Source organism: Pseudomonas sp. AP3_22 TE3818 (genome assembly GCF_053628995.1).
In genome coordinates this window covers 6,167,585-6,225,255 of the sequence record NZ_JBRJHL010000001.1, presented here as the reverse complement: position 1 = coordinate 6,225,255, position 57,671 = coordinate 6,167,585, and the positions used below count along the sequence as shown (strand labels likewise).

51 protein-coding genes (2 of these 51 running past the window's edge) are annotated in these 57,671 nt (G+C 62.1%); 28 read left to right on the top strand and 23 right to left on the bottom strand.

Going from position 1 to position 57,671, the window contains the following annotated elements; genetic code table 11:
- From AB7M25_RS28265 to AB7M25_RS28240, 6 genes are all read right to left on the bottom strand, one after another.
- Positions 1-367 carry the 5' portion of a gamma-butyrobetaine hydroxylase-like domain-containing protein gene (locus AB7M25_RS28265; RefSeq protein ID WP_007999201.1) on the bottom strand. It extends 11 nt beyond the left edge of the window, so 367 of the gene's 378 nt are visible here — the first part of the coding sequence; it begins with the start codon at positions 365-367; its stop codon lies off the left edge, out of view.
- 115 nt (positions 368-482) lie between these two features.
- On the bottom strand, positions 483-1,820 hold the full coding sequence (gene hslU, locus AB7M25_RS28260; protein ID WP_429382763.1) for an HslU--HslV peptidase ATPase subunit: 1,338 nt from the start codon (positions 1,818-1,820) through the stop codon (positions 483-485).
- A 54-nt stretch (positions 1,821-1,874) separates the two neighbouring features.
- Complete coding sequence (hslV, locus tag AB7M25_RS28255) at positions 1,875-2,405, bottom strand: ATP-dependent protease subunit HslV (RefSeq protein ID WP_007975582.1); 531 nt, start codon at positions 2,403-2,405, stop codon at positions 1,875-1,877.
- 231 nt (positions 2,406-2,636) lie between these two features.
- Positions 2,637-3,350: an SPOR domain-containing protein gene (locus tag AB7M25_RS28250; protein ID WP_007999206.1), complete on the bottom strand. Its 714-nt coding sequence runs from the start codon at positions 3,348-3,350 to the stop codon at positions 2,637-2,639.
- A 1-nt stretch (position 3,351) separates the two neighbouring features.
- Positions 3,352-5,088: an arginine--tRNA ligase gene (argS, locus tag AB7M25_RS28245; protein WP_429382761.1), complete on the bottom strand. Its 1,737-nt coding sequence runs from the start codon at positions 5,086-5,088 to the stop codon at positions 3,352-3,354.
- Between the two features lie 209 nt (positions 5,089-5,297).
- Positions 5,298-7,517: a primosomal protein N' gene (locus AB7M25_RS28240; protein ID WP_454238383.1), complete on the bottom strand. Its 2,220-nt coding sequence runs from the start codon at positions 7,515-7,517 to the stop codon at positions 5,298-5,300.
- Between the two features lie 282 nt (positions 7,518-7,799).
- Between AB7M25_RS28240 and rpmE the strand changes: the two genes are divergently transcribed.
- From rpmE to AB7M25_RS28225, 3 genes are all read left to right on the top strand, one after another.
- On the top strand, positions 7,800-8,018 hold the full coding sequence (rpmE, locus tag AB7M25_RS28235; protein ID WP_007975586.1) for a 50S ribosomal protein L31: 219 nt from the start codon (positions 7,800-7,802) through the stop codon (positions 8,016-8,018).
- A 35-nt stretch (positions 8,019-8,053) separates the two neighbouring features.
- Entirely contained in the window at positions 8,054-8,842 is a 789-nt protein-coding gene (locus AB7M25_RS28230) for a thermonuclease family protein (protein ID WP_429382758.1), read from the top strand.
- Positions 8,843-9,025: 183 nt separating this feature from the next.
- Positions 9,026-10,294 (top strand): malic enzyme-like NAD(P)-binding protein, encoded by a 1,269-nt coding sequence (locus tag AB7M25_RS28225; protein ID WP_008047852.1) that lies wholly within the window; start codon positions 9,026-9,028, stop codon positions 10,292-10,294.
- 267 nt (positions 10,295-10,561) lie between these two features.
- Here the strand turns inward: AB7M25_RS28225 and AB7M25_RS28220 are convergent, their stop codons facing one another.
- Positions 10,562-13,003, bottom strand: coding sequence for a penicillin-binding protein 1A (locus AB7M25_RS28220; protein WP_429560589.1), 2,442 nt, complete (start codon positions 13,001-13,003; stop codon positions 10,562-10,564).
- Positions 13,004-13,216: 213 nt separating this feature from the next.
- Between AB7M25_RS28220 and AB7M25_RS28215 the strand changes: the two genes are divergently transcribed.
- The 23 genes from AB7M25_RS28215 to gspM all read left to right on the top strand — a co-directional run bounded on the left by AB7M25_RS28215 (position 13,217) and on the right by gspM (position 40,218).
- Positions 13,217-14,281: a pilus assembly protein PilM gene (locus AB7M25_RS28215; RefSeq protein WP_429382751.1), complete on the top strand. Its 1,065-nt coding sequence runs from the start codon at positions 13,217-13,219 to the stop codon at positions 14,279-14,281.
- Positions 14,281-14,847, top strand: coding sequence for a PilN domain-containing protein (locus tag AB7M25_RS28210; protein ID WP_454238267.1), 567 nt, complete (start codon positions 14,281-14,283; stop codon positions 14,845-14,847). The genes AB7M25_RS28215 and AB7M25_RS28210 overlap by 1 nt, the downstream gene beginning before the upstream one ends.
- Positions 14,844-15,467, top strand: a complete 624-nt coding sequence (gene pilO, locus AB7M25_RS28205) for a type IV pilus inner membrane component PilO (RefSeq protein WP_429560587.1) — start codon at positions 14,844-14,846, stop codon at positions 15,465-15,467. The genes AB7M25_RS28210 and pilO overlap by 4 nt, the downstream gene beginning before the upstream one ends.
- Positions 15,464-15,991, top strand: coding sequence for a pilus assembly protein PilP (locus tag AB7M25_RS28200; RefSeq protein WP_429382741.1), 528 nt, complete (start codon positions 15,464-15,466; stop codon positions 15,989-15,991). The genes pilO and AB7M25_RS28200 overlap by 4 nt, the downstream gene beginning before the upstream one ends.
- Before the next feature lie 13 nt (positions 15,992-16,004).
- Positions 16,005-18,074 (top strand): type IV pilus secretin PilQ, encoded by a 2,070-nt coding sequence (pilQ, locus tag AB7M25_RS28195; RefSeq protein ID WP_454238266.1) that lies wholly within the window; start codon positions 16,005-16,007, stop codon positions 18,072-18,074.
- A 4-nt stretch (positions 18,075-18,078) separates the two neighbouring features.
- Positions 18,079-18,597 (top strand): shikimate kinase AroK, encoded by a 519-nt coding sequence (aroK, locus tag AB7M25_RS28190; RefSeq protein ID WP_015093141.1) that lies wholly within the window; start codon positions 18,079-18,081, stop codon positions 18,595-18,597.
- A gap of 150 nt (positions 18,598-18,747) precedes the next feature.
- A complete protein-coding gene (gene aroB / locus AB7M25_RS28185; protein WP_007975598.1) occupies positions 18,748-19,848 on the top strand; it encodes a 3-dehydroquinate synthase in 1,101 nt (366 codons plus the stop codon).
- Between the two features lie 10 nt (positions 19,849-19,858).
- The gene (locus AB7M25_RS28180) at positions 19,859-21,448 is read left to right on the top strand and encodes an ExeA family protein (RefSeq protein WP_429390926.1); all 1,590 of its coding nucleotides are present in this window, start codon (positions 19,859-19,861) and stop codon (positions 21,446-21,448) included.
- Between the two features lie 349 nt (positions 21,449-21,797).
- On the top strand, positions 21,798-26,243 hold the full coding sequence (gltB, locus tag AB7M25_RS28175; protein WP_454238265.1) for a glutamate synthase large subunit: 4,446 nt from the start codon (positions 21,798-21,800) through the stop codon (positions 26,241-26,243).
- A gap of 32 nt (positions 26,244-26,275) precedes the next feature.
- Positions 26,276-27,694, top strand: a complete 1,419-nt coding sequence (locus tag AB7M25_RS28170; RefSeq protein WP_007975602.1) for an FAD-dependent oxidoreductase — start codon at positions 26,276-26,278, stop codon at positions 27,692-27,694.
- Between the two features lie 247 nt (positions 27,695-27,941).
- Positions 27,942-29,009 (top strand): uroporphyrinogen decarboxylase, encoded by a 1,068-nt coding sequence (gene hemE / locus AB7M25_RS28165; RefSeq protein ID WP_454238264.1) that lies wholly within the window; start codon positions 27,942-27,944, stop codon positions 29,007-29,009.
- A gap of 293 nt (positions 29,010-29,302) precedes the next feature.
- Positions 29,303-30,769, top strand: coding sequence for an N-acetylglucosamine-binding protein GbpA (gene gbpA / locus AB7M25_RS28160; RefSeq protein ID WP_454238263.1), 1,467 nt, complete (start codon positions 29,303-29,305; stop codon positions 30,767-30,769).
- Positions 30,770-30,827: 58 nt separating this feature from the next.
- On the top strand, positions 30,828-31,382 hold the full coding sequence (locus AB7M25_RS28155) for a type II secretion system protein N (RefSeq protein ID WP_429382725.1): 555 nt from the start codon (positions 30,828-30,830) through the stop codon (positions 31,380-31,382).
- A gap of 8 nt (positions 31,383-31,390) precedes the next feature.
- On the top strand, positions 31,391-33,310 hold the full coding sequence (gene gspD / locus AB7M25_RS28150) for a type II secretion system secretin GspD (RefSeq protein WP_429382723.1): 1,920 nt from the start codon (positions 31,391-31,393) through the stop codon (positions 33,308-33,310).
- Positions 33,311-33,313: 3 nt separating this feature from the next.
- Entirely contained in the window at positions 33,314-34,786 is a 1,473-nt protein-coding gene (gspE, locus tag AB7M25_RS28145; RefSeq protein ID WP_429382721.1) for a type II secretion system ATPase GspE, read from the top strand.
- Between the two features lie 3 nt (positions 34,787-34,789).
- The gene (gene gspF, locus AB7M25_RS28140) at positions 34,790-35,998 is read left to right on the top strand and encodes a type II secretion system inner membrane protein GspF (RefSeq protein ID WP_429517893.1); all 1,209 of its coding nucleotides are present in this window, start codon (positions 34,790-34,792) and stop codon (positions 35,996-35,998) included.
- 3 nt (positions 35,999-36,001) lie between these two features.
- Positions 36,002-36,457, top strand: a complete 456-nt coding sequence (gene gspG / locus AB7M25_RS28135; protein WP_008047876.1) for a type II secretion system major pseudopilin GspG — start codon at positions 36,002-36,004, stop codon at positions 36,455-36,457.
- Positions 36,458-36,460: 3 nt separating this feature from the next.
- A complete protein-coding gene (gspH, locus tag AB7M25_RS28130; RefSeq protein WP_454238262.1) occupies positions 36,461-36,928 on the top strand; it encodes a type II secretion system minor pseudopilin GspH in 468 nt (155 codons plus the stop codon).
- Positions 36,921-37,304 carry a type II secretion system minor pseudopilin GspI gene (gene gspI / locus AB7M25_RS28125; RefSeq protein WP_454238261.1) on the top strand — a complete coding sequence of 128 codons (384 nt, stop codon included), beginning with the start codon at positions 36,921-36,923 and terminating at the stop codon, positions 37,302-37,304. The genes gspH and gspI overlap by 8 nt, the downstream gene beginning before the upstream one ends.
- The gene (locus AB7M25_RS28120) at positions 37,297-37,839 is read left to right on the top strand and encodes a type II secretion system protein GspJ (RefSeq protein WP_429517887.1); all 543 of its coding nucleotides are present in this window, start codon (positions 37,297-37,299) and stop codon (positions 37,837-37,839) included. Before gspI ends, AB7M25_RS28120 begins: the two co-directional genes overlap by 8 nt.
- Entirely contained in the window at positions 37,836-38,687 is an 852-nt protein-coding gene (locus tag AB7M25_RS28115) for a type II secretion system protein GspK (protein ID WP_429517886.1), read from the top strand. The genes AB7M25_RS28120 and AB7M25_RS28115 overlap by 4 nt, the downstream gene beginning before the upstream one ends.
- Positions 38,684-39,790, top strand: a complete 1,107-nt coding sequence (gene gspL / locus AB7M25_RS28110; RefSeq protein ID WP_454238260.1) for a type II secretion system protein GspL — start codon at positions 38,684-38,686, stop codon at positions 39,788-39,790. Before AB7M25_RS28115 ends, gspL begins: the two co-directional genes overlap by 4 nt.
- Positions 39,787-40,218: a type II secretion system protein GspM gene (gene gspM / locus AB7M25_RS28105; protein ID WP_454238259.1), complete on the top strand. Its 432-nt coding sequence runs from the start codon at positions 39,787-39,789 to the stop codon at positions 40,216-40,218. Before gspL ends, gspM begins: the two co-directional genes overlap by 4 nt.
- Here the strand turns inward: gspM and AB7M25_RS28100 are convergent.
- Positions 40,211-41,491: an MFS transporter gene (locus tag AB7M25_RS28100; RefSeq protein ID WP_429382702.1), complete on the bottom strand. Its 1,281-nt coding sequence runs from the start codon at positions 41,489-41,491 to the stop codon at positions 40,211-40,213. The genes gspM and AB7M25_RS28100 overlap by 8 nt on opposite strands.
- 118 nt (positions 41,492-41,609) lie before the next feature.
- Between AB7M25_RS28100 and AB7M25_RS28095 the strand changes: the two genes are divergently transcribed.
- Together AB7M25_RS28095 and AB7M25_RS28090 are read left to right on the top strand one after the other, a co-directional pair.
- Positions 41,610-42,512, top strand: coding sequence for a LysR family transcriptional regulator (locus AB7M25_RS28095; RefSeq protein ID WP_429382700.1), 903 nt, complete (start codon positions 41,610-41,612; stop codon positions 42,510-42,512).
- 457 nt (positions 42,513-42,969) lie between these two features.
- A complete protein-coding gene (locus tag AB7M25_RS28090; protein WP_429382698.1) occupies positions 42,970-43,185 on the top strand; it encodes a DUF6124 family protein in 216 nt (71 codons plus the stop codon).
- Between the two features lie 124 nt (positions 43,186-43,309).
- Here AB7M25_RS28090 and AB7M25_RS28085 read toward each other — a convergent pair whose 3' ends face one another.
- The 15 genes from AB7M25_RS28085 to AB7M25_RS28015 all read right to left on the bottom strand — a co-directional run.
- Positions 43,310-44,536 carry a beta-ketoacyl-ACP synthase gene (locus tag AB7M25_RS28085; protein ID WP_429560578.1) on the bottom strand — a complete coding sequence of 409 codons (1,227 nt, stop codon included), beginning with the start codon at positions 44,534-44,536 and terminating at the stop codon, positions 43,310-43,312.
- Positions 44,536-45,264: a 3-oxoacyl-ACP reductase FabG gene (gene fabG, locus AB7M25_RS28080; protein ID WP_429382694.1), complete on the bottom strand. Its 729-nt coding sequence runs from the start codon at positions 45,262-45,264 to the stop codon at positions 44,536-44,538. Before fabG ends, AB7M25_RS28085 begins: the two co-directional genes overlap by 1 nt.
- On the bottom strand, positions 45,261-45,722 hold the full coding sequence (locus tag AB7M25_RS28075; RefSeq protein WP_429517873.1) for a hotdog family protein: 462 nt from the start codon (positions 45,720-45,722) through the stop codon (positions 45,261-45,263). The genes fabG and AB7M25_RS28075 overlap by 4 nt, the downstream gene beginning before the upstream one ends.
- A complete protein-coding gene (locus tag AB7M25_RS28070) occupies positions 45,719-46,915 on the bottom strand; it encodes a beta-ketoacyl-[acyl-carrier-protein] synthase family protein (RefSeq protein ID WP_454238258.1) in 1,197 nt (398 codons plus the stop codon). Before AB7M25_RS28070 ends, AB7M25_RS28075 begins: the two co-directional genes overlap by 4 nt.
- Positions 46,912-47,529, bottom strand: coding sequence for a hypothetical protein (locus tag AB7M25_RS28065; RefSeq protein WP_429517870.1), 618 nt, complete (start codon positions 47,527-47,529; stop codon positions 46,912-46,914). The genes AB7M25_RS28070 and AB7M25_RS28065 overlap by 4 nt, the downstream gene beginning before the upstream one ends.
- On the bottom strand, positions 47,529-48,254 hold the full coding sequence (locus AB7M25_RS28060; RefSeq protein ID WP_429390955.1) for a class I SAM-dependent methyltransferase: 726 nt from the start codon (positions 48,252-48,254) through the stop codon (positions 47,529-47,531). The genes AB7M25_RS28065 and AB7M25_RS28060 overlap by 1 nt, the downstream gene beginning before the upstream one ends.
- The gene (locus AB7M25_RS28055) at positions 48,251-49,498 is read right to left on the bottom strand and encodes an NAD(P)/FAD-dependent oxidoreductase (protein ID WP_454238257.1); all 1,248 of its coding nucleotides are present in this window, start codon (positions 49,496-49,498) and stop codon (positions 48,251-48,253) included. Before AB7M25_RS28055 ends, AB7M25_RS28060 begins: the two co-directional genes overlap by 4 nt.
- Complete coding sequence (locus tag AB7M25_RS28050) at positions 49,485-50,642, bottom strand: sodium:proton antiporter (RefSeq protein WP_429382818.1); 1,158 nt, start codon at positions 50,640-50,642, stop codon at positions 49,485-49,487. The genes AB7M25_RS28055 and AB7M25_RS28050 overlap by 14 nt, the downstream gene beginning before the upstream one ends.
- Positions 50,642-52,981: an MMPL family transporter gene (locus AB7M25_RS28045; protein WP_429517868.1), complete on the bottom strand. Its 2,340-nt coding sequence runs from the start codon at positions 52,979-52,981 to the stop codon at positions 50,642-50,644. Before AB7M25_RS28045 ends, AB7M25_RS28050 begins: the two co-directional genes overlap by 1 nt.
- Positions 52,965-53,669, bottom strand: coding sequence for an outer membrane lipoprotein carrier protein LolA (locus tag AB7M25_RS28040; RefSeq protein ID WP_429382680.1), 705 nt, complete (start codon positions 53,667-53,669; stop codon positions 52,965-52,967). Before AB7M25_RS28040 ends, AB7M25_RS28045 begins: the two co-directional genes overlap by 17 nt.
- The gene (locus tag AB7M25_RS28035; RefSeq protein ID WP_454238256.1) at positions 53,666-54,091 is read right to left on the bottom strand and encodes an acyl-CoA thioesterase; all 426 of its coding nucleotides are present in this window, start codon (positions 54,089-54,091) and stop codon (positions 53,666-53,668) included. Before AB7M25_RS28035 ends, AB7M25_RS28040 begins: the two co-directional genes overlap by 4 nt.
- Positions 54,084-55,628: an HAL/PAL/TAL family ammonia-lyase gene (locus AB7M25_RS28030; RefSeq protein WP_454238255.1), complete on the bottom strand. Its 1,545-nt coding sequence runs from the start codon at positions 55,626-55,628 to the stop codon at positions 54,084-54,086. The genes AB7M25_RS28035 and AB7M25_RS28030 overlap by 8 nt, the downstream gene beginning before the upstream one ends.
- Complete coding sequence (locus AB7M25_RS28025; RefSeq protein WP_454238254.1) at positions 55,609-56,550, bottom strand: LpxL/LpxP family acyltransferase; 942 nt, start codon at positions 56,548-56,550, stop codon at positions 55,609-55,611. The genes AB7M25_RS28030 and AB7M25_RS28025 overlap by 20 nt, the downstream gene beginning before the upstream one ends.
- Positions 56,547-57,281 (bottom strand): glycosyltransferase family 2 protein, encoded by a 735-nt coding sequence (locus AB7M25_RS28020; protein WP_429517864.1) that lies wholly within the window; start codon positions 57,279-57,281, stop codon positions 56,547-56,549. Before AB7M25_RS28020 ends, AB7M25_RS28025 begins: the two co-directional genes overlap by 4 nt.
- Before the next feature lie 149 nt (positions 57,282-57,430).
- Positions 57,431-57,671: the final stretch of an AMP-binding protein gene (locus AB7M25_RS28015; RefSeq protein WP_454238253.1), read on the bottom strand. It continues 1,439 nt past the right edge of the window; 241 of the gene's 1,680 nt are visible here — the last part of the coding sequence; its start codon lies beyond the right edge, outside the window — the gene reads right to left on this strand; the stop codon is at positions 57,431-57,433.

Sequence of the window (57,671 nt, the reverse complement as noted above, 5' to 3'; positions counted from 1 at the left end):
GCTTGACGACGGATTCGTTCGGGTCGCGGGTTTTTCCGGCCGCTTTGAGTTCGGCCAGATAGTCTTCCCAGAGTGCGTCATAACGTCGCGCCAGTTCGTAGAGGTATTCCCAGGTGAACAGACCGCTGTCATGACCGTCATCGAAGGTCAGTTTCAGTGCGTACTGACCGGCCGGTTCTACCTTGGTCAGGCCGACGTTGATCTTGCCAAATTGCAGGATGGGTTTGCCGTGGCCCTGGACCTCGGCGGAGGGAGAGTGCACGCGCAGGAACTCAGCGGGCAGTGTGTATTCCTCGCCGGACGCGTATTTCAGCGACAGGGTTTTCGAGGCTTTGTGCAGCTTGATGTCGGTGGGGAGTTGGGTCATGACCGGATGTCCGTTTGTATGCGTGGTCTGACCCTTGTAGGAGCTGGCTTGCCGGCGATGGCGATCTCAGGTGCGCCATCGCCGGCAAGCCGGCTCCTACAAGGAATCACATGACCTACAGGATATAACGGGACAGGTCTTCGTTCTGCGCCAATTCGCCCAGATGGCTGTTGACGTAGTCGGCGTCGATCTGGATCACCTTGCCGTCATGGGCGCTGGCCAGGTCACCGGCGCTGAACGACACCTCTTCGAGCAGGCGCTCGAGCAGGGTGTGCAGGCGACGGGCACCGATGTTTTCGGTTTTCTCATTCACCTGCCAGGCGATCTCCGCGATGCGCTTGATGCCGCTCGGCTGGAACTCGATGCCCAGGCCTTCGGTTTTCAGCAGTGCGCAGTATTGCTCGGTGAGCGAGGCGTGCGGTTCGCTGAGGATGCGTTCGAAATCTTCCGGGCTCAGGGCCTTGAGTTCGACGCGGATCGGCAGGCGGCCTTGCAGCTCGGGCACCAGATCGCTCGGTTTGCTCAGGTGGAACGCACCGGACGCAATGAACAGAATGTGGTCGGTCTTGACCATGCCCAGCTTGGTGTTGACGGTGCAGCCTTCGATCAGCGGCAGCAAGTCGCGCTGCACGCCTTCGCGGGATACATCGACGCCACCGGAATTACCACGCTTGGCGACCTTGTCGATTTCGTCGATGAACACAATGCCGTGCTGCTCGACGGCTTCCAGGGCCTTGGCCTTCAACTCTTCATCGTTGACCAGGCGGCCGGCTTCTTCGTCGCGCACCATCTTCAGCGCTTCTTTGACCTTGAGCTTGCGGGCTTTTTTCTTGCCCTTGCCCATGTTGGCAAACAGGCTTTGCAGCTGGTTGGTCATTTCTTCCATGCCCGGTGGCGCGGAGATGTCGACGCCGGCCATTTCGGCGACTTCGATTTCGATCTCCTTGTCGTCCAGCTGACCTTCGCGCAGGCGCTTGCGGAACAGCTGGCGGGTGTTGGAATCGGCAGTCGGGGCATCATCGTTGCTGAAGCCCATGCGCGCCGGTGGCAGCAGGGCGTCGAGAATGCGCTCTTCGGCAGCGTCTTCGGCGCGGTGGCGAACCTTGACGATTTCCTGCTCGCGCAGCAGCTTGATCGCGGCATCGGCCAGGTCACGAATGATCGATTCGACGTCACGGCCGACATAGCCGACTTCGGTGAACTTGGTCGCTTCGACCTTGATGAACGGCGCATTGGCCAGTTTCGCCAGGCGACGGGCGATCTCGGTTTTACCGACGCCGGTCGGGCCGATCATCAGGATGTTCTTTGGCGTGACTTCAACGCGCAGCTCTTCAGGCAGCTGCATGCGGCGCCAGCGGTTGCGCAGGGCAATGGCGACGGCGCGCTTGGCATCGTCCTGGCCGATGATGTGGCGGTTGAGTTCGTGGACGATTTCACGGGGAGTCATGGACATAATATTCAGTGGACCTCAAGCAAGAATGAGCCGTGGTGCGATGGCTGCACGGACTTACTCGGCGCAGTCCTGCTCCTCAATGGTCTGGGTGTGGTTGGTGAATACGCAGATGTCGCCGGCGATACCGAGGGCGGTTTCGACGATTTCCCGGGCTGACAGGTCGGTTTTTTTCAGCAGAGCGCTGGCTGCGGCCTGGGCGTAGGCGCCACCGGAACCCATGGCGATCAGGCCGTCTTCAGGTTCGACCACGTCACCGTTGCCAGTAATGATCAGGGAGGCGTCCTTGTTGGCGACCGCGAGCATGGCTTCAAGGCGGCTCAGGGAGCGGTCGGTGCGCCATTCTTTGGCGAGTTCGACGGCGGCGCGCACGAGGTGGCCCTGGTGTTTTTCAAGCTGGCCTTCGAATCGTTCGAAGAGGGTAAAGGCGTCGGCGGTGGCACCGGCAAAACCGGCAATGACCTGGCCGTGGTACAGGCGGCGAACTTTTTTCGCGTTGCCTTTCATCACGGTATTACCAAGGGAAACCTGGCCGTCGCCGCCCATGACGACTTTGCCGTGGCGGCGAACTGAAACGATGGTGGTCAAGGGAAGAGTCTCCACGCAGCGGGGCGAAAATGCCTTATGCCCATTCATATGGGGGTGGTGGAGGGTTTTTCAACTGTAAGGCGTGAGAGGGGACGAGCGGTGGCAGGCAGGGGAGGGATGTGTTGTCTGTTCGGACGCCATCGCTGGCAAGCCAGCTCCCACAGGATAATCCCCAACCCTGTGGGAGCTGGCTTGCCAGCGATGAACGATGACTCGGTTGACCTTGGGGGGTCAGCGGCTCTGGCGTTGTTGTAACAACAGATTACTGAAGCCGGCGCCGGCCAGTTGTTTCTGGGCGGTCGTCAGTTGTTCGCGGTTGCTGAACGGTCCGACCAGTACCCGATACCAGGTTTCGTCCTTCACCGTACCGGACTCAACCGAAACGGCCTGGCCCAGCAGGATGATCTGCGCCCGAACCTTGTCCGCATCGGTCTCTTTGCGGAACGAGCCTGCCTGCAGGAAAAACTTCGTCACAGGTGCAGCCTTGACCGGTGGCGCTGGCGGCGGCGTGATCCCGGCCAATGCAGCCTGGGCGCGAGCCGTGTCGATCTTCGCCGCTTCGGCCGGGGTGACCGGCGTTGTCGGGATGGCCGGCACTTGCGGCGTCGGCAAGGTTTTTTCCGGCACGGCATCCGGCGGCACGATGACTTCCGATTCCGGCAGCAAGGTGTAGAAGTCGTACTTCGGCTTCACCGGTTGCGTAGGGCTCGGCGGGGTCTTGTTGGCCTCGGCGATCTTGCTGGCTTTCTGCTGTTGCTGTTGCTCGACCTTTTCACGTTTGACCGTGTCGCTGCCCTTGCCCGGTTCCAGTTTCATCAGGAACACGATGAACGCGCCGACCGTCAGGCCGATGGCCATCCACAGCCAGCCCGGGATCGGTTGCTTTGCAGGAGCTTGGTAACGGCTGGCGCCACGCTTGGGTGCAGGTTTTTTCTTGGCAGCCAACTTACATACGCTCCAGAGTTTCCAGGCCCAAGAGTTCCAGGCCTTGCTTGAGGGTGCGTCCGGTCAGCGCGGCGAGGCGCAGACGGCTCTGCATTTGTGCCGGGGTGTCGGCGGCGAGGATCGGGCAGTTCTCGTAGAAGCTGGAGAACAGGCCGGCGACGTCGTACAGGTAGGTGCAGAGGATGTGCGGGGTGCCTTTTTCGGCCACGTTGTTCAGGATCTCGCCAAACTGCGCGAGCTTCGCTGCCAGTTCGAGTTCGTGCGGCGCTTCGAGGACGATCTGGCCGTCGACTTCGCTGAAGTCCTTGCCGAGTTTGCGGAACACGCCGGCAACGCGGGTGTAGGCGTACAGCAGGTAGGGCGCGGTGTTGCCTTCGAAGTTGAGCATCAGGTCGAAGTTGAAGCTGTAGTCGCTGGTGCGGTGCTTGGACAGGTCGGCGTATTTCACTGCGCCGATGCCCACCACCTTGGCGATGTTGCGCAGCTCGGCCTCGGCCAGCTCCGGGTTCTTGTCCTTGACCAGGGTGTAGGCACGTTCCTGGGCTTCGGTCAGCAGGTCGATCAGCTTCACGGTGCCGCCGTCACGGGTCTTGAACGGACGGCCGTCAGCGCCGTTCATGGTGCCGAAGCCCATGTGCTCCATTTCCATCGGATGGGTCACGAAACCGGCCTTGCGCGCCACGGCGAACACCTGCTGGAAGTGCAGGGCCTGGCGCTGGTCGACGAAGTACAGCGCGCGATCGGCCTTGAGCTTGCCGCTGCGGTAGCGCACGGCCGCCAGGTCGGTGGTGGCGTAGAGGTAGCCGCCGTCAGCCTTGACGATGATCACCGGCAGCGGGTCGCCATCGGCATTCTTGAACTCGTCGAGGAACACGCACTGGGCGCCGTTGCTCTCGACCAGCATGCCAGCGGCCTTCAAATCGTTGACCACGTTGATCAGGTCGTCGTTGTAGGCGCTTTCGCCCATCACGTCGGCCATGGTCAGTTTGACGTTGAGCAGTTCGTAGATCTTCTGGCAGTGGGACAGCGAGATGTCCTTGAACTTGGTCCACAGTGCCAGGCAGTCGGCATCGCCGGCCTGCAGCTTGACCACCAGGCCACGGGCGCGGTCGGCGAACTCTTCGGATTCGTCGAAGCGCTGCTTGGCGGCGCGGTAGAAGTTCTCCAGGTCCGACAGCTCGTCGCTGGTGATCGGGTTTTCCTGCAGGTAAGCCATCAACATGCCGAACTGGGTGCCCCAGTCGCCGACGTGGTTCTGACGGATCACGGTGTCGCCGAGGAATTCGAGAACGCGGGCCACGCCGTCGCCGATGATGGTCGAGCGCAGGTGGCCGACGTGCATCTCCTTGGCCAGGTTCGGTGCCGACAGGTCGACCACGGTGCGCTGCACCGGGCCGGCCTTGCGCACGCCGATGTGGGCGTCAGCCAGGGCGGCGTCCAGGCGGGTCGCCAGGGCGTCGGTGTTCTGGAAGAAGTTCAGGAAGCCGGGACCTGCGATTTCGGTCTTGGCAACGTTTTCGTCAGCCGGCAGCGCGGCGATGATTTTTTCCGCCAGATCGCGGGGCTTCATGCCGGCCGGTTTGGCCAGCATCATGGCGATGTTGCTGGCGAAGTCGCCGTTCTTCTTGTCGCGGGAGTTTTCCACCTGGATCGCCGGCGACAGGCCTTCAGGCAACACACCTTCGTTGACGAGTTGGGTGATGGCTTGTTGGATCAGCTGGCGAATGGTGTCTTTCATGGTCTTCTCTTTCGACCGCAGGTGCGGCGGCGCATCATGCGCTGGTGGAAAAACTGGGCATTATCCGTTGCGAAGACGGGCTTGCCAACCTTAGCAGGCAGGTTGTGGATGTGTGGTGACAAAATGACCGCTATCGCTGGCAAGCCAGCTCCTACAGCCCCCCCTGATCCACTGTAGGAGCTGGCTTGCCAGCGAAAGCGATCTCCCGATCAATACAGATCCACAGGATCAACATCCAAAGACCAGCGCACCGCCCGCCCGCTCGGCATCTGCTCCAGCATCAGCAACCAACTGGCCAGCAACCTATGCAGTGGCGTCCGCGCCGTAGCCTGTAACAACAGCTGCGCGCGATAACGCCCGGCCCGTCGCTCCATTGGCGCCGGCACCGGCCCCAACAGTTCGATCCCGGTCAAACCCTGTTCCGCCAGCAAGCGCTCGGCCTCGCTGCACGCCTCATCGAGAAAACCTTCGGCCTGCCCCGGCTTGTGGGCCTCGGCCCGCAACAACGCCAAATGCGCAAACGGCGGCAGGCCTGCTGCGCGGCGTTCGCTCAGGGCCTGTTCGGCGAAGGCGAAATAGCCCTGCTCGGTCAGTTGCACCAGCAGCGGGTGGTCGGCCAGGTGCGTCTGGATAATCACTTTGCCCGGCTCTTCGGCGCGGCCTGCGCGGCCGGCGACCTGGACAATCAACTGTGCCATGCGTTCGCTGGCGCGGAAGTCGCCGGAGAACAGGCCGCCGTCGGCATCGAGGATCGACACCAGCGTCACCCGTGGGAAGTGGTGGCCTTTGGCAAGCATTTGCGTGCCGATCAGGATGCATGGCTGGCCTTTCTGAATGGTCGCGAACAGCTGGTTCATCGCGTCCTTGCGCGATGTGCTGTCGCGATCGACCCGCAGCACCGGATAGTCCGGGAACAGAATCGCCAGGCGCTCCTCGGCCCGCTCGGTGCCGGCACCGACGGGGCGCAGATCGACCTTGTTGCATTTCGGGCACTGGCGCGGCACGCGTTCGACGTAGCCGCAGTGGTGGCAGCGCAGCTCGCCGTAACGCTGATGCACGGTCATTCGCGCATCGCAGCGCTGACACTCGGACATCCAGCCGCAATCGTGACACAGCAGGGTCGGGGCGAAGCCGCGGCGGTTGAGGAACACCAGTACCTGCTGCCCGGCAGCCAGGGTCTGGCCGATGGCTTGTTGCATCGGCCCGGAAATGCCGCTGTCCAGCGGGCGACTTTTCACGTCCAGGCGCAGGAAGCGCGGCTGTTTGGCCCCACCGGCGCGCTCATTCAGGCGCAGCAGCCCGTAGCGGCCGGTGTAGGCGTTGTGCAGGCTTTCCAGCGAGGGCGTGGCGGAGCCGAGGACGATCGGGATGTTTTCCTGTCGTGCCCGCACCAGCGCCAGATCGCGGGCGTGGTAGCGCAAGCCTTCCTGCTGTTTATAGGAACCATCGTGCTCTTCGTCGATGATGATCAGGCCGGGGTTCTTCATCGGCGTGAACAGGGCCGAACGGGTGCCGATAATGATGTCGGCCTCACCGTCCCGGGCGGCCAGCCAGGCATCGAGGCGCTCGCGGTCATTGACCGCCGAATGGATCAGCGCGACGCGGGCATTGAAGCGCTGTTCGAAGCGCGCCAGGGTCTGCGGACCGAGGTTGATTTCCGGGATCAGCACCAGTGCCTGCTTGCCGGCCTCCAGGGTTTCGCGGATCAGCTGCAGATAGACTTCGGTCTTGCCGCTGCCGGTGACGCCGGCCAGCAGGAACGCGTGGTAACTGTCGAAGCCGGCGCGAATGGCCTCATAGGCGGCGCGCTGCTCCGGGTTCAGCGGCAGTTCCGGTTGCGCCAGCCAGTGTTCGTGGCGTGCGCCGGGGGCGTGCCGGCGGATCTCGACCTGCACCAGCCCCTTGGCCAGCAGCAAGTCCAGGCTGTCCTTGCTCAACATCAGTTTGCTCAGCAACTGATGGGCGACGCCGTGGGGGTGCTGGGCCAGCGTGGCCAGGGCTTCGCGCTGGCGTGGAGCGCGGGCGATGCGCGGATCATCGAGGCTGGCGCCTGGTGCGGCAGACCAGAAGCGTTCCTGGCGCGCTTCGGCCAGCTCACCCTGGCGCAGCAGCACCGGCAACGCCCAGCTCAAGGTGTCGCCGAGGCTGTGTTGATAATACTGAGAAGTCCACAGGCACAGCTTGAACAGCGCGGGCGGCAGCGGTGGCGTAGCGTCGAGCAGGGCCAGGGCTGGCTTGAGTTTCTCGGCCGGTACTTCGCTGGTGTCGGTGACTTCCACCAGAATCCCGATCATCTCGCGTCGGCCGAACGGTACTCGCAGGCGCATGCCGGGGTGCAGTTGGGCACGCAGGACCCCGGCCGGAGCGCGGTAGTCGAACAGGCGGCGCAGCGGCGAAGGCAGGGCGAGGCGCAGAATGGCGTCGGGCACGCGGGGGATCTCGATCAGCGGAATAAACAGCAGGGCTACGACCTGTGGGAGCGGGCTTGCTCGCGAAGACGGGGTGTCAGTCAGCATTTAAGTAGCCTGACACACCGCTTTCGCGAGCAAGCCCGCTCCCACAGGGGCGGCGATTTGGCCGGGAGCCTAGCAGACGACTGGTTTGAGCGACAGCTTGCGTGAACGGGATTGTCTGGTAGAATCCGCGGCCTAATTACGTGCGGTATTCAACAATAGTGTTGGGTGGCGGCACGCTAGCCTGAGGAAAACACCATGAAAGCTGATATCCATCCAGAATACCCGGCAGTTGCTGTTACCTGCAGCTGCGGCAACAAGTTCGAAACCCGTTCGACCTTCGGCAAAGCCCTGGCGATCGACGTTTGCAACGAATGCCACCCGTTCTACACCGGTAAGCAGAAGACTCTGGACACCGGTGGTCGCGTACAGAAGTTCGCCGACCGTTTCGGTGCTTTCGGCGCGAAAAAGGCCTAAGGCCGATCAACTTGGGAAGCCGCTACGGTTTTTCCATGCTGATGAAAAAGGCGTCCCTCGCGGGCGCCTTTTTTGTGTCTGCTATTTGGCTGTCTGGCGCGCAGGCCTTTTGTCCGACGCCAGGCGGCCTGACACCCGTCGCGGTGCAACGGGTGGTGGATGGCGACACCCTGCGTCTGAGCGATGGCCGCAATGTGCGCATGATTGGCTTGAACACGCCGGAGCTGGGCAAGCAGGGCCGCTCCGACGAACCCTTCGCCGTGGCCGCGCGCAAACGCCTTGAGGCATTGGTGGCGGCCAGTGACGGGCGGGTCGGGTTGCTGCCTGGCAAAGAAAGCAAGGACCATTACGGCCGCACGCTGGCCCATGTCTACGGTGCAGATGGCGCCAACCTCGAAGCGCAAATGCTCGCCGAAGGCCTGGGTTTCCAGGTGGCTGTGGCGCCGAACGTCGATCTGGTCGCCTGTCAGCAAGCCGCAGAGCGCAACGCTCGACAGGCCGGGCTCGGTGTGTGGCGCCAGTCGCCTGTACTGAAAGCGGAGCAGATCAGCACTTCCGGTTTTGCCGTGCTCAGCGGTCGTGTGAGCAAGGTGCAGCGCAATCGGGGTGGGGTTTGGATCGAGTTGCAGGACTCGGTTGTATTGCGCGTTGCACCCAATCTGCTGGCGCGTTTCGATGTGAATTCGCTGGAAAGCCTCAAGGGCAAGCAGATCGAGGCGCGCGGCTGGGTGTTGGATCGTTCGCGACGTGGCGGCCTGAAGGATGGGCAGGCACGCTGGATGTTGCCCTTGACCGACCCGGCGATGCTTCAAGCGGTACAGTGATAAAAAATTGTAGACATTTTTTCCGTCGATTGTGAACAGTCTAACCCTTGTGTGCCGTGGCTCTTGGCCCAAAGTCGTAGGGGCGGGCGCTTGACAGGGGTGACCAGTCAGTCTTGTGGGGACTTTGCGAGGCGCGTATCCTCGCTGACCAGTCTGTCCAACAGTAAAAAGCGGAATGCCAAAATGTCTGATCTGAAAACTGCCGCTCTCGAATATCACGCCAATCCTCGTCCAGGGAAGCTGAGTGTCGAGCTCACCAAGGCCACTGCTACCGCTCGCGACCTGTCGCTGGCCTACAGCCCGGGCGTAGCCGAGCCAGTACGCGAGATCGCCCGCGATCCCGAGCTGGCCTACAAGTACACCGGCAAAGGCAACCTGGTTGCAGTCATTTCCGATGGCACCGCGATTCTCGGCCTGGGTAACCTCGGCCCATTGGCTTCCAAGCCAGTGATGGAAGGTAAAGGCGTACTGTTCAAGCGCTTCGCCGGCATCGACGTTTTCGACATCGAAGTCGACTCCGAAAGCCCGCAGGCCTTCATCGACACCGTCAAGCGCATCTCCATCACCTTCGGTGGCATCAACCTGGAAGACATCAAGGCACCCGAGTGCTTTGAAATCGAACGCGCCCTGATCGAGCAGTGCGATATTCCGGTATTCCACGATGACCAGCACGGCACCGCTATCGTGACCGCGGCCGGCATGATCAACGCCCTGGAAATCGCTGGCAAAACCCTGCCGGAAGCCAAGATCGTCTGCCTGGGTGCTGGCGCCGCCGCCATCTCCTGCATGAAGTTGCTGGTGAGCATGGGTGCCAACATCGAAAACATCTACATGGTCGACCGTACCGGCGTGATCCACTCCGGCCGTGACGACCTGAACCAGTACAAGGCTGTGTTCGCTCACGCGACCGACAAGCGCACCCTGGCTGACGCCCTGCAAGGCGCTGACGTGTTCGTTGGTCTGTCCGGCCCGAACCTGCTGAGTGCTGAAGGCCTGCTGTCGATGGCGCCGAACCCGATCGTGTTCGCGTGCTCCAACCCTGATCCGGAAATCTCCCCGGAGCTGGCACACGCCACCCGTAGCGACGTGATCATGGCCACCGGTCGTTCCGACTACCCGAACCAGGTCAACAACGTACTGGGCTTCCCGTTCATCTTCCGTGGTGCCCTGGACGTTCGCGCCAAGCGCATCAACGAAGAAATGAAAGTGGCTGCGGCCAACGCCCTGCGTGAACTGGCCAAGCTGCCAGTGCCTCAGGAAGTGTGCGACGCCTACGGCGGCATCAAGCTGGAATTCGGCCGTGAGTACATCATTCCGAAGCCAATGGATGCCCGTCTGATCACCCTGATCTCCGATGCCGTGGCTAAAGCCGCCATCGAGACCGGTGTGGCGACCCTGCCGTATCCGAAGAACTACCCGCTGAAAAGCGTGGATGATGTGTTCAACGGCTAAGCCGTTGTAACGCTTCAACGAAAAGCCCCGGCTTGCGAGAGTCGGGGCTTTTTTATTCCTGAAGGTTTTGTGTTGTCTGTCAGGGCCTCTTCGCGGGCAAGCCCGCTCCCACAGTGGGCGATGGTGAACACAGGTTTTATGTACACCTACGACCCTGTGGGCGCGGGCTTGCCCGCGAAGGGGCCGGGCGAATCAATGCAAAACTTGCAGGCAAAAAAAGCCCTGCACTTCTCTCGAAGGCAGGGCTTTTGGGTGTTGCCAGTGTGATCAGAACAAATCGATCGGCGCAGCTTCATCCGCTGGCAACGGACTGCCCGGCGCATTGCCATTGCCGAGTTCGTTGCCCGACGGCGGCGTATCTTCGGCCTTGAACAGCTCGAAGTAGGCGCCTGGCGTGCCCGGGCTGGCCGCGCGGCCGCTGACCGGATCGACTCGCAGGCTGAGGAGGCCTTCCGGCTCCGGCTGCGTATGCGGCGGCTTGCCTTTGAGTGCGGCGCCCATGTAGTTCATCCAGATCGGCAGCGCGACGGTGCCGCCGAATTCCTTGCGGCCCAGGCTTTCCGGCTGGTCGAAACCGGTCCACACGGTGGTCACGTAATCGGCGTTGTAACCGGAGAACCAGGCGTCCTTGGATTCGTTGGTCGTACCGGTCTTGCCGGCAATGTCAGGGCGGCCCAGGGCCAGTGCGCGACGACCGGTGCCGAGCTTGATCACGTCCTCAAGCATGCTGTTGAGGATGTACGTGGTGCGCCCGTCAACGATGCGTTCGGCCACGGCGGGAGCTTGTGGTGTCGGCACAGTGCCCGGGGCTTCGCCCGGCGTCGCATTGACCGTAAAGGCTTGAGGCGCTGGTGCGGCAATGCCATCGCTGGCAGCGCCGCCCTGAGGCACGCTCGGCGGATTGGCGACGAACAGCGTGTCGCCGTTGCGGCTTTCAATCCTGTCGATGATGTACGGGGTGATCTTGTAGCCGCCGTTGGCGAAGGTGCTCCAGCCGGTGGCGATCTCCATTGGCGTCAGGGTCGCGGTGCCCAGCGCCAGGGACAGGTTGGGTGGCAGGTCCTGTTTGTTGAAGCCGAAGCGAGTGATGTAGTCGATGGTCTTGCCAACGCCCATCGCTTGCAGCAAGCGGATCGATACCAGGTTGCGCGACTTGTACAGCGCTTCACGCAGGCGGATCGGGCCGAGGAACGTGTTGGTGTCGTTCTTCGGCCGCCAGACCTTGTCCAGGTACTCGTCGACGAACACGATCGGGGCATCGTTCACCAGGCTGGAGGCGGTGTAACCGTTATCCAGTGCGGCGGCGTAGACGAACGGTTTGAAGCTCGAGCCCGGCTGGCGCTTGGCCTGCAGTGCGCGGTTGTAGTTGCTCTGTTCGAAAGCGAAGCCGCCGACCAGGGCGCGAATGGCACCGTTCTGTGGGTCCAGGGACACCAGCGCGCCCTGGGCCTGCGGGATCTGGCTGAACTTCAGCGCGTTGTCCGGCTGACGCTGCACGCGAATCAGGTCACCGACCTGAGCCACGTCCGAAGGCTGCTTCGGGTTGGCGCCCATGCTGTTGGTGTTCAGGAACGGACGGGCCCACTTCATGGTGTCCCAGTTGACGTGTTCCTGGCCGGTGCGGGTCAGCACCTGCAGGCCGCTCTTGTCGACCTGGGTCACGATGGCCGGTTCCAGGCCGCTGATGGTGCGTTGCTTGGTCAGCTCGGTTACCCAGGCTTCACGAGTCTTGCCCGGGAGCCGCGACTCGGGGCCGCGATAGCCGTGGCGCTGATCGTAGGTCATCAGGCCTTCGTGGACTGCGGTGTTGGCCAGTTCCTGGAGGTCGCTCGGCACCGTGGTGGTGACGCGGAAGCCTTCGGTATACGCGTCGCTGCCATAACGCCCGACCATTTCGGCGCGGGCCATTTCGGCGATGTAGGGTGCGTTCACTTCCGGAGTCGGTACGTGATAGCTGGCGTTCAGCGGCTCGTTGATCGCGGCGGTGTAGTCGGCCTCGGTGATTTTGCCGAGTTTGTACATGCGCCCCAGGATCCAGTCGCGACGTTCCTTGCTGCGCGCCGGGTTGGCCAGCGGGTTGAAGCGCGACGGTGCCTTTGGCAGGCCGGCAATCATTGCCATCTGCGCCAGGCTGACATCGCGGATCGATTTGCCGTAATAGACCTGCGCCGCCGCCTCGATGCCGTAGGCACGGTTACCCAGGTAGATCTTGTTGACGTACAGCTCGAGGATCTCGTCCTTGGTCAGCTGGCGTTCGATCTGCAGGGCCAGGAGGATTTCGGTGGTCTTGCGCGAAAAGCTGCGTTCGCTGGTCAGGAAGAAGTTCTTCGCCACCTGCATGGTGATCGTACTGCCACCGGACTGGATGTGTCCGCTTTTGACCAGTTGGGTCGCGGCACGCATCAGGCTGCTGGGATCGACGCCATAGTGGTTGGCGAAATTGTCGTCTTCAGCACTTAGTAACGCATTAATGAAGTTGGGGGGAATGTCGGCGAAACGGATCGGTGTGCGGCGCATTTCGCCGAATTCTGCGATCAACTTGTTATCGCTGCTGTAGACCCGCAAAGGAATCTGCAACTGGATGCTTCTCAGCGCCTCCACGGACGGCAGCCCGGGGCTAAGGTAGAGGTACGCCCCGCTCAGACCCAGAAGGAGTCCGCAGAAAACCGCGACGATGGACCAACCGAAAAATTTCAGCAGACGAATCAAGGCTTTTGGATATCCAGGGCAAAAATGAATTGGGCAACAGGGTTCAGGCTAAATGAGAACGACCCGCGCTTGAGCAAATGCGGAAAAAAACGCTGGGCATTATAAGCATTTTTCTGATCAGGAGCGCGGTTGGCGCTGCTGTCAAGACGGGCGGATTGAACGCAATGGACATTGCAGAGTCCGTAACTCACGGAAAGTCATAGGGAATTGGTAGTGCCAGGACTCTTCAACAAAAAATCCAGTACGCTCCTGGGAATCGATATCAGCTCTACCTCGGTAAAGCTTCTGGAGTTGAGCCGTCAGGGCGAACGCTACCGGGTCGAGTCTTATGCAGTCGAGCCGTTGCCGGTCGGCGCGGTGATCGAAAAGAACATCGCTGACCTCGAAGTCGTGGGGCTGGCCCTTTCGCGCGCGCTGACCAGGGCCAGAACCGGTCTCAAGGGTGTGGCCGTGGCTGTGGCAGGCTCGGCGGTGATCACCAAGATCATCGAGATGGACGCTGGCCTTTGCGAAGACGAGATGGAAAGCCAGCTGAAGATCGAGGCGGATCAATACATTCCTTATCCCCTGGATGAGGTCGCGATCGACTTTGAAGTCCAGGGTTCCTCCGCGCGCAATCCGGAGCGCGTCAACGTGCTGCTCGCGGCATGCCGCAAGGAAAACGTCGAGGTCCGCGAGGCCGCCCTGGCCCTGGCGGGGCTGACCGCTCGCGTAGTCGATGTCGAGGCCTATGCACTGGAGCGCTCATTCGGGTTGCTGGCCAGTCGGCTTGCGGCTTCCGAGGAACCTTTGACGGTCGCAGTGGTGGATATCGGCGCTACCATGACCACCCTGAGCGTGCTGCACAACGGGCGGATTATCTACACCCGTGAGCAACTGTTCGGCGGTCGGCAGTTGACCGGGGAAATCCAGCGCCGCTATGGGCTGACGCTGGAGCAGGCGAGTCTGGCACAAAGGAAGGGCGGCCTGCCGGATGACTATGCCGGTGAGGTCTTGCAGCCGTTTCAAACGGCACTGGTGCAGCAGGTGTCGCGCTCGTTGCAGTTCTTCTTTGCCGCCGGCCAGTACAGTGCCGTCGACCATATCCTGCTGGCTGGCGGTACCGCGTCGGTCCCGGGGCTGGACCGTTTGGTCGAGCAGCAGTTGGGCATGCCGACCCTGATCGCGAACCCTTTTTTCGAAATGACTCTGGGCAGCAAGGTCAATGGTGCTGCACTGGAGAGTGATGCCCCGGCGTTGATGATCGCCTGTGGTCTTGCCCTCAGGAGCTTCGACTGATGGCACGGATCAACCTTTTACCCTGGCGCGAGGAGCGGCGTGAAGTCCGCCGCAAACGCTTCCTGCTGGTCCTGGTGGCCGCTATGGCGGGCACGATGGGCGCGGTGCTGGTTGCCAATCAGGCCATCAGCCGTGCCGTCGACCGGCAAATCGCCCGTAACGATTACATCGGCAGGCAAATCGCCGTAGTCGATGAGCGGATCACGCAGATCAATGATCTCAAGGCGCGCCGCCAGCAACTGGTTGAACGCATGCGCATCATCCAGGACCTGCAAGACAACCGTCATATCAGCGGGCGAATATTTGACCAGTTGGCGCGGGCACTGCCTGACGGCGTGTATTTCACCGAAGTGAGAATGACCGGAAAGACCTTGTCCATCACCGGTGCCGCGCAATCCAACAGCCGTGTTTCAGACTTGATGCGCAACCTCGAGGCATCAGACGGGTTCGATGCGCCGAGCCTGACTGAAGTCAAGGCCGCGGCTGCCGGTCAGGTGGCGCAGGCCAACATCTTCCAGTTGACCGTTCGCCAGACTCAACCCGCAGCACCGGAGGGCGGCAAATGAGCCTGTCCGAATGGTTCGAAGGGTTGCGCAAGATCGACTTCAACGATCTGGACACCGGCAACATGGGGGCCTGGCCGCCGGTGATCAAGTGTCTGGTGGCCGGTTTGCTCATGCTTGTGGTGCTGGTCTTGGGCTACAACTTTTCCACTCGCGACCTCGAGAGCCAGCTCGATCTGAAGCGCGAGGAAGAGTCGACGCTCAAGGAGCAGTTCGCCGGCAAAGCCCGTATGGCGGCGAATCTCGATCTCTACACCCAGCAGTTGAAAGAGATGGAGAACGCTTTCGGCGTGCTGTTGCGGCAACTGCCCGGCGACACCGAGGTGCCCGGCTTGCTGGAAGACATCACGCGTACAGGTCTGGGCAGTGGCCTGGAGTTCGAGGAGATCAAGCTGCTGCCGGAGGTCGCCCAGCCGTTCTACGTCGAGTTGCCGATCCAGATCACGGTCACCGGGGGTTACCACGACCTGGCCACCTTCGTCAGTGGTGTGGCCGGGTTGCCGCGAATCGTCACCTTGCACGATTTCGACCTTGCCCCCGTCAGTCCCCAGGGGGCTCCGAAACTGCGCTTGAGCATCCTCGCCAAGACCTACCGCTACAACGAAATGGGGCGGCATCAATGAACCCGGCGCGTTGTTTTCCGATGGTGCTGTTGCTGTCTGTTCTGTCCGGTTGTGACGCTGGCGATGACTACAGTGATCTGGACGCTTACCTGAGCGAAATACGCTTACGCGGGCCGGGCAGTATTGAACCAACGCCGGTATTCCGGTCTTACCCGACATTCATCTACGACGCAGCGAATCTGCGCAGTCCGTTTTCACCACAGCTCAGCACTGATCTGGCGGCCCATCGGCGGGGTTCGCGCAACGTCAAACCCGACCCTGACCGGGTCAGGCAATACCTCGAAGGTTTCAACATCGAGCAGTTTGAAATGGTCGGCACCCTTTCCAATGCAACGGGCTCTTTTGCCCTGTTGCGCGGGGCGGGTGGCGTGCACCGCCTGAAGGTCGGTGATTACCTGGGGCGTAACGACGGACGAATCGTTGCGATCAGTGGTTCGCAAGTCGATGTGGTTGAAATTGTCCCTGATGGTCAGGGCGCGTGGCTGGAGCGTCCCCGGACCATCCCTTTGAAAGAGCACTCATAGTGGAACCCGAATAATGAACAGGATTTTCTCCACCTTCGGCCTTTCGCTATGGATAGCGATGTTGTCGCCGATGGTACAAGCGGCCAATCTCAAGGCGCTGGATGTCGCTGCGCTGCCGGGAGACCGGGTCGAGTTGAAGTTGTCGTTCGATGCACCGCCCCCGTTGCCTCAGGGTTACATGACGGAGTCGCCGGCCCGGATTGCGCTGGATTTACCGGGTGTCGCCAGTCAACTGACGAGCAATACTCGCGATCTCGGCAGTGGAAATGCCCGCAGTGCAACGGTGGTGGAGGCCGGGGGGCGCACGCGATTGATCATCAACCTGGCTCAGTCGGCCCCGTACGACTCGCGAATCGAAGGCAACAATTTGCTGGTGGTAGTCGGGCAGGGTGTCAAACCGTCGACGCCCAGGCCGGCGGCCCCGGCAATGCCGGTTCCGGCGCGAGCTGCTGCGACGTCGGGCAAGGCCATTCGGGGTGTGGATTTTCAGCGAGGCACACAGGGCGAGGGCAACGTGGTGATCGACTTGTCGGATCCATCGATTGCGCCCGACATACAACAGCGCGAGGGCAAGATTATTGTCGGGTTTGCCAAAACCCGATTGCCCGAGCCGTTGCGCGTGCGTCTGGATGTGAAGGATTTCGCCACGCCCGTGCAGTTCGTCAATGCCAGCGCAAGTGGCGATCGAGCCATCATCAGCATCGAGCCCGGTGGTACGTTCGATTACTCCACCTATCAGACCGACAGCAAGCTCACGGTCAGCGTTCGCCCGGCGACGGTCGACGACCTGCAAAAGCGCAATGCTGGGGCACAGGCTTACAGCGGCGAGAAGCTTTCGCTGAATTTCCAGGACATCGATGTGCGTTCGGTGCTGCAATTGATCGCCGATTTCACCAACCTCAATCTGGTGGCCAGCGACACGGTGCAGGGTGGCATCACGTTGCGCCTGCAGAACGTGCCGTGGGATCAGGCGCTGGATCTGGTGCTGAAAACCAAGGGGCTGGACAAGCGCAAGGTCGGTAATGTCCTGCTTGTTGCGCCGGCCGATGAAATTGCTGCCCGTGAGCGTCAGGAGCTGGAGTCACAAAAGCAGATTGCCGATCTGGCGCCGTTGCGCCGGGAACTGTTGCAGGTGAATTACGCGAAGGCGGCAGACATCGCCAAGCTCTTCCAGTCGGTGACCAGTGCCGAAGCGAAACCCGACGAGCGGGGATCAATCACCGTCGACGAGCGCACCAACAACATCATTGCCTACCAGACCCAGGACCGGCTTGATGAGCTGCGCAGGATCGTCACGCAGCTGGATATCCCTGTGCGTCAGGTCATGATCGAGGCGCGCATTGTCGAAGCCAACGTCGACTATGACAAAAGCCTCGGGGTGCGCTGGGGCGGATCGATACAGAACAGGGGCAACTGGAACACCTCCGGTGTCAGCAATGGGCTCAATGGCTCATCGACCATCGGCACGCCCGGCAGTACCAGCACCAACTCACCGTTCGTCGACATGGGCGTAGCCAACAACACCTCGGGAATCGGCATCGCGTTCATCACCGATAACGTCTTGCTGGACCTGGAACTGACGGCCATGGAGAAAACCGGCAACGGGGAAATCGTCTCGCAACCCAAGGTGGTCACGTCCGACAAGGAGACCGCCAAGATCCTCAAGGGCACCGAGATTCCCTATCAGGAGGCCAGTTCCAGTGGCGCGACTTCGGTGTCGTTCAAGGAGGCCTCGCTGTCGCTGGAGGTGACGCCGCAGATCACACCCGACAACCGGATCATCATGGAAGTGAAGGTGACCAAGGACGAGCCGGACTACCTGAACAAGGTCCAGGATGTACCGCCGATCAAGAAAAACGAAGTCAACGCCAAGGTCCTGGTCAACGATGGCGAGACCATCGTCATTGGCGGCGTTTTCTCAAATACTCAGAGCAAGGTCGTAGATAAGGTGCCATTTCTTGGCGATGTGCCGTATCTTGGCCGCCTTTTCCGGCGTGATGTGGTTTCGGAGAAAAAATCCGAGCTGTTGGTATTCCTCACTCCGCGTATCATGAATAATCAGGCGATTGCTGTGAGTCATTGATTCTGTGCGAAATTTGATTCTTGTAGGACCGATGGGTGCTGGAAAAAGCACCATCGGCCGGTTGCTGGCCAAAGAGCTGCGCCTGCCATTCAAAGATTCCGATAAGGAAATTGAATTGCGCACGGGCGCCAATATCCCTTGGATCTTCGATAAAGAAGGCGAACCGGGCTTTCGTGATCGCGAGCAGGCAATGATTGCCGAGCTGTGCGATTACGACGGTGTGGTGCTGGCGACAGGTGGGGGCGCGGTCATGCGCGAAGCCAATCGTCGGGCACTGCATGCCGGTGGGCGGGTGGTTTATCTGCATGCGTCGGTCGAGCAGCAGGTTGGCCGCACGGCCCGTGACCGCAATCGGCCATTGTTGCGTACTGCCGATCCGGCCAAGACCCTTCGGGACCTGTTGGCGATCCGCGACCCGCTTTACCGGGAAATTGCCGACCTGGTGGTCGAAACCGATGAGCGACCACCGCGAATGGTCGTACTCGACATTCTAGAGCGCCTGCAGCAGTTGCCACCCCGTTAAAGCGCCGCGCGAAATGCGCTATCCTCGGCGTCTGGCCATGACCGCTCAAGGTTGTGGCGGATGGCTACCGAACGGCGTCACACCAGCAGATGCCGTGGATATTCGTTAACTCAAGGCAGGACGCCTGATTCATCTTCACTGTGGGGACACATGCAGACACTCAAGGTCGATCTAGGCGAGCGCAGCTACCCGATTCATATTGGCGAAGGTTTGTTGGATCAGCCTGAGCTGCTGGCCCCGCACATTCGCGGACGGCAAGTAGCGATCATCTCCAACGAGACTGTTGCACCGCTCTATCTCGAGCGACTGACCCGCAGCCTGGCGCAGTTCTCGGTGATTTCCGTGGTGCTGCCCGACGGTGAAGCCTTCAAGACCTGGGAAACCCTGCAACTTATTTTCGACGGTCTGCTGACCGCGCGGCATGACCGCCGCACCACGGTGATCGCCCTCGGTGGCGGTGTGATCGGTGACATGGCCGGCTTTGCCGCCGCCTGCTACCAGCGCGGCGTCGATTTCATCCAGGTTCCGACCACGCTGCTGTCGCAGGTCGACTCCTCGGTGGGCGGCAAGACCGGGATCAACCATCCGCTGGGCAAGAACATGGTCGGCGCCTTCTATCAGCCGAACGTGGTGCTGATCGATACCGCCAGCCTCAATACCCTGCCGGCGCGCGAGCTGTCCGCCGGTCTGGCCGAAGTGATCAAGTACGGGCTGATCTGTGATGAGCCGTTCCTGACCTGGCTCGAAGACAACGTCGACCGCCTGCGCAACCTGGACCAGCAAGCCCTGACCTATGCCATCGAGCGCTCCTGCGCCGCCAAGGCCGCGGTGGTCGGTGCCGATGAGAAAGAGACGGGCGTTCGTGCCACGTTGAACCTGGGCCACACTTTTGGCCACGCCATCGAAACCCACATGGGCTATGGTGTCTGGCTACATGGGGAAGCGGTGGCTGCTGGCACCGTGATGGCGCTGGAAATGTCCGCGCGACTGGGCTGGATCAGCGAGCAAGAGCGAGATCGCGGCATTCGTCTGTTCCAGCGTGCAGGGCTGCCGGTCATTCCGCCAGAAGAGATGACAGAAGCCGATTTCCTCGAACATATGTCCATTGATAAAAAAGTGATCGACGGTCGTTTGCGCCTGGTGCTGCTGCGCCACATGGGTGAAGCGGTGGTGACCGACGATTATCCGAAAGAGGTTCTACAGGCCACGCTGGGGGCAGACTACCGCGCCCTGGCTCAGCTCAAAGGTTAATAAGAACGCGATGACTAGTTTGCATGCCGACGAGGCTTTCCTCGGCCATTACCAGTTGAGTCATGACCCTTTTGCTCCACGGGTGCCTGGCTTCAAATTTTTCCCGGCCCAGCGCAAACCCGTGCTGGGACAGTTGCATCACCTGGCCCGCTACAGTCAGCTGTTGCTGGTGGTCACTGGCCCCGAGGGCAGTGGCAAGACCCTGTTGCGTCAGGCTCTGGTCGCCAGCACCAACAAGCAGTCGGTACAAAGTGTGGTGGTGTCCGCCCGTGGCGCCGGGGATGCGGCCGGGGTGCTGCGTCAGGTGGCCCAGGCGCTGAATGTCGCCCAGGCTGATGCCGACGCTATCCTGGCCCAGGTGGTGCAGCTTGCGCTCACCGGGCAGGAAGTCTATTTGCTGGTCGATGACGCCGAACAGCTCGACGAGTCCGCCCTTGAGGTTCTGATGGTCCTGGCGGCCGGCGCGCCTGAAGGTCGCCCGCATGTGTTCCTGTTCGGTGAGACCTCGCTGATCGCTCAGCTTGAGGCTTTGCATCTCGAGGAAGAGCGTTTCCACGTCATCGAACTGCAGCCCTATACCGAGGACGAAACCCGCGAGTATCTGGAGCAGCGGCTTGAGGGTGCTGGCCGTGGCATCGAACTTTTCACCGCGAATCAGATCTCTGATATTCACGAAAGCTCCGAAGGTTGGCCTGGCAGCATCAATCAGGTCGCCCGCGATGCAATGATCGAAGCCATGATCGCCAGCCGCTCTGCGGTCAAGCGTCCAAAAATGGGGTTCAATATGCCGAAGAAACACGTATTGGCGATTTCCGCCGTTGTCGTGGTTGCGGTAGCTGCCGCCTGGATGATGCCGGGTCGCAACAAGGCACCGACCACCGGTGCGCCGGCCAATGAACAGGCGCAACTGCCGCTTGGCCAGGGCCAGCCAACCGCGAATGGCGGTGCTCCGGCCGTCGAATTCGCCGGCAACACGCAGCCGATGCCATTGCCGTTGGTCGGTAATTCGCAACCTGTCATGCGTGCCCCGCTGGCTGAAGCCGCAGGCGGCATCACCGAAGGCGACGACGGCGTTCCGGTTGAAGGCTCCAGCGCCACGCCGCCGACGGTGACCACCACTGCGCCGCCTGTGGGCGTTCCTGCCGGCCCTGCGCCGACACCAGCGGCCAAGCCGACACCTGCGCCGACTCAGGTCGCCACCGCCAAGCCAGCGCCTGCTCCAGTGGCCAAGCCTGCTCCAGCGCCAGCCAAGCCAGCCGTTGCTGCGGCGGCCAAGCCTGCCGAGAAACCGGCTCCGGCGGCCAAGGCGGCGGGTGGCACCTGGTACGCCGGTCAGGCACCGGGCAACTACGTGGTGCAAATCCTCGGCACCAGCTCCGAAACTGCCGCACAAAGCTTCGTCAAGGAGCAGGGCGGCGAGTACCGCTATTTCAAGAAAGTCCTCAATGGCAAGCCGCTCTACGTGATCACCTACGGCAACTTCGCCAATCGTGATGCAGCCGTTTCCGCCATCAAGGCCTTGCCAGCGAAGGTTCAGGCTGGTAAACCTTGGCCTCGCACTGTCGCCAGCGTCCAACAGGAACTGGCAACAACTCGCTGAAGATTCGGCGGCCTTACCCAGGCCGCCTCTCCAAGCACCTCAAAATTTCTACAAGTGCGCGCAACCTTTCGGGCTGCGTGCCTTGTGGTGTCTGCGTCACAGTAGTCTTTGAGTCGTTGCGGTCAAAATTAAAAAAGTTTTGACTAGCACAGCATATCGCTTTAAACCTTTCACAAATGCGACATAGATTTGCGACATTTCGTCGTCAAATTTGTGAGGCCAAGTGTCGGTGTGTACAATGACCTCCCTTTTGTCCCCGCAAAGCTGGCGTACGTTCGGCGCGGATGGCAAGTGGTTGAATTGAAAAGAAATTTGCCTCGTGCAGAGGCAGCCTGGTGAGAAAGTGTCTATGAAAGCAGGTCTGTACCAACCAGATGAATTCAAGGATAACTGTGGTTTCGGCCTGATAGCCCATATGCAGGGCGAGCCCAGTCATACCCTTTTGCAAACGGCCATCGAGGCCCTGACCTGCATGACCCACCGCGGTGGGATTAATGCCGACGGCAAGACCGGTGACGGTTGCGGTCTGCTGATTCAAAAGCCGGACGTGTTCCTGCGAGCCATCGCCCAGGAAACCTTCGGCGTCGAAATGCCCAAGCAATATGCGGTGGGCATGGTCTTCTTCAACCAGGACCCGGTCAAAGCCGAAGCCGCTCGCGAGAACATGAACCGCGAGATCCTGGCCGCTGGCCTGCAACTGGTCGGCTGGCGCAAAGTGCCGATCGACACCAGCGTCCTCGGCCGCCTGGCCCTTGAGCGCCTGCCGCAGATCGAGCAAGTGTTCATCGGTGGTGAAGGCCTGAGCGACCAGGACATGGCCGTCAAGCTGTTCACCTCCCGTCGTCGCTCGTCCGTGGCCAACGCCGCCGACACCGACCACTACGTCTGCAGCTTTTCGCACAAGACCATCATTTACAAAGGCCTGATGATGCCGGCGGACTTGACCGCCTTCTATCCGGACCTGAGCGATGAGCGCCTGCAAACGTCGATTTGCGTGTTCCACCAGCGCTTCTCCACCAACACCCTGCCGAAATGGCCGCTGGCTCAACCGTTCCGCTTCCTGGCGCACAACGGCGAGATCAACACCATCACCGGCAACCGCAACTGGGCCGTGGCCCGTCGCACCAAGTTCACCAACGACCTGATGGACCTGGAAGAACTCGGCCCGCTGGTCAACCGCGTGGGTTCCGACTCCTCGAGCATGGACAACATGCTGGAGCTGATGGTCACCGGCGGCATCGACCTGTTCCGTGGCGTGCGGATGATCATTCCGCCAGCGTGGCAGAACGTCGAGACCATGGACCCGGATCTGCGTGCGTTCTACGAATACAACTCGATGCACATGGAGCCGTGGGACGGCCCGGCCGGCGTGGTAATGACCGACGGTCGCTACGCGGTGTGCCTGCTCGACCGTAACGGTCTGCGTCCGGCGCGTTGGGTCACCACCAAGAACGGCTTCATCACCCTGGCCTCGGAAATCGGTGTCTGGAACTACCAGCCTGAAGACGTGATCGCCAAGGGTCGTGTGGGACCTGGCCAGATCTTTGCCGTGGACACCGAGACCGGTCAGATCCTCGACACCGATGCGATCGACAACCGTCTGAAGTCCCGTCATCCGTACAAGCAATGGCTGCGCAAGAATGCCCTGCGCATCCAGGCGACCATGGAAGACAACGACCACGGTTCGGCGTTCTACGACGTCGACCAGCTCAAGCAATACATGAAGATGTACCAGGTCACGTTCGAAGAGCGCGATCAGGTGCTGCGTCCGCTCGGCGAACAGGGCTACGAAGCCGTGGGCTCGATGGGCGACGATACGCCGATGGCCGTGCTGTCCCAGCGCGTGCGCACGCCGTACGACTATTTCCGCCAGCAGTTCGCGCAGGTCACCAACCCGCCGATCGACCCGCTGCGCGAAGCCATCGTCATGTCGCTGGAAATCTGCCTCGGTGCCGAGCGCAACATTTTCCAGGAGTCGCCGGAACACGCCTCGCGCGTGATCCTCAGCTCGCCGGTCATTTCCCCGGCCAAGTGGCGCTCGCTGATGAACCTCGATCGTGCGGGTTTCGAGCGCGCGATCATCGACCTGAACTACGATGAAAGCGTCGGCCTCGAAGCGGCCATCCGCAACGTCGCCGATCAGGCTGAAGAAGCCGTGCGCGCCGGTCGTACCCAGGTCGTGCTGAGTGACCGTCACATCGCCCCGGGCAAGTTGCCGATCCACGCGTCCCTGGCTACCGGCGCGGTGCACCACCGCCTGACCGAAAAAGGCCTGCGTTGCGACTCCAACATCCTGGTGGAAACCGCGACCGCTCGCGATCCGCATCACTTCGCCGTGTTGATCGGTTTCGGTGCCTCTGCCGTTTATCCGTTCCTGGCTTACGAAGTGCTGGGTGACCTGATCCGTACCGGTGAAGTACTGGGCGACCTCTACGAGGTGTTCAAGAACTACCGTAAAGGCATCACCAAGGGCCTGCTCAAGATCCTGTCGAAGATGGGTATCTCGACCATCACGTCGTACCGCGGTGCGCAGTTGTTCGAGGCCATCGGCCTGTCCGAGGAAGTCTGCAACCTGAGCTTCCGTGGCGTGCCAAGCCGCATCAAGGGCGCGCGTTTCGTCGACATCGAAGCCGAGCAGAAAGCCTTGGCCACCGAAGCCTGGAGTCCGCGCAAGCCGATCCAGCAAGGCGGCCTGCTGAAGTTCGTCCACGGTGGCGAATATCACGCGTACAACCCGGACGTGGTCAACACCCTGCAGGCCGCTGTGCAGCAGGGCGACTACAGCAAGTTCAAGGAATACACGTCGCTGGTGGACAACCGTCCGGTATCGATGATCCGCGACCTGCTGAAAGTCAAAACCCTCGACACGCCATTGGATATCAGCGAGATCGAACCGCTGGAATCGGTGCTCAAGCGCTTCGACTCCGCCGGTATCTCCCTGGGCGCCCTGTCGCCGGAAGCTCACGAAGCCCTGGCCGAAGCCATGAACCGCCTCGGTGCGCGTTCCAACTCCGGCGAGGGCGGCGAAGACCCGGCACGCTACGGCACCATCAAGAGCTCGAAAATCAAGCAGGTAGCCACCGGCCGCTTCGGTGTGACCCCGGAATACCTGGTCAACGCCGAAGTGCTGCAGATCAAGGTCGCCCAAGGCGCCAAGCCGGGCGAGGGCGGTCAACTGCCGGGCGGTAAAGTCAACGGTCTGATCGCCAAGCTGCGTTACGCCGTGCCAGGCGTGACCCTGATTTCGCCACCGCCGCACCACGACATCTATTCGATCGAAGACTTGTCGCAGCTGATTTTCGACCTGAAACAAGTCAACCCGAAAGCGCTGGTTTCGGTGAAGCTGGTAGCGGAAGCGGGCGTCGGCACCATCGCCGCCGGTGTGGCCAAGGCCTACGCGGACTTGATCACCATCTCCGGCTACGACGGCGGCACCGGTGCATCGCCGCTGACCTCGATCAAGTACGCGGGCGCACCGTGGGAACTCGGCCTGGCCGAAACCCACCAGACCCTGCGCGGCAACGACCTGCGTGGCAAAGTCCGGGTACAGACCGACGGCGGCCTGAAAACCGGCCTCGACGTGATCAAGGCGGCCATCCTCGGCGCTGAAAGCTTCGGCTTCGGCACCGCGCCGATGATCGCCCTGGGCTGCAAATACCTGCGCATCTGCCACCTGAACAACTGCGCCACTGGCGTTGCGACCCAGAACGAGAAGCTGCGCAAGGACCACTACATCGGTACCGTCGACATGGTGGTGAACTTCTTCACCTACGTCGCCGAAGAAACCCGTGAGTGGCTAGCCAAGCTGGGCGTGCGTTCCCTCGAGGAACTGATCGGCCGTACCGATCTGCTGGAAGTCCTCGAAGGCCAGACCGCCAAGCAGCATCACCTGGACCTGACGCCGTTGCTGGGCAGCGACCACGTGCCGGCGGACAAACCGCAGTTCTGTGGCGTGGACCGCAACCCGCCGTTCGACAAGGGCCTGCTGGCCGAGAAGATGGTCGACATGGCCACCTCGGCGATCAACGACCTGAGCGGCGCTGAATTCGCCCTGGATATCTGCAACTGCGACCGTTCCATCGGTGCACGGATCTCCGGCGAAATCGCGCGCAAGCACGGCAACCAGGGCATGGCCCACGCGCCGATCACCTTCCGCTTCAAAGGCACTGCGGGCCAGAGCTTCGGCGTGTGGAACGCCGGCGGCCTGAACATGTACCTGGAAGGCGACGCCAACGACTACGTCGGCAAGGGCATGACTGGCGGCAAGCTGGTGATCGTTCCGCCGAAGGGCAGCGTCTACCGTACCCAGGACAGTGCCATTATCGGCAACACCTGCCTGTACGGCGCCACCGGCGGCAAGCTGTTCGCCGCCGGCACCGCGGGCGAGCGTTTCGCCGTGCGTAACTCCGGTGCCCACACCGTGGTGGAAGGCACTGGCGATCACTGCTGCGAGTACATGACCGGTGGTTTCGTCTGCGTATTGGGCAAGACCGGTTACAACTTCGGCTCTGGCATGACCGGCGGTTTCGCCTATGTGCTCGACCAGGACAACACCTTCGTTGACCGGGTCAACCACGAACTGGTGGAAATCCAGCGGATCAGCGGCGAGGCGATGGAAGCCTACCGTAGCCACCTGCAACGCGTGCTGAACGAGTACGTCGAGGAAACCGACAGCGAGTGGGGTCGTGAACTCGCCGAGAACCTCGATGATTACGTGCGCCGTTTCTGGCTGGTCAAGCCCAAGGCTGCCAACCTGAAGTCGTTGCTTTCCAGCACCCGTGCCAACCCGCAGTGATATGCGCCTGAAGAGTTTGATGAGGTTTTAAAATGGCTGAACGTCTGAATAATGACTTCCAGTTCATCGAGGTCGGGCGCAAGGATCCGAAGAAGAAACTGTTGCGTCAACGCAAGAAAGAGTTCGTGGAAATCTACGAGCCCTTCAAACCCCAGCAGTCGGCCGACCAGGCCCACCGCTGCCTGGGGTGCGGTAACCCGTATTGCGAATGGAAGTGCCCGGTGCACAACTTCATTCCCAACTGGCTCAAGCTGGTGGCCGAGGGCAACATCCTCCAGGCCGCCGAGTTGTCGCACCAGACCAACACCCTGCCGGAAGTCTGCGGCCGGGTGTGCCCGCAGGATCGTCTGTGCGAGGGAGCCTGCACCCTCAACGACGGCTTCGGCGCGGTGACCATCGGTTCGGTTGAGAAGTACATTACCGACACCGCGTTCGCCATGGGCTGGCGCCCGGACATGTCCAAGGTCAAGCCGACCGGCAAGCGCGTCGCGATCATCGGTGCCGGGCCTGCGGGCCTGGGTTGCGCCGACGTGCTGGTGCGCGGCGGCGTGACCCCGGTGGTGTTCGACAAGAACCCGGAAATCGGCGGCCTGCTGACCTTCGGCATTCCCGAGTTCAAGCTGGAAAAGACCGTGCTGAGCAATCGCCGCGAAGTCTTCACCGGCATGGGCATCGAGTTCCGCCTCAACACCGAGGTGGGCAAGGACGTGACCATGGAGCAACTGCTCGAAGAATACGATGCCGTATTCATGGGCATGGGCACCTACACCTACATGAAGGGCGGTTTTGCCGGTGAAGACCTGCCAGGCGTGTACGACGCACTGGACTTCCTGATCGCCAACGTCAACCGCAACCTGGGCTTTGAAAAGTCGCCGGAAGATTTCGTCGACATGAAAGGCAAGAAGGTCGTGGTACTGGGCGGTGGCGACACGGCGATGGACTGCAACCGTACGTCGATCCGCCAGGGCGCCAAGTCGGTGACCTGCGCTTATCGTCGTGACGAAGCGAACATGCCGGGCTCGCGCAAAGAGGTGAAGAACGCCAAGGAAGAAGGCGTGAAGTTCCTCTACAACCGCCAGCCGATTGCGATTGTTGGTGAAGACAAGGTCGAAGGCGTGAAGGTGGTCGAGACCCGTCTCGGCGAGCCCGACGCCCGTGGCCGTCGCAGCCCCGAGCCGATCCCGGGTTCCGAAGAGATCATCCCGGCCGACGCCGTGGTCATCGCGTTCGGTTTCCGTCCTAGCCCGGCGCCGTGGTTCGAGCAGTTCGAGATCCAGACCGACAGCCAGGGCCGCGTTGTGGCACCGGAGCAAGGTCAGTACAAGCACCAGACCAGCAACCCGAAAATCTTCGCCGGTGGCGACATGGTGCGCGGTTCGGACCTGGTGGTGACGGCGATCTTCGAAGGCCGTAATGCCGCCGAAGGGATCCTGGATTACCTGGGCGTCTAACCCTCGTTCGAAACTGCAACACAATACCTGTAGGGGCTGGCTTGCCAGCGATGGCATCACCGCGGTGTATCTCATGCACCGCGGTGCCCGCATCGCCGGCAAGCCAGCTCCTACAGTCGTTTTGTGATATTGCAAACACTGTGTTTCATTGCGACAAATTGACCCGATAGACAAAAGGCTGACCTGCATCCGTGCCTTTTGCGTCCGGCTCTGAGAAAATGCCCTCACTTTTTTTCCGGATGCCGACATGACTGCCCTGAAGAACGACCGTTTCCTGCGCGCCCTGCTCAAGCAACCCGTAGACGTCACCCCCGTGTGGATGATGCGTCAGGCCGGTCGCTACCTGCCTGAATACCGCGCCAGCCGTGCCAAGGCCGGCGACTTCATGAGCCTGTGCATGAACCCGGCGTTCGCTTGCGAAGTCACGATGCAGCCGCTCGACCGTTATCCGCAACTGGATGCGGCGATCCTCTTTTCCGACATCCTGACCATCCCCGATGCCATGGGCCAGGGCCTGTACTTCGAAGCCGGCGAAGGCCCGCGCTTCAAGAAAGTCGTCAGCACCCTGGCCGACATCGAAGCCCTGCCGATTCCCGATGCGCAGAAAGACCTCGGCTACGTGATGGATGCGGTCAGCACCATCCGTCGTGAACTGAACGGGCGTGTACCGTTGATCGGCTTCTCCGGCAGCCCATGGACCCTGGCGACCTACATGGTCGAAGGCGGCTCGTCGAAAGACTTCCGCAAGACCAAGGCCATGCTCTACGACAACCCGCAAGCCATGCACCTGTTGCTGGACAAGCTTGCGCAGTCGGTCACCAGCTACCTCAACGGCCAGATCTTGGCCGGTGCGCAAGCGGTGCAGATCTTCGATACCTGGGGCGGCAACCTGTCGGCCGCGGCGTACCAGGAGTTCTCCCTGGCCTACATGCGCAAAATCGTCAGCGGCCTGATCCGCGAGCACGAAGGCCGCAAGGTGCCGGTCATCCTGTTCACCAAGAACGGCGGCCTGTGGCTGGAAAGCATCGCCGATGCCGGTGCTGATGCATTGGGCCTGGACTGGACCTGCGACATCGGCAACGCCCGCGCCCGTGTTGGCGACAAGGTCGCGCTGCAAGGCAACATGGACCCGACCGTGCTCTACGCCAAACCGGAAGCCATTCGCGCTGAAGTCGGGCGCATTCTCGCCAGCTACGGCAAAGGCAGCGGCCACGTGTTCAACCTCGGTCATGGCATTACGCCGGAAGTCGATCCGGAACACGCCGGTGCATTCCTGCGGGCCGTGCATGAATTGTCGGCGCAATATCACGAATAACGGTCAACGCCGTTTTCCAGAAGCCTGTCCCGCCTTGTGCCGGACAGGTTTTTTTATGTCCTGCAGAAAGCTGCCCGGATAAAGCGTTTCCTTCTGTAAGAGTGTTTTCCTTTCTTGTCGGAAAATCGGATGAGAAGACTATTCCCGCCCGGCTCGATGATTACTCCTACATAGAATTCTTCGTCATCCCCGTAAGGTTCCAGACCCCTGTTCAGCACAACGCTGAACGGTAACGAAGCAAACATCGCCGCCTGCAAGGCGCCTTGTTTTCGATAAGCAGTCTGGAACACATCATGAAAATTACATTTGATAAAAGAAGTGCATTAACGGCCTGCACCTCATCGATGATCCTGTTATCGGCAATGCTGGCCTCTCAAACCGTTTCCGCCCATGGCTATCTGGATGTGCCGCCGTCACGCGCACTGGCCTGCCAGAAAGGCTTGAACACCAACTGTGGTGGTGCCCAGTACGAGCCGCAGAGTGTCGGTGAAACCTTCAAGGGCTTTCCGGCAGGTGTTGGCGGTGCCCCCGTGCAGGGGCCGGTCGATGGCAAGATCGCCAGTGGCGGTCACGCGCTGTTCTCCGCACTGGACGCACAGTCCGCCACCCGCTGGCACCTGACGGAAATCAGGGATCGCAACATTGATTTCCAGTGGGTTTACACCGCCGTTCACCCTGCCACCAAGCATGAGTATTTCATCAGCCGCAATGGCTGGAATCCAAACGAGTCTCTGAAGCGTGCCACCTTTGAGAGCACGCCGTTTTGCACCATCGATGGCGGCAATCAGAAACCGTCCAACAGCGACAAACATAGCTGCACCATCCCTTCAGACAAGTCGGGCCACCATGTCATCCTGGGTATCTGGACAGTCGGTGATACCGATGCCGCGTTTTACAACGTGGCAGATGTGAACATCCTTGCGGAGCCGGAGTTGCCAGGCGGCTGGACCCGCGTGGCCAGCATTGCGCCTTCAACCCCCTTGCTGGCAGGTGACAAGGTCAAGGCCCGCGCGTTCACCGCCAATGGCGAGAGTCCGGACTACAGCGTGGAAATCAGTATCGATAACGCTGAAGAAGGCGCACCGCACAACTGGTCGTTCAAGCTGGCAGAAAAAATCAACGCGACCCACGCACTCATCCGTGCCGGTATTCGTGACGAGAGCGGTAATGTCGAGCCAGTGAAAGGTACCAACAGCCTCTACGCACAAAAAGAAAGCGGCGTGATTCGTTACGAAGTACAGCTGGATATGAAAGAAGACGCCTCTGCCAGCATGTCGGTGACCTCTCAGCAAGCCGAATACGTTCTGAACAAAGGCCGGGCCAAAGTCGAGTTCAGCATGACTGCGAACCGCGCGATGGACGTCGAAGCGACTTTGTTCGATCAGAACAACAAACCGGTCGGCACCACATCGGCACAAGTGGCCACCGGCTCCACCTCGTTGTCCCTGGATGTGCGCAGCAATCCAGGCGTGCACACGCTGACCCTGGTCGGCACCACCCTGGATGGCCGCACCACCCGTCAGGACACCAGGACCACCCAACTGACCGGTGAAGGCGCAGGCGTCGAATACGACTTCGTGTTCCCTGAAGGCCTCAGCGACTACAAAGCCGGCACCAAGGTGCTGCAACCGAAAACCGACGAAGTCTTTGAGTGCAAGCCATTCCCTGAGTCGGGTTACTGCAAGCAGTACACCCCTACCGCCACCGGTTTTGAACCGGGTGTCGGTGCTCACTCGCACATGGCGTGGGACAAGTTGTAAGTCCCCGCACCTGGCTTCAGACGCCCCTCAAAAGGTCGCCTGAAGCCAGGTGTTTTTGTTGAGTACCGAGTTGAAAATGAAGGTTTCGAATTTTTCCGGACAACGCTTTCGGGCATGCCTGAGCAACATTTGTTGGCTCGCGTTGCCAGTGGGCGCTGCGGTGTTTCTGGCGTGGCAGGAACGGGCGTTTCGCGAGCACCTGGCTTCACCGTTGCCCGACATCGCAGCGCTGGAGACGGTGCCTGCACGTGAACTGCTCGAAACAACATCGATTGCCATTGTGTTCGGCCTGACGACGGAGGCCACACCGCGGCCCAGCGCCGAACCGCTGACCTTGCAAGCGAGCTTTGTCAGCAACGGACTATCCAAGGCACTGCTGGCCAATGCTCAAGGTTCTCGTCTCTATCAAGTGGGCGAGCGTTTGCCCGGCGGCAGCATCCTGCGTCGTATCGAGACCCACCAGGTTGTGTTGTGGAACAAGGGCCGGGAAGAGCTGCTAGCGCTCGTCCCCTCTGGCGCACGGTTCCTGACGGGACTCGAATCATCCGCCGATGCTCAATCGGTCACCACGACCACGCGTTTTTTACGCCCGCTCTCCGGGCAACCAGAGTGATGAATTTCATGAACAGCTTCGTCGGCGCGCATTGGTTGCGTTCCATGCTTTTGCTTGCCGTTTTGGCGGCTGCTGCCTTCTCGGGCACGCTTCGAGGCGCCGAAGAAAAATGGCAACTGGCGATGAACAACGCAGAGCTGCGCGACATCGTCGAAGAGATCTCCAGCATTCTCGGGACCACGGTAGTGCTGGACCCCAAGGTCTCCGGTCGTATCACCGTCATGTCCCGACAGGCCCTTGATCGTGAGGGGGTGCGTCGGTTGTTCTATTCAGTGCTCGACGCCCACAATTTTACGGTGATCGATGAGGGCGACCGGATTCTCATCACCCCGGTTGCCGAGGCCAGGACCCGGGCCGGTCAGGGCACGGTAAAAACCACCACGGCGTCGCAGTTCGTGACCGAAGTCATCGGGTTGAACACCGGTAGCGCCACCGATATTGCCGGGCTGGTGCGGCCGTTGGTTTCTGCCAACGGTTATGTCGGCCCCTCGGTGTCGGCCAACGCGCTGGTGCTGACCGATACGGCCGCCAATGTGAAGCGCATCGCCCGGGTGATCCGCGAACTGGACTCCGGTCAGAACAACCTGCACGCGGTGCTTCAGCTCCAGCATGCCCAGGCCGGCGATGTTGCACCGGTGATCGAGGCCTCCATGGGCAAGCGCAATGCCGAGTCGGCGATACAGGTACTGGCTGACACCCGGACCAATCGCCTGATTTTCATAGGCCCGCCAGTCGTTCGCCAACGTTTGATCGAACTGGCCCGCGGGCTCGATACACCGGCCACCACGACCCTCGACAACGCCCGGGTGATTCGCCTGCGTCACAGCGATGCCAAGCAGTTGGCCGAGATTCTGGAATCGATGGGGCAGGGCAGGAAACAGGCGTCCGCCGTCGGCAACGCCAAGGACATGTCGGGCGGCGCTGCCTTCATGATCAAGGCCGACGAAAGCCAGAACGCGCTGGTGCTGATTGCCGAGCCGGCACAGGTGCGGACCATCGAAAGCATCGTGCGCCAGTTGGACCAGCCGCGGGCCCAGGTGTTGATCCATGCCGCCATCGTCGAAATTTCCGGCGACATCGCCGAGGCCGTCGGTGTGCAGTGGAACCTCAACACCGGCGACGCCAAGGGCTTCATCAACTTTCCCGGTACCGACATTCCGATTGTCGGCGGGTTGAAGTTCGACGAGAAACGATCGGCGCCGGAAGGGGCGATCCTGCGACTGGGCAGCGACCGCTTCGGTGCGCTGATTTCGGCCCTGGCCAGCAACACCCACAGCAACCTGCTGTCCACCCCGAGCCTGTTGACCCTGGACAATCAGGAAGCGGAAATCATCGTCGGCCAGAACGTGCCGTTCAAGACCGGCTCCTACGCCACCAATAGCAACGGCGCGGAGAATCCGTTCACAACCGTCGAGCGCAAGGACGTCGGCATCAGCCTGAAGATCAAGCCTTACATCAACGAAGGCTCGACGTTGCGCCTGGAGGTCGAGCAGGAAGTGTCGGACATCGCCCCCTCGGTGTCGGGCATCGACTCCTCGGACCTGATCACCAACAAGCGAGCGCTCAAAAGCACCATCCTCGCCGACGATGGCGAAATCATCGTGATCGGCGGCCTGATCCGCGACAGCGTGCGCACCCAGAAAAGCGGCGTGCCGCTGCTGCGTGACATTCCCTACCTCGGCGCGATGTTCCGCTGGAGCCGCGACACCCAGACCAAAAGCAATCTGATGGTGTTCTTGCGCCCGACCATCGTGCGCAGCAAGGAGGACCTGTCCCAGGTCAGCCAGCAGCGTTACAACGCGCTGCGTGACCTGAGCAAGTCAGGGGCGGGGGAAAACAACTCGTTGTTGCTGCCATCCGAGGCGCGCGGGTTGTTTGAACCGGCCAGCGACGCGCCAGTGTTCGACTTGCGCGGTAAGGCGCAGTAACCCATGGGCGAATTCAGCGAGCAATTGCCCTTCGGCTTCGCCCGGCGTTTTGGTGTGTTGCTGGAGCGTGACGGCGACGATCTGCGCCTTGCCCTGCGCAGCGATGCATCGCTCAGCGCATTGTCAGAGGCGCACCGGGTGTGCGGGGCGACGCTGCCGTTCGTCATCGTCGACGCCGAAGAATACGCCTCACGCCTGGCGGCAGCCTATCGTGAGGGACAAAGCGCGGTGGAGCAGGTAGCCCAAGGGCTGGACGAAGAGCTGGACTTGCTCAGCCTGGTCGATCAGGTGCCGCAGACCGCCGACCTGCTGGAGCAACAGGGCGATGCGCCGATCATTCGCCTGATCAACGCACTGCTCGGTGAAGCCGTGCGCGAGCACGCCTCGGATGTGCACCTGGAAACCTTCGAACAGTACCTGTCGGTGCGCATGCGGGTGGATGGCCAACTGCGTGAAATGCTCAGGCCCAAGCGCGAACTGGCAACGCTGCTGGTGTCGCGGATCAAGGTCATGGCGCGCCTGGACATCGCGGAAAAACGCGTGCCCCAGGATGGGCGAATGGCCTTGCGTCTGGCCGGGCATGAAGTCGATGTGCGGGTCTCGACGCTGCCTTCGGCCCACGGTGAGCGGGTGGTGCTGCGTCTGCTCGACAAGCAGGCCGGGCGCCTGGACCTGCATCGGCTGGGCATGCCGGACGATACCCTCGCGGCCCTGCGCCAGTTGTTGGGCAAACCCCACGGCATCCTGTTGGTGACCGGGCCGACGGGCTCCGGCAAGACCACCAGCCTGTACGCCGCGTTGAGCAGCCTGAATGACCAGACCCGCAACATCCTCACGGTCGAAGACCCGATCGAGTATCACCTGCCGGGTGTGGGCCAGATGCCGGTCAACCCGAAAGTCGACATGACCTTTGCCCGCGGCCTGCGGGCGATTCTGCGCCAGGACCCGGACGTGGTGATGGTCGGCGAAATCCGCGACCGCGAAACCGCCGAGATCGCCGTGCAGGCGTCTTTGACCGGGCATCTGGTGCTGTCGACCTTGCACACCAACAGTGCGGTCGGCGCCGTTACGCGGCTGGTCGACATGGGCGTCGATGCCTACCTGCTGGCGTCCTCGCTGGTGGGCATTCTGGCCCAGCGCCTGCTGCGCACCCTGTGCCCCCATTGCAAGGTTTCGTACACCGCCGATGCGGCGGCCTGTGACCGCCTGGGGCTCGACACGGCCACGTCGCACACCCTGTGCCAAGCCTCGGGCTGCGCGCAGTGCCAGCACGGCTATCGCGGGCGCATCGGCATCTACGAACTGATCAGCGTGACGCCCGCCGTCTCGGCGCTGATCCATCAGGGCGCCAGTGAGCAAATCCTCGTCGAGGCAACGCGCAAGGTTTCGCGCAGCCTGTTCCAGGACGGGCGTCAGCGGGTGCTGGAAGGCTTGACCAGCCTCGATGAGTTGCTGCGCGTGACCCAGGAGCACTGACGGATGCCCACCTTCGACTACCGCGCCCTAGATGCCCAAGGCCGATCCTGCAAGGGACGCCTGGAGGCCGATGGACCCCGTCATGCGCGACAGCTGTTGCGTGAACGTGGCGTGTGGCCGCGTGTGTTGATCGAGGTCCGGGTCGGCAGAGATACAGGCAAGCAACCTCGCGGCGCAGGCCTGAGCGCGGCTGATCTGGCGTTATTGACCTTGCAGCTGGCAACGCTGGTTCAGGCCGGGCTGCCTCTGGAAGAAGCACTCGAGGCGGTGGCGAAACAGAGCTCGAAGCGCAAGGTCGCGGGCCTGCTCTCGGCGGTCAGGAGCCGGGTGATGGAAGGCCACGCCCTGGCCTCGGCACTGGGGCAATTTCCCAGGGCCTTCCCCGAATTGTTCCGCGCCACCGTGGCCGCCGGCGAGCGCTCGGGGCATCTGGGCCATGTGCTGGAGCAACTGGCGGCCTACACACAGGCCCGCCAAGCCTCGCGGCAAAAGATCCAGATGGCCCTGGTGTACCCCTTGATCCTGATGTTGGCCAGCGTAGCAATCGTCGGTTTTTTGCTCGGTTATGTAGTGCCGGATGTGGTGAAGATTTTCGTCGACAGCGGCCAGCCGTTGCCCTGGCTGACCCAGGCACTGATTGGCGTGAGCAACGGCCTGCGCAACCATTTCCTGTTGCTGATAGGCGTGCTGGTGACGCTGTTCGGCCTGTGGCGCTGGAGCTGGCAGCAGCCGCAATGGCGTCTGCGCTGGCATCGTTGGCTGCTGAGTGCGCCGGTCATCGGTGAAGTGCTGCGGGCCATGGAAGCCGCGCGATTTGCCAGCACCCTGGCGATCCTCGGCAAAAGTGCCGTGCCCTTGGTGGACGCACTGGAGATTGCCGCCGCGGTCATCGGCAACCTGACCATTCGCGCGCGGATGGTCGATGTCGCCCGTTCCGTTCGCGAAGGCGGAACGCTCACCCGCGGCCTGGAACTGAGCGGCGACATCCCGCCGATGATGCTGCACATGATCGCCAGTGGTGAACGTGCCGGCGAACTCGACCGCCTGTTGGCCCGGGCCGCCGAACAACAGGAAAGCAGCCTCGCCGCGCGCATTGCGCTGGTGGTGAGCCTGTTCGAGCCGGCCATGCTGGTACTGATGGGCGGCGTTGTGCTGCTGATCGTCATGGCCATCCTGCTCCCGATTCTCAGCCTCAACCAATTGGTGAATTGATCCATGCGACCTGTCCGCAAAAGCCTTTCCCGCGTGCAACGCGGTTTTACCCTGATCGAAATCATGGTGGTGGTGGTCATCATCGGTGTGCTGGGGGCCATTGTGGTGCCGCAGTTCATGAGTCGCCCCGATCAGGCCAAGGTCACCGCCGCCAGAATCGATATCCAGGCCATCGCCACCGCCCTGGAAATGTATCGCCTCGACAACGCCCATTACCCCTCGACCCAGCAAGGCCTGGAAGCGTTGGTCAAGCGTCCCTCCGGACTGCCCGCGGCGCGTGGCTGGAACCCTCAGGGATACCTCAAGAGCATGCCGGTCGACCCGTGGAACACGCCTTATCAGTACCTCAATCCGGGTGTGAGATCGACGGATGGTACTTACGACCTGTATTCCCTGGGTGCCGATGGCGTAGCCGGCGGTGAAGGGTTTGCAGCGGAAATCGGCAATTGGGGTCATTGAACCGTGGGCTACCGTTGCCGGGGATTTACGTTGTTGGAGTTGATGATCGTAATTGTGATGGTCGGCTTTTTGCTGGGCATGGTGAGCTTTGCCGGTGGGGACAGTCCCGCGCGCCAGGTCAGGCAGGAGGCTGAGGCGATGGTGCAGGTGATTCATCAGTTGCGCGAGCGAGCGGTATTCGAGGGGCAGGACTATGGTTTGCGGCTGAGTACCGATGGCCACCGGGCGATGCGCCAGGGTGTTCACGGATGGGAGCCGGTGGCGGAGCTAACTGACTGGCCCCTGAGCGTGCGGGTGCGTTTTCGGGATGACGGCTATGCGGTAGACCTGGGCGCTGATGAAGGGCCGCCGCAGTTGTTGATATTCAGCAACGACGAGACCAGTGTCTTCACCCTGACATTCGAGTCCGGCAACCGGACCTGGCTGAGCCTGTCCGGCGATGGCCTTGGCGAGGTGGAGATCGATGGCTAGCTTGCGATCCCGACCCGCCATGGGCGGTTTCACGCTGCTGGAAATCATGGTGGCCCTGGCGATCTTCGCGACACTGGCGGCTGCCGTGCTTTCGGCCAGTCAATACGTGGTCAAACAGCGTGGCGCCGTTGAGGCGCGACTGTTTGCGGCGTGGCTGGCGGACAACCGTTTGAATGAATTGCGCCTGCAACCCGGGTTGGCGGCGGGGCAGCAGCAACAGGTGGTGTCCATGGATCAGCGCGACTGGGTGTTGCAGCAACACATCAGCGCCACCGGTGATCCACGTTTGCTCCAGGTCGACATCCAGGTCAGCCCCGCAAACAGTACGCACGCCTTGCATCGTGCCAGCGGTTGGACACTCGCGGTTCATGAATAAGCAGCGCGGGTTCACCTTGCTGGAGCTGGTCATCGCCCTGGCGATCTTCGCCGTGTTGGGGCTGGCCAGTTGGGGTTTGTTCGATAGCGTGGTGCGGGTGCAACGGGGCGTGACGGCCCACGAGCGAGAACTCAGGAGCCTGCAGCGCGCGGTGGCGGTGATCGAGCGGGATCTGCTGCAGGTCACTGCGCAGCCGATGGTGCTTGCACCGCCGCTTTTACAGTTCCAGCGCAGTCACTGGCGCAATCCGCTGGACCAGCCGCGCAGTGAGCTTCAGGCGCTGACCTATCGACTCGATGGCGACGTGCTGTGGCGCGAAAGCCAGGGCGAAGGCACCGAACTCGTGCAGCGGCAAAAACTGTTGGAGGACGTTCGCGAGTTGAACTGGCGTCTGTTCGACAGCCAGTCCGGCTGGGTCGCTCAATGGTCGCCCGGACAGGACGCGAAGGCGCCCCTGGCGCTGGAGGTGCACGTCTCGGTCGGTCGCTTCGAATCGATTCGTCGGGTGTTGCCGATGCCGGGTGCATTGCCATGAACGGGCATCAACGCGGCATGGCGTTGATCAGTGTTTTGCTGGTCCTGAGCCTGGCGCTGCTGATCACCGGTGGCTTGTTGCGCAGCCATCACCTGTCGCTGCAAAGCAGCGGGCAACAGTTGCAGCAGATACACCTGCGTCAACTCGCATCGGGCGGGGAAAGCTGGGCGTTGCTGCTGTTGCGCGACGCGCTGCAGAGCACGGAAAAACCCGTCGAGCGGATTCAGGGCTGGACGGCCATGGCGCCGGGTTTCGAGGTTGAAGAGGCGCAGATCCGCATCGATATCGATGACCTCGCCGGGCGTTTCAATCTCAACGCTTTGTTACGCCAGGGCCAGGTGGATCAGGTCACCCTCAACCGTTGGGCGCGCCTGCTCGAGCTGCTCGAGCTTCCTCCTGTGCAACTGAGCCAGGTCGGGCCGCTGCGGGAACTGAGCCAGCTGCGCTTGCTTCCCGGCATTGACGCTCGCCTGCTGCAACGACTGGAGCCCTGGGTGGCACTGCTGCCCACCGACGTCACCTTGAACATCAACACCGCGCCGGCGCTGGTGTTGAGAACGCTCGGCGAGGTGGACGCCGCGACCGCCGATGCGCTGGCGCTTCAGGCCGCAACAGCACCTTGGGCGAGTGTCCAGGCGTTTACGCAGGACCCGTTGCTCTCCGGGCAGGGCTTGAGCAGCCATGGCCTTGGCACCCATAGCCGCTGGTATCGGATCGGCGTGCAGGTGATCCGGGACGGGCGCCGATTGCATCTGGCCACGGATGTCGGGTACGACCCCAAGACTCAACAGCTGACGGTGCTGCAACGACGTTTTCTTCCTACCAGTAGCCACGAGAGACCGCGATGAACACTTGGCTTTACCTGACCGCCGAGGGCCGGGATGCGCCATCCGCACTCTGGCCTTGCATGCTGTGGTCCCCAACCGGTCAACGCCAGCCGATGCCACTGACTCAGGCGGCCTCGGCATTGCAGGGGAAGTCGGTCGATGTGCTGCTGCCCATGGAAATGTGCAGTTGGGTACGCAGCGAGCCATGGCCGGCGCGGCGTCAACCCGAGGCCCAGGCCATAGCCTTCGCCGTGGAAGATCAACTGAGCGAGGCGCTGGACGTTGTGCATCTGGGTGTTGGCGCCCGTGATCGCGACGGCTGCTACCCGGCCATGGTCATCGGCCGGGAACGGTTGGCCGCCGTGCTCGCCCTGCTGCGCGAGACGGGTATCACGGTGCGCGGGGTGTTCGTCGATGCCGATGTGTTGTCCGGCGCTCAACCGTGCGGTGCGTGGTGGTTCGGTCGTTGGCTGTTGGGTGGAAGCCTGTCGGCACGCTTGGCGTTGTCGCAAGAGCACCTGGCGCTGCTCACCCCATTATTGCCCAGGGACATGCAATGGCTGGACGAACGTGAGGACCCCGCGGTCATCGACCAATGCCTGACCCACCGCCCGATCCGGGCCATCAATCTGCTGCAAGGTGCATTCGCCCCGCGTGGCAAGCGTCTGCCCTGGCGTACCGGCGGGTGGGTGATGGTGATGCTGGCGCTGTTGACCTGGGGGGGCAGCGAGACGCGGATTCGCTTCATCGACAGCGAAGCCCGCCGCCTCGCCAGCCAAAATGAATTGCGATTCAAGGCGCTTTACCCGGAGCAAGGCCGCATCGTCGACATCGCAGCGCAACTCAAGGCCCTGCAAAGCCAGCCTGTCGAATCGCAAAACACCCGCATTGCAGGGCTGGTCCGATTGATTGAGCAGGTGATCGGCGCCAGCCCGGTCGAGGTCCGGCGCATCGAGTTCAGGGCCGGTGAAGGCTGGAAAATCCAGCTGACCGCCAGCGGCTTTGCCGAGCTGGAACAATTGCGTGAGCGCGGACGCCAACAAGGCATGCCCATCCGGCTCGATAGCGCGAACAAAGCCGCTGACCGGGTGCACGCCACCCTCACCGTGGAGGACGAGGCATGATCCAGGCATGGCGGCGCCTTTCTGTGCGCGAACAACGGCTGTTGCAGGTGTTGGGGGCTTTTTTGTTGGCGGTTGTGGCTTTCAGCCTGATCTGGCAACCGAACCGGCAGCGCCTGGAAACTGTCGAGCGTCAGTATCAACAGCAGACGAGTCTGGCCGCGCAACTGCAACGGGCATCACCGCGCAGCCATGTCCCCGCCGACACCGGTCAGCCGCTATCGCTGCGCATCAGTGAGAGCGCAGCGGCAGCGGGGCTGGAAATCCGTCAGATGGAGAGCGACAGCGACCTGCTGCGCCTGACCCTCAATGGCAACGCGCAGCCGTTGATACAGTGGCTCGACGCTATGGAGCGCAACGGTGTCGCGTTGCAGTCGCTGGCCCTGGAAAAACGTGACGATGCTTTGGAGGCGCGGCTGGTGCTCAGGTAGCCGAGGTGTGTTGTGGCAGCAGCGGCAACTTCGCCAGCTTCAACGCGATCAGCAGCGCAATCACCAGCAGCGTGCCGATGAACAGCCCGATCCCGTTCCAGCCACCCAGATGCCAGAACACGCCACCCGCCGTACCGGCAATGCTCGACCCGGCGTAGTAGCTGAACAAGTAAAGCGACGACGCCTGGCCCTTGGCTTTGGTGGCGCGGCGGCCGATCCAGCTGCTGGCCACCGAATGGGCACCGAAGAAGCCGAAGGTGAACACCAGCATGCCGATGATCACCAGCGGCAGCGGTGTGAACATCGTCAGCGCCAGGCCGGCGATCATCAGTGCAATGGTGCTCCAGAGCATTTTGCGTCGACCGAGCTTGTCGGCCAGGGCACCGATTTTCGCCGAGCTGTAGATGCCCGACAGGTACACCACCGAGAGCATCCCGACGAACGCCTGTTCCATGTGATACGGCTCGGCCAGCAGGCGATAGCCGATGTAGTTGAACAGCGTGACGAACGCCCCCATCAGCACGAAGGCCTCGAGGAACAGCAGCGGCAAGCCGGCGTCGCGAAAGTGCATGGTGAAGCCGTCGAGCAGGCTGCGCGGGTGCAGCGAGCGGGAGCGGAAGTTGCGCGATTCGGGGAGGATTTTCCAGAACACCGCCGCCGCAATCAGGGCCAGGCCGCCGATCACCAGCATTGCCGTGTGCCAACTGACGAAGTCGATCAGTACCCCGGTGATCAAGCGCCCGCTCATCCCGCCAATCGCGTTGCCGCCGATGTACAGGCCCATCGCCAGGCCGATGTGCTGCGGATGGATCTCTTCGCTCAGGTAGGTCATGGCGACCGCCGCCAGCCCGCTCAAAGACAGGCCCACCAGCGCCCGCATCGCCAGCACCGCGTGCCAGCTCGGCAGCATCGCGCTGGCAAGGGTGCACAGGGCCGCGGCGAACAGCGCGGCGACCATCACCGGTTTGCGCCCGACGCGGTCGGAGATCGGCCCCGTGATCAGCAAGCCGAAAGCGAGCATGCCGGTGGCGACAGAGAGGATCAGGCTGCTTTGCGCCGCGTTGATGGAATATTCGTGGGACAGCAGCGGCATCATCGGTTGCACGCAGTACAGCAGGGCGAAGGTCGCGAAGCCGCCGCAGAACAGTGCCAGCACCGTGCGCATGAACGCCGGCGTGCCTTTTTCGATGTAGATCTCTGCCAGCTCAACGGCGATAGCGTCCGGCGCTACAGGAGGAACTTCATGGGCGAGTGGAGCGACAGCAGTTTTCACGGGGGACCTCGGAGGACGCAGCCGGTCAGGCAATGAAAAAAGCATATAGCTGGCTAATGATTCAATCCAATATATTGTTCGACCTGTTTGATAGCTTTTACGACCTAATGGGGTTTCCATGGAATTGCGTCATCTGCGCTACTTCATCGCCGTCGCCGAAGAACTGCACTTCGGCCGCGCCGCACAGGTGCTGGGCATCTCCCAGCCGCCGCTGAGCCAGCAAATCCAGGCACTGGAACAGGAAGTCGGCGCGCGGCTGTTCGAGCGTACCAATCGTCGGGTCGAGCTGAGCGAGGCCGGTCGGCTGTTCCTGGAAGAAGCGCGGCTGGTACTGGCGCAGGTCGACAAAGCGGCGGATGTCGCGCGACGGGCGCAACTGGGTGAGTTGGGTGAATTGAAGATTGGCTTCACCTCATCCGCCCCGTTCAACTCGACCATTCCCCAGGCGATTTTCTCTTTTCGCCAGCGCTTCCCCGCGGTGCACCTGAACCTGCGGGAAATGAGCAGCACCCAGGTGGCCGATGCGCTGGTGGACGAGTCGATTGAGGTCGGCATCATGCGCCCGCTCGGGCTGCCGGACTGCCTCAGCGTGGTCGAGCTGATGCGTGAACCGCTGGTTGCGGTGCTCAGCTCCAAGCACCCGTTGGTAGAGGGCAGCGAAGAGGGTCTGTTTCTGTCAGCCCTGGCGCTTGAGCCTTTCGTGTTCTTTCCACGCAGCTACGGCAGTGGTCTGTATGCGCAGTTGCTCAGCCTGGCCCGGGATTCCGGTTTCAGCCCGCACTTTGCCCAGGAGGCTGGGGAGGCGATGACCATCATCGGGCTGGTGGCGGCGGGGCTCGGTGTGTCGGTGCTGCCGGCGTCTTATCAGCGGATGCGTATTGATGGCGTGGTCTATCGGCCGTTGCTCGATCCGGCGGCGGTGTCGGCGGTGTGGCTGGTGCAGCGCAAGGATCAGAAGTCGGCGATGGCCAAGGCGTTTGTCGAGTTGCTGACCAGGAAGGTCGAGCCGCTGCAATCGTGACGCTGTAGGAGCCGGCTTGCTGGCGATGGCGCCGGATCTGTCGACATCAATGTTGCCGGACAGTCCGCTATCGCCGGCAAGCCGGCTCCTACAGGATCGTCATTGTTTCAGCAGTGTCTGTGGGACGTTTCCGAAGTGTACGTTGGGAGGCTACAGCGCGTTGCGTCAGGGCCTACAACTACTCCAGAATCCGCCGGCTTGTGCGCTTTGAGGGCCATCGGTAGCTTGATTCGTGTCACTGATTGTCAGTGATCGGGTTTAGCAGCCCGTATCGAAGTAAGCGCATTTGCGCTCCTGATAGGCAGGTATGTCCATACCTGCCCTTGACGGTGGCTGTGCGCAGGGCGCCTTAGGGCGCGCCGGTTTCGCTTCGGCCGGTCTGCTAACCTGCGTACAGCTGCCACCCTTATGATCAGCAACGATTCGGCGTGGCCGCCCACTTTCAGGACGCTGAATCATGAGCAGTACAATCTTCCTCATCGCCCCCGACATCGACAACCGCACCCTGCTGGAATACGCCTGCGTGTCGCTGGCCTCGGCAAACGTCATGGCGAGTGATTTCGCGAGGAATCTGAACGGAGCGCAGAGCAATACATTGTTGGGGATTCAGCAATCGATCATGTTGGGAGAGCTGGCGGTGAATCGGGTACTGGATAACCTTGATCCACCCTGACTGATCCGGGTGTCAGAGCCCCTGTAGGAGCGAGCTTGCTCGCGAAAAACGTCCGGACAACGCGTTCATTCAGGCAGCACGCGTTATCGTTGTCGTCCATCGCGAGCAAGCCCGCTCCTACAGGTTATGGCCAGCGCTTGAAAATCAGCGAAGTATTCACCCCGCCAAACGCAAAGTTGTTGTTCATCACGTACCGGTTACTCATCTGCCGAAACTCGCCGCGCAGGTAGTCGAGCTTGCCGCAATGCGGGTCGACTTCGTCGAGGTTGAAGGTGTGGGCGTAGAGGTCGCGGTTCATCATCTCGATGCTGAACCAGGATTCCAGCGCGCCACAGGCGCCGAGGGTGTGGCCGAGGAAGCTCTTCTGCGAGCTGATCGGCATGTGTTCGCCGAACAGGCTGCTGGTGGCCAGGGTTTCGGCAATGTCGCCCTGTTCGGTGGCGGTGCCGTGGCCGTTGACGTAGCCGATGTCCGAAGGTTTCAGCCCGGCGTCTTCCAGGGCCAGTTCCATGGCCCGGCGCATGGTGACTTGCTCCGGACGGGTGGTGTGCTGGCCGTCGGCGTTGCTGCCGAAACCGACGATCTCGGCGTGGATGCGAGCGCCACGGGCCAGGGCGTGCTCCAGTTCTTCGAGCACCAGCATGCCGCCGCCTTCGCCGATCACCAGGCCGTCGCGTGCGGTGTCGTAAGGGCGCGGGCTGCGTTGTGGGGTGTCGTTTTTCAGGCTGGTGGCGTAGAGCGCGTCGAAGACCATGGCTTCGGTCGGGCACAGTTCCTCGGCACCGCCGGCGAGCATCAGTGGCAGGCGGCCGAACTTGATCGCCTCGTAGGCATAGCCGATGCCCTGGCTGCCGCTGGTGCAGGCGCTGGAGGTGGGAATCAGGCGGCCGGTGAGGCCGAAGAAGATGCTGATGTTCGCCGCGGTGGTGTGCGGCATCATCCGCACGTAGGAATTGGCGTTCAGGCCTTCGGCCACCGAGTTGAGCAGCATGTTGCCGAACGCCTTGATCTCGTCGGTGCTGCCGGTCGAGGAGCCGCAGGCGACGCCCATGCGCCCGTCCTTGATCGATTCGTCGCCCAACAGGCCGGCATCGGCCAGCGCCATCTCCGCCGCGCCCACCGCCAGCCGCGAGACCCGGCCCATGCTGCGCAGTTGCTTGCGGGTCCAGTGGCTTGGCACCTTGAAGTCATCGATGGGGGCTGCCAGGCGCGTGTTGAGTTCGGTAAAACGATCCCACTCGTCCATCCGGCGGATGCCGCTGCGGTTGGCCGCGAAGTTGCCGGCGATGGTGTCCCAGTCGCTGCCCAGCGAGGTGATGCCGGCCATGCCGGTGACGACGACGCGCTTCATCAGCACAGGCCTCCGTTGACGGCCAGAACCTGCCGGGTGATGTACGAGGCTTCCGCCGACATCAGGAAATTCACCGCGCCGGCCACCTCTTCAGGGGTGCCCATGCGTTGTGCGGGGATCATTTTCATCAGTTCTTCCACCGGCACGTTTTCGTCGAGCATGGCTGTGTCGATCAGGCCGGGGGCAACACAGTTAACGGTGATTTTGCGCTTGCCCAGCTCGATCGCCAATGCCTTGGCCGCACCGATCAGCCCGGCCTTGGAAGCGCTGTAGTTGACCTGGCCGCGGTTGCCGATCAGCCCGGACACCGAGGTGATGCAGACAATCCGCCCGGCGGCGCGACGCCGAATCATCGGCATCATCACCGGGTGCAGCACGTTGTAGAAACCGTCGAGGTTGGTGCGCATCACCACATCCCAATCGTCCTCGCTCAGGGCCGGAAAGGCGCCGTCACGGGTCAGGCCGGCATTGAGCACCACGCCGTAATAGGCGCCGTGGGTTTCCACGTCGGCTTCGAGAATTTCCTTGCAACGGGCACGGTCGGCCACGTCGAACTGCAGGATGCGTGCACGACGGCCCAAGGCCTCGACTTCGGCCTTTACGGCTTCGGCGTCGGTCAGGCCGCTACGGCAATGCAGCACGATGTCGTGCCCGGCCCGGGCCAGGCGCAAGGCGATGGCGCGGCCGATGCCACGGCTGGAACCGGTGACCAGTACGGATTCAGTCATGACTGGACTCCTTCGGGTTCATGAAGATAGTGAGCGGCCTGGGGTGGGCGGTACACGTTCAGACGAGCGGTGGCGTGAATGCCGGGGCCGTTGATGTGGCACTCGAACACGCCCATGCCGTTGTCGTCCTCCAGGGAGCGAATTCCGTGGAGGGTCAACTCGGTGCCGGCCGGGAAGCTTTCAACGTTGCATTCGAATTTGCGGCTGCCGAGCAGGAAGCCCAACTCCACCGCATCGCCGCGCTGACGCGCATGGCAACCGGCGAAGGCGGCAACACTTTGCGCCATCAGTTCGATGCCGACCCAGGCCGGCAGGCTGCCGTCGGGGAGATTGAACAGGCCATCGGGCTTGACGGTCAGGCGGGTGTGAATCTGCTCTTCATCGAACGCCAGGACCTGATCGATCAGGATCATGTCGCCAGCGTGGGGCAGCAGTTCGGCGAGCGGCCAGTCAATCATGGGGCGTCTCCGATAATCAGGCTGACGTTGTTGCCACCGAAGGCAAAGGAATTGCTCATCAGGTAACGGGGTGCAATGGACGTCAGGCGAGTGGCCGGGGTCACCCATTGCAGCGGCGGCAATTCGGGATCGGGCTGTCCGTCCCAGACGTGCGGCGGCAGGGTATGCCCGCGATTGTCGGCGCTCAGGCTCAACCAGCAGAACGCCGCTTCCAGCGCCCCGGCTGCACCGAGGGTGTGGCCGGTCATGGGTTTGCTCGACGAACAGGGCACGCCGGCCGGGAACAGCGTTGCCACGGCCAGGCTTTCCATGGCGTCGTTGTGTTGGGTGGCAGTCCCGTGCAGGTTCAGATAAGCGATCTGCTCCGGTTGCAGGTTGGCGCGGCCCAACGCTTTGCGCATGGCTTGCAGGGCGCCTCGACCCGTCGGCTCGGGGGCGGAAATGTGATGTGCATCGGAGCTGGCGCCGCTGCCGAGCAAGGCAATCGGCTGGCTGTCGCCTGCGTGTCGGGTCATCAGGAACAGCACCGCCGCTTCGCCAATGTTGATGCCGTTGCGGTTCAGCGAAAACGGATTGCAACGCTGTTCCGAGACGGCTTCCAGCGCCGTGAAACCGTTGAGGGTCAGCTTGCACAAGGTATCGACACCGCCACACAGCACCGCGTCGCAGATACCCAGGTCCAACAGGCGCTGGGCGCTCATCAGGGCTCGGGCACTGGAGGTGCAAGCCGTGGAAATGACATAGGCCGGCCCGCTCAATTGCAGCCATTCGGCGAGGAAGTTGGCCGGCGCACCCAGTTCCTGTTGCAGGTAGTCGTACTCGGGCGGGAACTGCTTTTCGCGCAGGTAATGCGCCAGGCCCTGGCTGGCCTCGTCGATGCCCGAAGTACTGGTGCCGAGCACGACACCGATGCGATCGCAGCCGTAAGTCTGGATGGCGCTGTCGATGTCCGGGCGGATTTGCAGCGTGGCTTCCAGCAACAGCTGATTGTTGCGACTGTGATGGCGCGACATGTCGGCTGGCAGGGTTGCCAGGTTGCCCTGGACCGCACCGACCGGCAGCGTGCGTTGCGGCACCCACCCGGCTTGTTCGCGCATGCCGCCGCAGTCGCCGGCAAACAGATGGCGGGCAACCTCCTGCTTGTCGCGGCCCAGCGCGCAGACCAGCCCGAGGGCGTTGAGGTAAGCCGTCATGGTGTTTCACCGCTCAGGGGCGTGACTTGATAGGTCGCACCTTTCGTAATCATCAATTCAAAATTCTGCGGTTGTGTGTAGCGGATGTCCCAGCGCTCGGGAAGGGACCGTTGTCTGCCGTGCTGCCAGGCGCCGGGATAGTTGACCGCCAGTTCATCATTTGGCGTCAGCGCAAACAGCAGCGCGGCGAACAGTTCCCGGGCTTGCGGGTTGGGTGGCAGCAGGCCGTCGGCGTGCCAGGTTTTATCGTTCAATAGCTGGCGGGCCTGGGGAATGCCCAGCAGGTCCATCATCGACCAGCGAATACCCGCTTCTTCGCGCTGGATCACCACTACCCAGTCCAGGCGGTCGTCGGGCTTCAATAGCTGGACATGCAATTGCAGCGGCAACGGCAGATCCGGATTTTTCTCAGGCAATGGGGCTCGGCTGGTGCAGGCGCTCAGAAGCAGTGCCGCGGCGACCAACAGAAATCGCAACACAGTGGCGACCCCTGTGGGAGCGGGCTTGCTCGCGAAGGCGGTAGTGCTTTCAACACTGATGTCGGCTGACCCACCGCTTTCGCGAGCAAGCCCGCTCCCACAGGTTTGGTATTTCAAGCGGTTGCCAATGAACATCACACAGTTCCTTCAAAAGGTTTGCGCGCCACCACATTGACCAGGGTTTCTTCCCGTTGGCCAAAGGGTTTTGGCTTGCACACACCCAAGTATTCGAGCAGGCCGAAATCCTTGGCGCGACTCCACCACAGGTACGGATAAGACACGTTTTGCGCGGTAAATTCGAAACCCTGTTGTCGGATCATGTGCAGATACTGCGCCGCGCTTTTCTGCACGTGCATGGGGTGGCGGAACAACCAGCGGATCACCCAGGTATCAATGTAGGCCTCGGTGGACTCGGCGAACAGCAGATAACCGCCCGGCTTGAGCACACGGTAGAACTCGGCCAGAGCCTGTTCTTGCTGCACCAGGTGATGGAACGTCTGGTGACAGAACAGCAGGTCGATACTGGCGTCCGCCAGCTTGAGGCTCGCGCAGTCGCTGCCGATCAGCTCCACGTCCATGCCCTGGCGCGCCGCTTCTTCGGCGCTCTGGGTGAGGCTCTGCGGGTCGGCATCGATGCCGATCAGGCGAGCGGGCGCAAAGGCCTGGCGCAGCAGCGCGAATGACTTGCCCTGACCACAACCGGCATCCAGCAGTACCGGGTCGACAGGCGGGGTTTCGCTGAACAGGCCGCGCAAATCCTTGACCGCCAGCCGCAGCACATAGTGTTGCCAGATCCGGCTGCGCAGGAACCACAAACCGAAACGGGTTTCTTCGACGTAGTTGTCGCTCAAGTGGTTCATGACGCAGCCCCTGCACAGAATTCCGATATCACCTTCAACCGGCGCCGGGCTTCGCTGACAAACGGGTTGCGTGGGTCCCAGGCATACCCTGCAAGGATGGAGCTGATCATTCCGCGAATTTCCGGCGAACTGCTCTCATGGAAAATCACATCCTGGAAAGTCCCGGCGTACCAGCCTTCGACGTAGCAACGGAAGGTGTCGACACCGCGCTTGAGCGGCTCGGCGAACTCGGTTTGCCAGTCGACGGCTTCACCTTGCAGCTGGCGGTGCAACACCCCGGCCGCCATGCTCGCCGAACGCATGGCGATGGTCACGCCGGAGGAAAATACCGGGTCGAGGAATTCCGCGGCATTGCCCAGCAGCGCGAAGCCCGGACCGTGCAGGGTTTTGACGTTGGCCGAGTAACCGCCGATGGTTCGGGCCGCAGTGTCCCACTGCGCATTTTGCAACACGCCGGCCAGGCTTGGCGTCTCGCCGATAAAGCCGCGCAGGCACTCGTCCAGATTGTCGCTGCGGCCGGCGAAACGTTCCTCGGCGGCGACCACGCCGACCGAGCAGCGCCCGTTGCTGAACGGGATGGTCCAGAACCACACATCGCGTTGGGTTGGATGAGTGGTCACGAGGATCTTGCTGCGGTCGAAGGCCGGGTGGTCGATTCGGTCTTCGACGTGGGTGAACACAGCCTGGCGCACCGGGAAGTTCGACGGCGCCTCGAGGTCGAGCAAGCGCGGCAGCACGCGGCCGTAGCCACTGGCATCGAGCAGGAAACCGGCCTCGATGCGGTACTCGCTGCCGTCTTCGCGGCACACGCCGAGCTGCGGTTTTTCCGGGTCGATGTCGACGCTGACGATGGTTTCGCCATAGCGGATCTCCACGCCTTGCAGCGCGGCCTGATCGGCCAGCAGCTTATCGAAATCGGCGCGCTGGACCTGAAATGTGGTTGATTTGCCGTGGCTGAACGTCTCGCCGAAATCGAACGCGCTGTAACGCTCACCCCAGGCAAAGGCGGCGCCGGTTTTCACCTGGAAGCCGGCCGCGTTGACGGCGTCGAGCATGCCCGCCTCTTCGACGAAATCCAGGCAATGGGCCAACAGGCTTTCACCGATGGAAAAGCGTGGAAAATGCTGACGCTCGATCACCAGCACATCGTGTCCCTTGCGCTTGAGCAACGCGGCGGCGATGGCCCCCGAAGGACCGGCGCCGATGACCACGACCTGGCGGCATTCCATTTCAACGCTTGGCATGAGGGCTCCTTGCCGGGACAGCGGTTTTCAGGGGGATTCGGTGCATACCGGTCAGGGCTGGCAGCAGTGTAGCGATCAGGCCCATCAGCATCAGCGCAAAGTACAGCGGCGGGCTGATGAGTTGCTGTTGCAGCAACAGGTTGAGAAAAACGATCTCGCTCAAGCCGCGGATGTTCAGCAGCACACTTTCCCGCCAGCGGCTGGCGCCCTTGAACGAGGCCCCGGCCCAGCCGAGGCCGAGCCAGTTGCCCAGCAGTTTGCTCAGCATCGGCAACAGCAGCAGGGCCACCAGTTGCACCCAGCCGAGGCTGTCCATCGCGCTGTGCACGTTGATCTGCACGATGCCGAACGTGAGGATCAACGGGATGGCGATGTACGTCTGCAAACGGCTCATCCAGATGGCCGGCAACGGCAGCACCAGCGGCGCTTTCAGCGCGGCCATGATCAACACATAGCCGATGCCGAAAATCAGCGCGTTGAGCTTGTAGTGCTCGGCGACGACCAGCAGGGCGAAAAAACCCAGGCTGTAAAGCCAGGTCTGGCGCAGGCCCAGCAGCCGCAGCAACACTGGCAGGCAGGCGCCGGCCAGTGGCAGCAACAGGCTGCTCAGGTGCAGGCTGCCCTGGGCGAGACCGAATAAAGTCCAGCAGGTGAGGTCGATGAGAATCGCGGTTTGCACCAGACGCCGGGTGGCAGCAGGCGGGTAATCGATGTGCCGCAGGTACAGGTACAGCACCGGAATCGCGGTGATGGCGAACAACAGGCCGACGGCCAGCGAGCTGATCCAGGGTTGCGCCGGCAACAGCCAGATCGCGGTGGCCAGACCACAGGCAAACGGAATGCAAAAGCTCGGCAGGGCGATTTTCAGGCTCTGGCGATCCAGTTGCAGGTCGATCACATCGCTGAGGATGTAGCCCAGCAACAGGGCAAAGCTCAGGCTGTAGAGGTTCTTCAGCCAGCCCGGCGACACCAGCTGCGCACCGCTCAATTGCCATTGCGGCTCGATCCAGAAATACATCAGCAGCGGTAAACCGAGGGTTGCCAACAACAACTGGCTGACGATGGGAATCAGGCCAATATGCCGGCCGACACGGGTCGCCAGCGCGAACAACGCCAGGGCCATCGCCCAGAACAGGACGATCATCACGCTGCACGCTCCGCGGCCGTGGACTCATGCACCTGTCGACCGGCCCAGGGTGCCAGCAGGAAGCTGAAGACCAGGCCGAGGCTCACCGACAATCCGAAGTTGCTCACCGCCGGGGTGCTCGACACCGCCAGCAGACCGAACGACAACCAGGTGGTCAACGCCGCCAGCAGGGTGCCCAACAGGCTCACGGCCGCGCCGCCGACCTGTTCGCGCATCAGGATCGCGTAATCGACGCTGATCGCCGTCACCAGCAGCAGGCCGAACAGGCTGAACAGGGTCAGCGGCTGCCCCAGCCAGCCGAGGCTGGCCAGGCTGCACAACGCCGCCAGCAGCGGCAGGGAGACGATGCGCAACGCACCACCGAGGCCGAACGGCAGGATCAGCACCAGCACGATCAGCACGCAGGAGGCGAGTTTCAGTTCGGCGGCGCTGATTTGGGTGGCGGCGAAGACAGTGTTCAATTCACCCAGTCGATCCACCAGTGTCACGCCGGGTAAGTCCTCGCCCTGGAGCCGCAGCAGGGCCGGGTTGTTGATGCCTTGCAGGCTGACCATCGCCGCCACGCCGTCTTCGGTCGGCCCCAGCCACAGGGGCCGGTAGGGTTCTGCCAGCGGGCCACTGAGCGCAGCGTCAATGTCCACGGCCGGCAATGCCTGGAGCTTCGTCAGCTCGGCTTGCAACGCCTCGGCCGGTACGCCGATGTCGAGCAACGGTTGCCAGAACGCCGGCAGTTTGTTCAACGCTTCGCGCACCTGCTGCTGTTGGTTCGGCGTGCTGACCAGTTGATTGAGCGATAGATACCCCTGGAGTTTTTCCAGGCCTATCAATTGATCCAGTCGTTCGCTCAGGGCGGTCTGGCGTTCAAGCAGTTGCTGCTGATTGACGGCGCGTATCAGGAAAAACTGGCTGGTGGGTTGATAGCCGGTGATCCGGGCAATGGTCCGGGCTTCGTCGGTCAGATTTTGTGGGGCGCTGATCCACTGGCGGATATCGTTTTTGCTGTTCAACTGCAACAGCCCGCCCACGCAAAAGGCGATCAGCAGCGCCAGCAGGACTGGCGTTTTCACCTGATTGAGCAGTGCTTCACGACAGCCCAGCAACAGCTCGCAAACGCGTAATGGCCACTGCGCCGGACGCAGCTCCACGCCCTTGAGCAATGCCGGCAGCAGGCACACGGCGGACAAATAGGCGCCGAGCAAACCGGCGGCAGAGAACACGGCAATCTGGGTCAGCGCCGGGAAGGGTGTCCAGGCCAGGGCCAGGTAGCCGATACCGCTGGTGATCAGGCTCAGGGTCAACCCTGGCAGGGTCAGGCGCAGGGCAGGCCAGCTGTGCCAGGGTTTCAGGCTCCAGCTTTTGGACAGGTAGTGCAGCGGGTAGTCGACCGCCACACCGATCAGGCTCGAACCCAGTACCAGGGTCATCACGTGCATATGGCCGAACAACGCCACGCAGGCCACCGCTCCGAAGAGCATGCCGACCAGCACCGGCACGAACGCCAGCAACACGCGCCAGCGCCGGAAGGCCAACAGTAGCAGCAACAGAATCCCGACGGTGGCACCGCCACCGACCCAGGTCATTTCCCGGGCGGCCTGCTGTTGCCCGTGGGCCGCATACAGCAAGCCGCTGGCGGCGAGCAGTTGCACGTCGTGCTGCGCAGCCTGTTCGCGGCTGCGCTCGAGCAGGTCGGCCACTTGCAGCGGCAGGTTCATGTCGAAGGCGTTGCCGGTGGTGCGCGCGCGCAGCAGCACCCAGCTTTTGCCATCGGCATCGGCGACCAGGGTGCCACTGCCGATGTCCAGTTGCACCGAACCGCGTTGCGGCTGGCTGTTCTGGATACGCCCGGTCAGGCCCAGCCAGTCATCCTGGCTCGGCACCAGGCTGTAACCGTTGAACGGGTCGAACAAGGCCTGCACGCGCTGCTGGATAAAGGTGTCGGGGTGCTCGATCAGGAGTTGTCGGTCGACCGCCGAGAGCATCGCCAGGCGACCTTGCAGCAATTGCGTGCGCAGCGCCGGCAAGTCGGCCTGCAGGGTCCACTGGACCTTTTCGAACAGTCCGCTGGCTTGCCATTGCTCGCCGAGGGTTTGCGCCATGGCGACGGCTTGCTGGCGATCGGCGTGGCCGACCAGCACCAGCATTTCGCGGTTCAGCGGTTCTTGCATGCGTTGTTCGGCGCGCAGTTCCAGGGCGTCGGGCGCCGTGCCGGGCACCAGCTCCATCAGGTTCGCCGACAGCGGCGCGCCGTCACGCCATTGCCAACCCGCGAGCGCCAGTACCGCCAGCAGCAGGATCAGAAACAGCCGTGGCAACCACCGTTCACTCGGCAAAGTCATGTTGCTCCGCGTCGCTCAACGGTTGGGCGCTGGTGCTGTCCTGCATGCGCAACAACGTACTGTCGCCCTGGGTTTCGAGCAGTTCGATGCTTTGCACCAGTGCTGCGCCGGTAATGTTGATCTGGTTGAACACCTGCTTGAGCAGCATCGAGCGCGGCACCAGCGTGAGCTTCCAGTTCTGCGCATCGCCGCTCAGGGACAGCTCGAAATCCCGTTGCAGCCCGCTGCTGTCGCCTTGCAGCACGGCGAGGAACAAACGGTTCTGCTCGGCGCCGGCGCTTTTGCCCGGCAGCATTTGCCAAACACTGCCGTCTCGCCGGGCAATGCCTTTGGCGGTGATGCGATAGTCCTGCTGCAACGGCGTTTTCAGCAGCCACAACAAGCCGTGGTTTTTTGCCAGCACGAACGAGCCCTTGCTGGTCAGCGGCTGGGGCAGGGCGCGCAGGTGTTTCTCCTGGATGAAGTTGCCGTGGATCACCTCGGGTTTGGCCAGTTGCTCGCTGAGTTGTTGCAGGTCGAAGGCGCTGGCCAGTCCAGGAATACCCAGTAGCACGCAGAACACTGTAGGAGCGAGCTTGCTCGCGAAAAACCTGAGAAAGCCGCGGGGTGTCAGGGGCCCGGTGTCATCGTTAGCGACCATCGCGAGCAGGCTCGCTCCTACAGGGGAACGGGGAGGGCAGAACATCATGGCAGGGCCCTTTCAACGGCGTCGGTGAACACCTTCGGCGAGGCCAGTTGCATCTCGCGGCTGGCGAGGTCGACGGCGACCTGCACCGTCATGGCCCGGGTCAGGCGTTCACCGGTTTGCAGATCGCTGATCAGGTAGTTGATCTTCAAGCGGCTCTCCCACTCCACCAGGTTGGCGCGCACGTTGAGTTTCTGGCCGAACACCGCGCCGCGCACGTAGCGCAATTGCAGGTCGATCACCGGCCACGCGTAGCCTGACTCGTTCATCGCCGTGTAGTTGTGGCCGATCGTGTCCAGCAGCGCGCAGCGGGCGACTTCCAGGTATTTGACGTAATGGCCGTGCCAGACCACGTGCATGCTGTCGACGTCAAAGAACGGTACGACGATTTCCGTGTCGGTGTGCAGAAGTCCCTTGCTACGCATGCAGCCTCCAGTGTTGTTCGGCGATACGCTGCAGGCACAGGCGCAACTCGCCTTCCAGCGCGCGGTCTTCGATGACCGGTGGGAAGTCCCGGGCCAAGGCTTCGTGCATGGCGGCCAGTGCGGGTGGCAGTGGTCGCGCATCTTCGGCCTGGCCGCGCAGCCAGACACCCTGATTGGCCGCCAGCAGCGTAGCGGCGGCCACTTGTTCGGTGAGTTCCAATACGCGGATCGCATCACGGGCGGCGATGGTGCCCATGCTGACTTTGTCCTGGTTGTGGCATTCGGTGGACCGCGAGAAGACGCTGGCCGGCATGGTGTTTTTCAGCGCTTCGGCGGTCCAGGCGCTGGTGCCGATCTGCACGGCCTTGAAGCCGTGGTTGAGCATGGCGCGGTCCGCCGTGGCGCCGGACAGGTTGCTCGGCAAGCCATGGTTGTAGCGCTCGTCCACCAGCAGCGCGAGTTGCCGGTCCAGCAGGTCGGCGACGTTGGCCACGAGGTTTTTCAGGCTGTCCATGGCGAACGCGATGTGCCCGCCGTAGAAGTGCCCGCCGTGCAGCACGCGCTCGGCTTCGGCATCGATGATGGGGTTGTCGTTGGCGCTGTTGAGTTCGATTTCGATGAACGAACGCAGCCAGTTCAGGCTGTCGGCCAGCACGCCCAGCACATGGGGCGCGCAGCGCAGGGAATAGCGGTCCTGCAGGCGATGCAAGGGGGCGGTCGGCGCGTCGATGGCCAGGTCCTTGCGCAGCCACGCGGCGACTTGCATCTGCCCCGGATGCGGCTTGGCGGCGAACAGGCGTTCGTCGAAGTGCTCCGGATTGCCCTGCAAGGCGACCACGTTCAGCGCGGTGATGCGGGTGGCCAGTTGCAGCAGGTAATCGGCACGGGCGTAAGCAAGGCAAGCCAGGCCGGTCATTACGGCGGTACCGTTCATCAGTGCCAGGGCTTCTTTCGGACGCAACACCAGCGGCTGCCAGCCGAGTTCGCGGTGCACATCGGCAGCCTGCCGCCGTTCGCCGCGGAACATCACTTCGCGTTCACCGGACAGCGTGGCGGCAACGTACGAAAGCGGCGTCAGGTCACCGCTGGCGCCGACCGAACCCTCCTCCGGAATCAGTGGCAGGATGTCGTGTTCAAGGAACGCCTGCAGGCGTTCCAGCAGCTCCACGCGCACCCCGGAAACACCGTGGCACAGCGACTGCAGGCGCGCCGCCAATACCGCGCGGGTGGCCTGGGCGTCGAGCAGTTTGCCCAGCCCGCAGCCGTGGAAGGTGTACAGATGCTGCGGCAGCGCTTCGACGTGATGCAGCGGCACCGCGACCACACAGGAATCGCCATAACCGGTGGTCACGCCGTAGATCACGCCTTCCTTGTCCAGCAGCGAGTCCAGAAAACGCGCGCCCTTGGCGATGCGCTCGCGGTAGGCGGGATCGCTTTGCAACTGCGCCGGCACCTTGCGGTTGGCCAGTGCCAGCACATCTTCAATGCGCAAAGGGCGTTCGCCGAAGGTTACCGGCTCAAGCATTGGCGTCGTCATCGGTCTTCCAGAAAGGGTAAAAGTTGAACCATTGTTGGGGCGCTTCGAGGCAATAGTGACTCAGGCGCTCGGCGTAGCGGGACGCCCACTGATGAATGACCTGTTCGCGGTCGCTGCGTATCCAGGTGATTGCCTCAGCGAAGGGTTCAATGGTCAGTCGATAGTCGCCGTTGGGCTTTTTCAGGCACAGCAGCAGGTTGATCGGGCATTTCAGCAGGCCGGCCAACAGCCACGGGCCTTGAGGGAATCTGGCCGGATGGCCGAGAAAATCCACGGTCACGCTGCGCCCGCCATGCAGCGGCACGCGGTCGCCGGCAATCGCCAGCCACTCGCCACGCTCCAGGCGCTCGCTCAATTGCAGCATGATCCCGGGGTCCAGTTCGCTGACCTGAATCAGGCGCAAGTTGGTCGCCCCGGCTTCACCCAGCAAACGGTTGAACTGTTCGGCGTGCTTGGTGTGCACCAGCACGTTCATCGTGACCTTTTCGCCGATTTCCGCCAGTGCGCGGCAGACTTCCAGGTTGCCCAGGTGTGCGCCCACCAGCATCTGGCCGCGGGCAGCGCGCAACTGGTCGCGCAGCAGCGCCGGGTCGATGATTTCGATTTGCTCGATGCTCAGCCTGCCGTTCCAGACGTCGAGTTTGTCGAGCATGGAGTCGGCGAACGCCATGAACTGGCCGAATACCCGCCAATGGCTCGGGCGCAGTTCGTTGCGACCGCTCCAGTCGGCCAGGCGTTGCTGGTATTGCCAGGCACTGTGTCGGGCACTGCGACCGAACAGGAAGAAGTACAGGACGATGCCGTACAACACCGGACTCAGTACTCGACGGCCCAGCACTTTGGCGCCGAATGCGGTGAGCTTCATCAGCCAGAAACTGCCGCGCTCCTCGCGGTCGGCCCAGTGTTGTTTGTCGGCACTCATGTCCGCCACCGTCGCCAGAGGATCAGGGGGGAGCGCAGCAACATGCCGAAAAACAGCCGCGTGTGCATGCTGGAAATCAGCACGTTGTCGTGGAACATCCGAAAATGCGAAACGCCGTCCAGCGGGTAACGGACTTTGGTTTGCAGCCATAACATCGGCTGATTGCGCCAGGCCAGGCGCACCAGGATGTCCGAGTCGAAGTCCATGCGCTTGCCGATTTTCGCTGACTCGATCAACGCCAGAACCGGTGGCAACGGGTAGACCCGGAAACCGCACATGGAGTCGCGAATCTGCAACGACAGGGTGTTGATCCAGACCATGACGTGGGTGAGGTAACGCGCATACAAACGGCCTTTCGGTACGCTGGCGTCATATTGCGGATAACCGCAGATCACCGCCCGTGGGTGGCGGCGTGATTGTTCGATGAAGCGTTTGACGTCCTGCAAGTCGTGCTGGCCATCGGCATCCACCTGCAGGGCATGGCTGAAACCCAGGCGTGAAGCTTCGCGCAAGCCAGTCATGACTGCGCCACCCTTGCCCTGGTTTTCGGCGAGGCGGATCAGGTAAACCATTTCACGTTGGGCCAGGCGGTCCAGTACCCGGGCGCAGTGCGGGCTGCTGGCATCGTCCACCAGGATGCACGGCAGATGGCTGGCGATCAGGGCATCGACCACTGTGGTGATGGCGCCTTCGTGGTTGTACACAGGGACGACGGCGCAGGGGCTATGCATGTGGGTGTACACCTGAGGGACCGTGGTGTCTGCTTCGCGAGCAAGCCCGCTCCCACATTGGATCGCATCCGAACTCGAAATTTGTGCTCGACACAAATCCAGTGTGGGAGCGGGCTTGCTCGCGAATGAATGCGCAGCACTCACCAAACTTACACATGCGCCGCCTCCAGCAAGATCCGCCCGCTGGAGCAGGTGGCGGTTTCGTTGCGATAGGCGAAATAGAGCTTGCCGCGCGCCGGGTCGAAGCGCAGGTGCAGCTGGATTTCATCGCCCGGGCGCACCAGTTGCTGGAACTTCAAGACTTCCATGCCGGCGAATTTTTCCGGCAGGTTCATCAGTTGCCGGCCCAGGCTCAGCGCCCAGTCCACCTGCACCACGCCAGGCAATACC

Bases quoted from the DNA above. Each gene is read 5' to 3' on its own strand.
- hslU (WP_429382763.1), bottom strand. From the start codon at position 1,820: ATGTCCATGACTCCCCGTGAAATCGTCCACGAACTCAACCGCCACATC.
- argS (WP_429382761.1), bottom strand. From the start codon at position 5,088: ATGAAAGACACCATTCGCCAGCTGATCCAACAAGCCATCACCCAACTC.
- rpmE (WP_007975586.1), top strand. From the start codon at position 7,800: ATGAAAGCTGATATCCATCCAGAATACCCGGCAGTTGCTGTTACCTGC.
- AB7M25_RS28230 (WP_429382758.1), top strand. From the start codon at position 8,054: ATGCTGATGAAAAAGGCGTCCCTCGCGGGCGCCTTTTTTGTGTCTGCT.
- AB7M25_RS28225 (WP_008047852.1), top strand. From the start codon at position 9,026: ATGTCTGATCTGAAAACTGCCGCTCTCGAATATCACGCCAATCCTCGT.
- AB7M25_RS28210 (WP_454238267.1), top strand. From the start codon at position 14,281: ATGGCACGGATCAACCTTTTACCCTGGCGCGAGGAGCGGCGTGAAGTC.
- pilO (WP_429560587.1), top strand. From the start codon at position 14,844: ATGAGCCTGTCCGAATGGTTCGAAGGGTTGCGCAAGATCGACTTCAAC.
- AB7M25_RS28200 (WP_429382741.1), top strand. From the start codon at position 15,464: ATGAACCCGGCGCGTTGTTTTCCGATGGTGCTGTTGCTGTCTGTTCTG.
- pilQ (WP_454238266.1), top strand. From the start codon at position 16,005: ATGAACAGGATTTTCTCCACCTTCGGCCTTTCGCTATGGATAGCGATG.
- aroB (WP_007975598.1), top strand. From the start codon at position 18,748: ATGCAGACACTCAAGGTCGATCTAGGCGAGCGCAGCTACCCGATTCAT.
- AB7M25_RS28180 (WP_429390926.1), top strand. From the start codon at position 19,859: ATGACTAGTTTGCATGCCGACGAGGCTTTCCTCGGCCATTACCAGTTG.
- gltB (WP_454238265.1), top strand. From the start codon at position 21,798: ATGAAAGCAGGTCTGTACCAACCAGATGAATTCAAGGATAACTGTGGT.
- AB7M25_RS28170 (WP_007975602.1), top strand. From the start codon at position 26,276: ATGGCTGAACGTCTGAATAATGACTTCCAGTTCATCGAGGTCGGGCGC.
- hemE (WP_454238264.1), top strand. From the start codon at position 27,942: ATGACTGCCCTGAAGAACGACCGTTTCCTGCGCGCCCTGCTCAAGCAA.
- gbpA (WP_454238263.1), top strand. From the start codon at position 29,303: ATGAAAATTACATTTGATAAAAGAAGTGCATTAACGGCCTGCACCTCA.
- gspD (WP_429382723.1), top strand. From the start codon at position 31,391: ATGAACAGCTTCGTCGGCGCGCATTGGTTGCGTTCCATGCTTTTGCTT.
- gspE (WP_429382721.1), top strand. From the start codon at position 33,314: ATGGGCGAATTCAGCGAGCAATTGCCCTTCGGCTTCGCCCGGCGTTTT.
- gspF (WP_429517893.1), top strand. From the start codon at position 34,790: ATGCCCACCTTCGACTACCGCGCCCTAGATGCCCAAGGCCGATCCTGC.
- gspG (WP_008047876.1), top strand. From the start codon at position 36,002: ATGCGACCTGTCCGCAAAAGCCTTTCCCGCGTGCAACGCGGTTTTACC.
- gspI (WP_454238261.1), top strand. From the start codon at position 36,921: ATGGCTAGCTTGCGATCCCGACCCGCCATGGGCGGTTTCACGCTGCTG.
- AB7M25_RS28120 (WP_429517887.1), top strand. From the start codon at position 37,297: ATGAATAAGCAGCGCGGGTTCACCTTGCTGGAGCTGGTCATCGCCCTG.
- AB7M25_RS28115 (WP_429517886.1), top strand. From the start codon at position 37,836: ATGAACGGGCATCAACGCGGCATGGCGTTGATCAGTGTTTTGCTGGTC.
- gspL (WP_454238260.1), top strand. From the start codon at position 38,684: ATGAACACTTGGCTTTACCTGACCGCCGAGGGCCGGGATGCGCCATCC.
- gspM (WP_454238259.1), top strand. From the start codon at position 39,787: ATGATCCAGGCATGGCGGCGCCTTTCTGTGCGCGAACAACGGCTGTTG.
- AB7M25_RS28095 (WP_429382700.1), top strand. From the start codon at position 41,610: ATGGAATTGCGTCATCTGCGCTACTTCATCGCCGTCGCCGAAGAACTG.
- AB7M25_RS28090 (WP_429382698.1), top strand. From the start codon at position 42,970: ATGAGCAGTACAATCTTCCTCATCGCCCCCGACATCGACAACCGCACC.
- AB7M25_RS28085 (WP_429560578.1), bottom strand. From the start codon at position 44,536: ATGAAGCGCGTCGTCGTCACCGGCATGGCCGGCATCACCTCGCTGGGC.
- fabG (WP_429382694.1), bottom strand. From the start codon at position 45,264: ATGACTGAATCCGTACTGGTCACCGGTTCCAGCCGTGGCATCGGCCGC.
- AB7M25_RS28075 (WP_429517873.1), bottom strand. From the start codon at position 45,722: ATGATTGACTGGCCGCTCGCCGAACTGCTGCCCCACGCTGGCGACATG.
- AB7M25_RS28070 (WP_454238258.1), bottom strand. From the start codon at position 46,915: ATGACGGCTTACCTCAACGCCCTCGGGCTGGTCTGCGCGCTGGGCCGC.
- AB7M25_RS28065 (WP_429517870.1), bottom strand. From the start codon at position 47,529: ATGTTCATTGGCAACCGCTTGAAATACCAAACCTGTGGGAGCGGGCTT.
- AB7M25_RS28060 (WP_429390955.1), bottom strand. From the start codon at position 48,254: ATGAACCACTTGAGCGACAACTACGTCGAAGAAACCCGTTTCGGTTTG.
- AB7M25_RS28055 (WP_454238257.1), bottom strand. From the start codon at position 49,498: ATGCCAAGCGTTGAAATGGAATGCCGCCAGGTCGTGGTCATCGGCGCC.
- AB7M25_RS28050 (WP_429382818.1), bottom strand. From the start codon at position 50,642: ATGATCGTCCTGTTCTGGGCGATGGCCCTGGCGTTGTTCGCGCTGGCG.
- AB7M25_RS28045 (WP_429517868.1), bottom strand. From the start codon at position 52,981: ATGACTTTGCCGAGTGAACGGTGGTTGCCACGGCTGTTTCTGATCCTG.
- AB7M25_RS28040 (WP_429382680.1), bottom strand. From the start codon at position 53,669: ATGATGTTCTGCCCTCCCCGTTCCCCTGTAGGAGCGAGCCTGCTCGCG.
- AB7M25_RS28035 (WP_454238256.1), bottom strand. From the start codon at position 54,091: ATGCGTAGCAAGGGACTTCTGCACACCGACACGGAAATCGTCGTACCG.
- AB7M25_RS28030 (WP_454238255.1), bottom strand. From the start codon at position 55,628: ATGACGACGCCAATGCTTGAGCCGGTAACCTTCGGCGAACGCCCTTTG.
- AB7M25_RS28025 (WP_454238254.1), bottom strand. From the start codon at position 56,550: ATGAGTGCCGACAAACAACACTGGGCCGACCGCGAGGAGCGCGGCAGT.
- AB7M25_RS28020 (WP_429517864.1), bottom strand. From the start codon at position 57,281: ATGCATAGCCCCTGCGCCGTCGTCCCTGTGTACAACCACGAAGGCGCC.